The sequence below is a fragment of the Gelidibacter salicanalis genome, from assembly GCF_007997285.1.
Classification (GTDB): Bacteria; Bacteroidota; Bacteroidia; order Flavobacteriales; family Flavobacteriaceae; genus Gelidibacter; species Gelidibacter salicanalis.
Genome location: NZ_VORX01000011.1, coordinates 1 through 57671, shown reverse-complemented (window position 1 = coordinate 57671; position 57671 = coordinate 1). Strand labels below are relative to the sequence as shown.

General features: G+C 38.4%; 54 protein-coding genes, 3 tRNA genes and 1 rRNA gene (1 of these 58 running past the window's edge). 30 read left to right on the top strand and 28 right to left on the bottom strand.

Going from position 1 to position 57671, the window contains the following annotated elements; genetic code table 11:
* Positions 1 to 876: the 3' portion of a lipoate--protein ligase gene (locus ES711_RS15785; RefSeq protein ID WP_146894272.1), read on the top strand. Its footprint begins 126 nt before the window's first position; only the last 876 of its 1002 coding nucleotides appear in the window; the start codon falls outside the window, past its left edge; the stop codon is at positions 874 to 876.
* Positions 877 to 962: 86 nt separating this feature from the next.
* On the opposite strand, the gene azu is transcribed toward ES711_RS15785, so the two are convergent.
* The gene (gene azu / locus ES711_RS15780; protein ID WP_146894271.1) at positions 963 to 1475 is read right to left on the bottom strand and encodes an azurin; all 513 of its coding nucleotides are present in this window, start codon (positions 1473 to 1475) and stop codon (positions 963 to 965) included.
* Between the two features lie 221 nt (positions 1476 to 1696).
* On the opposite strand from azu, the gene ES711_RS15775 reads away from it, so the two are divergent.
* On the top strand, positions 1697 to 2629 hold the full coding sequence (locus tag ES711_RS15775) for a peptidylprolyl isomerase (protein WP_146894270.1): 933 nt from the start codon (positions 1697 to 1699) through the stop codon (positions 2627 to 2629).
* Between the two features lie 254 nt (positions 2630 to 2883).
* On the opposite strand, the gene ES711_RS15770 is transcribed toward ES711_RS15775, so the two are convergent.
* Positions 2884 to 3123 carry a hypothetical protein gene (locus ES711_RS15770; RefSeq protein ID WP_146894269.1) on the bottom strand — a complete coding sequence of 80 codons (240 nt, stop codon included), beginning with the start codon at positions 3121 to 3123 and terminating at the stop codon, positions 2884 to 2886.
* Positions 3110 to 3619, bottom strand: a complete 510-nt coding sequence (locus ES711_RS15765) for an SRPBCC family protein (RefSeq protein WP_246139223.1) — start codon at positions 3617 to 3619, stop codon at positions 3110 to 3112. The genes ES711_RS15770 and ES711_RS15765 overlap by 14 nt, the downstream gene beginning before the upstream one ends.
* 294 nt (positions 3620 to 3913) lie before the next feature.
* Between ES711_RS15765 and ES711_RS15760 the strand changes: the two genes are divergently transcribed.
* The 6 genes from ES711_RS15760 (at position 3914) to ES711_RS15735 (ending at position 12302) form a co-directional block, all read left to right on the top strand.
* Positions 3914 to 5860, top strand: a complete 1947-nt coding sequence (locus tag ES711_RS15760; protein ID WP_146894268.1) for a peptidylprolyl isomerase — start codon at positions 3914 to 3916, stop codon at positions 5858 to 5860.
* A gap of 9 nt (positions 5861 to 5869) precedes the next feature.
* Positions 5870 to 6724 carry a peptidyl-prolyl cis-trans isomerase gene (locus ES711_RS15755; RefSeq protein WP_317129884.1) on the top strand — a complete coding sequence of 285 codons (855 nt, stop codon included), beginning with the start codon at positions 5870 to 5872 and terminating at the stop codon, positions 6722 to 6724.
* Complete coding sequence (locus ES711_RS15750; RefSeq protein WP_317129883.1) at positions 6708 to 8135, top strand: peptidylprolyl isomerase; 1428 nt, start codon at positions 6708 to 6710, stop codon at positions 8133 to 8135. The genes ES711_RS15755 and ES711_RS15750 overlap by 17 nt, the downstream gene beginning before the upstream one ends.
* 7 nt (positions 8136 to 8142) lie before the next feature.
* Positions 8143 to 9096: an AAA family ATPase gene (locus tag ES711_RS15745; protein ID WP_146894266.1), complete on the top strand. Its 954-nt coding sequence runs from the start codon at positions 8143 to 8145 to the stop codon at positions 9094 to 9096.
* A 311-nt stretch (positions 9097 to 9407) separates the two neighbouring features.
* Entirely contained in the window at positions 9408 to 11672 is a 2265-nt protein-coding gene (locus ES711_RS15740) for an aconitate hydratase (RefSeq protein ID WP_146894265.1), read from the top strand.
* Between the two features lie 63 nt (positions 11673 to 11735).
* Positions 11736 to 12302, top strand: a complete 567-nt coding sequence (locus ES711_RS15735) for a TlpA family protein disulfide reductase (protein WP_146894264.1) — start codon at positions 11736 to 11738, stop codon at positions 12300 to 12302.
* Here ES711_RS15735 and ES711_RS15730 read toward each other — a convergent pair.
* The 6 genes from ES711_RS15730 to ES711_RS15705 form a co-directional block, all read right to left on the bottom strand.
* Entirely contained in the window at positions 12288 to 13445 is a 1158-nt protein-coding gene (locus ES711_RS15730; RefSeq protein WP_146894263.1) for a lycopene cyclase family protein, read from the bottom strand. The genes ES711_RS15735 and ES711_RS15730 overlap by 15 nt on opposite strands.
* A 19-nt stretch (positions 13446 to 13464) precedes the next feature.
* Positions 13465 to 13914 (bottom strand): sterol desaturase family protein, encoded by a 450-nt coding sequence (locus ES711_RS15725; RefSeq protein ID WP_146894262.1) that lies wholly within the window; start codon positions 13912 to 13914, stop codon positions 13465 to 13467.
* 8 nt (positions 13915 to 13922) lie between these two features.
* Positions 13923 to 14762 (bottom strand): phytoene/squalene synthase family protein, encoded by an 840-nt coding sequence (locus ES711_RS15720; RefSeq protein ID WP_146894261.1) that lies wholly within the window; start codon positions 14760 to 14762, stop codon positions 13923 to 13925.
* Positions 14746 to 16233: a phytoene desaturase family protein gene (locus ES711_RS15715; protein ID WP_146894260.1), complete on the bottom strand. Its 1488-nt coding sequence runs from the start codon at positions 16231 to 16233 to the stop codon at positions 14746 to 14748. The genes ES711_RS15720 and ES711_RS15715 overlap by 17 nt, the downstream gene beginning before the upstream one ends.
* A 49-nt stretch (positions 16234 to 16282) precedes the next feature.
* Positions 16283 to 17182 (bottom strand): MerR family transcriptional regulator, encoded by a 900-nt coding sequence (locus ES711_RS15710; protein WP_146894259.1) that lies wholly within the window; start codon positions 17180 to 17182, stop codon positions 16283 to 16285.
* Between the two features lie 130 nt (positions 17183 to 17312).
* Positions 17313 to 17397: transfer RNA gene (locus ES711_RS15705), tRNA-Leu, on the bottom strand.
* A gap of 433 nt (positions 17398 to 17830) precedes the next feature.
* Here ES711_RS15705 and ku point away from each other — a divergent pair.
* The 5 genes from ku (at position 17831) to ES711_RS15685 (ending at position 23236) form a co-directional block, all read left to right on the top strand.
* Positions 17831 to 18604, top strand: a complete 774-nt coding sequence (ku, locus tag ES711_RS15700; RefSeq protein WP_146894258.1) for a non-homologous end joining protein Ku — start codon at positions 17831 to 17833, stop codon at positions 18602 to 18604.
* Positions 18605 to 18607: 3 nt separating this feature from the next.
* Positions 18608 to 21034 carry a DNA ligase D gene (gene ligD, locus ES711_RS15695; RefSeq protein ID WP_146894257.1) on the top strand — a complete coding sequence of 809 codons (2427 nt, stop codon included), beginning with the start codon at positions 18608 to 18610 and terminating at the stop codon, positions 21032 to 21034.
* A gap of 94 nt (positions 21035 to 21128) precedes the next feature.
* Positions 21129 to 21254, top strand: coding sequence for a hypothetical protein (locus ES711_RS16590; RefSeq protein ID WP_262713431.1), 126 nt, complete (start codon positions 21129 to 21131; stop codon positions 21252 to 21254).
* Positions 21255 to 21414: 160 nt separating this feature from the next.
* The gene (locus tag ES711_RS15690; protein ID WP_146894256.1) at positions 21415 to 21882 is read left to right on the top strand and encodes a hypothetical protein; all 468 of its coding nucleotides are present in this window, start codon (positions 21415 to 21417) and stop codon (positions 21880 to 21882) included.
* Between the two features lie 400 nt (positions 21883 to 22282).
* Positions 22283 to 23236, top strand: coding sequence for a helix-turn-helix domain-containing protein (locus tag ES711_RS15685; protein WP_146894255.1), 954 nt, complete (start codon positions 22283 to 22285; stop codon positions 23234 to 23236).
* Here ES711_RS15685 and ES711_RS15680 read toward each other — a convergent pair whose 3' ends face one another.
* Positions 23237 to 23896: an SOS response-associated peptidase family protein gene (locus ES711_RS15680; RefSeq protein ID WP_170245290.1), complete on the bottom strand. Its 660-nt coding sequence runs from the start codon at positions 23894 to 23896 to the stop codon at positions 23237 to 23239.
* Positions 23897 to 24101: 205 nt separating this feature from the next.
* Here ES711_RS15680 and ES711_RS15675 point away from each other — a divergent pair, with 205 nt between their 5' ends.
* The 4 genes from ES711_RS15675 to ES711_RS15665 all read left to right on the top strand — a co-directional run bounded on the left by ES711_RS15675 (position 24102) and on the right by ES711_RS15665 (position 26375).
* On the top strand, positions 24102 to 24326 hold the full coding sequence (locus tag ES711_RS15675; protein ID WP_146894253.1) for a hypothetical protein: 225 nt from the start codon (positions 24102 to 24104) through the stop codon (positions 24324 to 24326).
* Positions 24327 to 24373: 47 nt separating this feature from the next.
* Entirely contained in the window at positions 24374 to 24532 is a 159-nt protein-coding gene (locus ES711_RS16320; protein ID WP_170245289.1) for a hypothetical protein, read from the top strand.
* A gap of 289 nt (positions 24533 to 24821) precedes the next feature.
* Positions 24822 to 25460 (top strand): hypothetical protein, encoded by a 639-nt coding sequence (locus ES711_RS15670; protein WP_146894252.1) that lies wholly within the window; start codon positions 24822 to 24824, stop codon positions 25458 to 25460.
* Between the two features lie 9 nt (positions 25461 to 25469).
* Positions 25470 to 26375, top strand: coding sequence for a YlmC/YmxH family sporulation protein (locus ES711_RS15665; protein ID WP_246139222.1), 906 nt, complete (start codon positions 25470 to 25472; stop codon positions 26373 to 26375).
* Positions 26376 to 26495: 120 nt separating this feature from the next.
* Here ES711_RS15665 and ES711_RS15660 read toward each other — a convergent pair whose 3' ends face one another.
* Entirely contained in the window at positions 26496 to 27653 is a 1158-nt protein-coding gene (locus ES711_RS15660; RefSeq protein ID WP_146894251.1) for a baeRF7 domain-containing protein, read from the bottom strand.
* Between the two features lie 311 nt (positions 27654 to 27964).
* Here ES711_RS15660 and ES711_RS15655 point away from each other — a divergent pair, with 311 nt between their 5' ends.
* Complete coding sequence (locus ES711_RS15655; protein WP_246139221.1) at positions 27965 to 29077, top strand: MFS transporter; 1113 nt, start codon at positions 27965 to 27967, stop codon at positions 29075 to 29077.
* Positions 29078 to 29416: 339 nt separating this feature from the next.
* On the opposite strand, the gene ES711_RS15650 is transcribed toward ES711_RS15655, so the two are convergent.
* The 7 genes from ES711_RS15650 to ES711_RS15620 all read right to left on the bottom strand — a co-directional run bounded on the left by ES711_RS15650 (position 29417) and on the right by ES711_RS15620 (position 36134).
* Positions 29417 to 30664 carry an amidohydrolase family protein gene (locus ES711_RS15650; protein ID WP_146894249.1) on the bottom strand — a complete coding sequence of 416 codons (1248 nt, stop codon included), beginning with the start codon at positions 30662 to 30664 and terminating at the stop codon, positions 29417 to 29419.
* Between the two features lie 280 nt (positions 30665 to 30944).
* A complete protein-coding gene (locus ES711_RS15645; protein ID WP_146894248.1) occupies positions 30945 to 31556 on the bottom strand; it encodes a trimeric intracellular cation channel family protein in 612 nt (203 codons plus the stop codon).
* A 290-nt stretch (positions 31557 to 31846) separates the two neighbouring features.
* Complete coding sequence (locus ES711_RS15640; RefSeq protein WP_146894247.1) at positions 31847 to 32404, bottom strand: NADPH-dependent FMN reductase; 558 nt, start codon at positions 32402 to 32404, stop codon at positions 31847 to 31849.
* 154 nt (positions 32405 to 32558) lie between these two features.
* Positions 32559 to 33407, bottom strand: a complete 849-nt coding sequence (locus tag ES711_RS15635; protein ID WP_146894246.1) for a universal stress protein — start codon at positions 33405 to 33407, stop codon at positions 32559 to 32561.
* Between the two features lie 333 nt (positions 33408 to 33740).
* Complete coding sequence (locus ES711_RS15630) at positions 33741 to 35579, bottom strand: right-handed parallel beta-helix repeat-containing protein (RefSeq protein WP_146894245.1); 1839 nt, start codon at positions 35577 to 35579, stop codon at positions 33741 to 33743.
* 280 nt (positions 35580 to 35859) lie between these two features.
* Positions 35860 to 35932: transfer RNA gene (locus ES711_RS15625), tRNA-Lys, on the bottom strand.
* A 129-nt stretch (positions 35933 to 36061) separates the two neighbouring features.
* Positions 36062 to 36134 (bottom strand) — tRNA-Lys (locus ES711_RS15620).
* A 126-nt stretch (positions 36135 to 36260) separates the two neighbouring features.
* On the opposite strand from ES711_RS15620, the gene ES711_RS15615 reads away from it, so the two are divergent.
* A complete protein-coding gene (locus ES711_RS15615) occupies positions 36261 to 36776 on the top strand; it encodes a shikimate kinase (protein ID WP_146894244.1) in 516 nt (171 codons plus the stop codon).
* On the opposite strand, the gene ES711_RS15610 is transcribed toward ES711_RS15615, so the two are convergent.
* Together ES711_RS15610 and ES711_RS15605 are read right to left on the bottom strand one after the other, a co-directional pair.
* A complete protein-coding gene (locus tag ES711_RS15610; protein WP_146894243.1) occupies positions 36768 to 37271 on the bottom strand; it encodes a phosphoribosyltransferase family protein in 504 nt (167 codons plus the stop codon). The genes ES711_RS15615 and ES711_RS15610 overlap by 9 nt on opposite strands.
* Before the next feature lie 39 nt (positions 37272 to 37310).
* Positions 37311 to 37688 carry an RNA-binding S4 domain-containing protein gene (locus tag ES711_RS15605; protein ID WP_146894242.1) on the bottom strand — a complete coding sequence of 126 codons (378 nt, stop codon included), beginning with the start codon at positions 37686 to 37688 and terminating at the stop codon, positions 37311 to 37313.
* Positions 37689 to 37861: 173 nt separating this feature from the next.
* Here ES711_RS15605 and ES711_RS15600 point away from each other — a divergent pair, with 173 nt between their 5' ends.
* Entirely contained in the window at positions 37862 to 38902 is a 1041-nt protein-coding gene (locus ES711_RS15600; RefSeq protein ID WP_146894241.1) for an FKBP-type peptidyl-prolyl cis-trans isomerase, read from the top strand.
* Positions 38903 to 38979: 77 nt separating this feature from the next.
* Here ES711_RS15600 and ES711_RS15595 read toward each other — a convergent pair whose 3' ends face one another.
* The 3 genes from ES711_RS15595 to ES711_RS15585 form a co-directional block, all read right to left on the bottom strand.
* On the bottom strand, positions 38980 to 39618 hold the full coding sequence (locus ES711_RS15595; RefSeq protein ID WP_146894240.1) for an outer membrane beta-barrel protein: 639 nt from the start codon (positions 39616 to 39618) through the stop codon (positions 38980 to 38982).
* A gap of 188 nt (positions 39619 to 39806) precedes the next feature.
* Positions 39807 to 40763: a transketolase family protein gene (locus ES711_RS15590; RefSeq protein ID WP_146894239.1), complete on the bottom strand. Its 957-nt coding sequence runs from the start codon at positions 40761 to 40763 to the stop codon at positions 39807 to 39809.
* A 38-nt stretch (positions 40764 to 40801) separates the two neighbouring features.
* Positions 40802 to 41647, bottom strand: a complete 846-nt coding sequence (locus ES711_RS15585; RefSeq protein WP_146894238.1) for a transketolase — start codon at positions 41645 to 41647, stop codon at positions 40802 to 40804.
* A 500-nt stretch (positions 41648 to 42147) separates the two neighbouring features.
* Between ES711_RS15585 and tgt the strand changes: the two genes are divergently transcribed.
* The 9 genes from tgt (at position 42148) to ES711_RS15540 (ending at position 52289) form a co-directional block, all read left to right on the top strand.
* Positions 42148 to 43278 (top strand): tRNA guanosine(34) transglycosylase Tgt, encoded by a 1131-nt coding sequence (gene tgt, locus ES711_RS15580; protein WP_146894237.1) that lies wholly within the window; start codon positions 42148 to 42150, stop codon positions 43276 to 43278.
* A 163-nt stretch (positions 43279 to 43441) separates the two neighbouring features.
* The gene (locus ES711_RS15575; protein ID WP_146894236.1) at positions 43442 to 44518 is read left to right on the top strand and encodes an LptF/LptG family permease; all 1077 of its coding nucleotides are present in this window, start codon (positions 43442 to 43444) and stop codon (positions 44516 to 44518) included.
* Positions 44505 to 45419, top strand: a complete 915-nt coding sequence (locus ES711_RS15570) for a DMT family transporter (RefSeq protein WP_146894235.1) — start codon at positions 44505 to 44507, stop codon at positions 45417 to 45419. Before ES711_RS15575 ends, ES711_RS15570 begins: the two co-directional genes overlap by 14 nt.
* A 138-nt stretch (positions 45420 to 45557) precedes the next feature.
* The gene (locus tag ES711_RS15565; protein WP_146894234.1) at positions 45558 to 46508 is read left to right on the top strand and encodes an acetyl-CoA carboxylase carboxyltransferase subunit alpha; all 951 of its coding nucleotides are present in this window, start codon (positions 45558 to 45560) and stop codon (positions 46506 to 46508) included.
* Between the two features lie 170 nt (positions 46509 to 46678).
* On the top strand, positions 46679 to 48226 hold the full coding sequence (dnaB, locus tag ES711_RS15560; RefSeq protein WP_146894233.1) for a replicative DNA helicase: 1548 nt from the start codon (positions 46679 to 46681) through the stop codon (positions 48224 to 48226).
* Between the two features lie 71 nt (positions 48227 to 48297).
* A complete protein-coding gene (locus ES711_RS15555) occupies positions 48298 to 49332 on the top strand; it encodes an AI-2E family transporter (RefSeq protein ID WP_146894232.1) in 1035 nt (344 codons plus the stop codon).
* 195 nt (positions 49333 to 49527) lie between these two features.
* Entirely contained in the window at positions 49528 to 50712 is a 1185-nt protein-coding gene (locus ES711_RS15550; RefSeq protein ID WP_146894281.1) for an asparagine synthetase B, read from the top strand.
* Positions 50713 to 50926: 214 nt separating this feature from the next.
* Positions 50927 to 51100: an EF-hand domain-containing protein gene (locus ES711_RS16540; RefSeq protein ID WP_246139220.1), complete on the top strand. Its 174-nt coding sequence runs from the start codon at positions 50927 to 50929 to the stop codon at positions 51098 to 51100.
* Between the two features lie 112 nt (positions 51101 to 51212).
* The gene (locus ES711_RS15540; protein ID WP_146894231.1) at positions 51213 to 52289 is read left to right on the top strand and encodes an adenylate/guanylate cyclase domain-containing protein; all 1077 of its coding nucleotides are present in this window, start codon (positions 51213 to 51215) and stop codon (positions 52287 to 52289) included.
* Positions 52290 to 52307: 18 nt separating this feature from the next.
* Here ES711_RS15540 and ES711_RS15535 read toward each other — a convergent pair whose 3' ends face one another.
* The 5 genes from ES711_RS15535 to thrS all read right to left on the bottom strand — a co-directional run bounded on the left by ES711_RS15535 (position 52308) and on the right by thrS (position 56590).
* Positions 52308 to 53120 (bottom strand): phosphatase PAP2 family protein, encoded by an 813-nt coding sequence (locus ES711_RS15535; RefSeq protein ID WP_146894230.1) that lies wholly within the window; start codon positions 53118 to 53120, stop codon positions 52308 to 52310.
* A gap of 183 nt (positions 53121 to 53303) precedes the next feature.
* On the bottom strand, positions 53304 to 53651 hold the full coding sequence (gene rplT, locus ES711_RS15530) for a 50S ribosomal protein L20 (RefSeq protein WP_146894229.1): 348 nt from the start codon (positions 53649 to 53651) through the stop codon (positions 53304 to 53306).
* Between the two features lie 146 nt (positions 53652 to 53797).
* Positions 53798 to 53995: a 50S ribosomal protein L35 gene (gene rpmI / locus ES711_RS15525; RefSeq protein WP_133758826.1), complete on the bottom strand. Its 198-nt coding sequence runs from the start codon at positions 53993 to 53995 to the stop codon at positions 53798 to 53800.
* A gap of 66 nt (positions 53996 to 54061) precedes the next feature.
* Positions 54062 to 54553: a translation initiation factor IF-3 gene (infC, locus tag ES711_RS15520; RefSeq protein ID WP_246139224.1), complete on the bottom strand. Its 492-nt coding sequence runs from the start codon at positions 54551 to 54553 to the stop codon at positions 54062 to 54064.
* A 93-nt stretch (positions 54554 to 54646) separates the two neighbouring features.
* The gene (gene thrS, locus ES711_RS15515; protein ID WP_146894227.1) at positions 54647 to 56590 is read right to left on the bottom strand and encodes a threonine--tRNA ligase; all 1944 of its coding nucleotides are present in this window, start codon (positions 56588 to 56590) and stop codon (positions 54647 to 54649) included.
* A 970-nt stretch (positions 56591 to 57560) separates the two neighbouring features.
* On the opposite strand from thrS, the gene ES711_RS15510 reads away from it, so the two are divergent.
* Positions 57561 to 57671, top strand: a 16S ribosomal RNA gene (locus ES711_RS15510); the annotation flags it as partial.

Here is a 57671-nt window from a genome sequence, read left to right as displayed (position 1 = left end):
ATCATTGGTCGCAACCAAAACACTTTGGAAGAGATCAATCAAACTTATATAGAGGATCATAATATTCATGTAGTCAGGCGTATTTCGGGCGGTGGCGCTGTATATCATGATTTTGGAAATTTGAATTTTAGTTTTATCACCAACCACGATGGTAAAAGTCTGAGCAACTTTAAAAAGTTTACCGAGCCGGTTATTAAGGTCTTGAAAAGTTTGGGTTTGAATGCCGAATTGAAGGGGCGCAATGACATTGAGGTGGACGACAAGAAAATTTCCGGTACTGCTCAATTTTCTACGGGCAAACGCATGGTCAGCCATGGTACTTTATTATTAGACACTGATTTGAGTGAAGTTGCCAAAGCGTTAACTGTAAAAATGAGCAAGATTCAATCCAAAGGTCATAAATCGGTGAGAAGTCGGGTGGCAAACATCTCAGAGTTTTTGAAAGCACCCTTAACAATTCAGGAGTTTAGACAATTGGTTTTGGAGGGGTTGTATGAAGAGCGTGAACCTTTTAAAACCTATCAATTGACTTTGGAAGAGTGGAGCGCAATACACGCTTTAAAATCTGAAAAATACGATACTTGGGAATGGAATTACGGGCGTTCTCCAAAATTCAATGTCCAAAGGAGCAAGCGGTTTTCCATTGGAGAAATTGATCTCAGGATTTTTGTGGAAAAAGGCTACATCATGGAATTCAAGATTTTTGGCGACTTTTTTGGTAAGGAACCAGTGGTGCACTTGGAACAATTACTGACAGGGCTGCGATATGATCATGCAGAGATTTCTAATGTTTTGGAAGATGTGAACTTAAATGAATACTTTGGAGCTCTTCAAAAAGAAGCCTTTATTGAGTTGATTTATGGAGAAGATGAATAATTATTTCAGATAAATTGATCTCAACTTAAACCATAAAAAAGGCCGTAAAATCAATTACGGCCTTTAGTTTTTTAAAAGTGTAGAGATTACTCAACAATAAATTTACCTTGCATTAAAGCGTAATGTCCAGGGAAGGTACACATAAAGATGTAGGTTCCAGGAGCAGGAGCTTCAAACTCGATAGTATCGCTTTCGCCACCACCTAGCATTTTTGTATGCACGATAAATTTATCAGTCATGTCAGCAGGGATATAGTCATTATCTGCAGCAGTTGCAGCAGCCTGACCTACAGTTGCCATATCAGCATCTTTGGTAAGTAAAGCCCAGTTATGACCCATAACCGCTTTATCCATTTTGCCAACATGCTTCAAGGTTAATTTTACGGTTTGACCAGCTTTCACACGAATTTCAGTTTTGTTGAATTTCATTTGGTCATTCCCTTCAATTGTTACCTCAGCAATTTTAGAGTCGGTAACTTCTACAGGAGCAGCTTTTTCTTCCACTCGCGTATCTGCGTTCATGTCTGTTTTGTTTTCCTTTTTGCCATCACCACAACTAAAGGTCACAACAGCCAAGAGTACTACGAATAAATTTTTCATTGTTTTCGAATTTTAGATTACTACTAAATGAAATACAAAATTAAGGGCAATTTTCAGCATTGCAAAATCATTCGCATTATTTCTTTTAAATTTACGACTTAATTGTCCGAAATGGCATTTTTTAATCCATAATAGGCATTAATAGCATGGAAATTCCGATTGTTAAATCGATTTTGCCAATCAATTTGTATCTTTGCATCTTCAAACAAAAAATAAATACCATGCAAGACGGCTTATATGCGAAATTCATCACCAATAAAGGTGAGATTTTAGTGAATTTAGAATACAAAAGAACACCGGGAACAGTTGGGAATTTTGTGGCTTTAGCAGAAGGAGATTTAAAAAATTCAGCAAAGGCACAAGGCAAACCTTATTACAATGGTTTAAAATTTCATCGTGTAATTCCTGATTTTATGATTCAAGGAGGATGTCCTCAAGGAACAGGAACTGGAGATCCAGGATATAAATTTGAAGATGAGTTTCATCAGGATTTAAGACATGATGCGCCAGGCGTTTTGTCAATGGCAAATTCAGGGCCAGGTTCTAATGGAAGTCAATTCTTTATTACCCACATTGCAACACCTTGGTTGGATGACAAACATACCGTGTTTGGAAATGTAATTGAAGGACAGGATGTTGTTGATGCCATTGCTCAAGGAGATGTCATTGAAACTATAGAAATTGTGAGACTAGGCGAAGACGCTAAAGCTTTTAATGCAATTGAAGCGTTTAGAACTTTTGAAGGCTCGAGAGAACAACTTATAGCTGAAGCACGCAAAGCTAATGAAGCTGAATTGGATAAATTGGCAACCGGTTTTGAGCGCACTGATAGTGGCTTACGTTACCAAATTTTACAAAAAGGATCTGGTAAAGCAGCGGAGAAAGGTAAAACGGTTTCTGTACATTATAAAGGTCAATTAGCTGACGGTACGGTTTTCGATTCATCATACAAGCGCAAGCAGCCATTAGATTTTCAAGTGGGTGTAGGTCAAGTCATCGCTGGTTGGGATGAAGGGATTTGTTTGTTAAACGTTGGTGATAAGGCCCGTTTGGTAATTCCATCTGATTTAGGCTACGGTGCTCAGGGCGCTGGTGGTGTCATTCCTCCAAATGCAATCTTAGTGTTTGACGTGGAGTTGATGGACGTTAAATAATACGTTCAATATACTACAGTAAAAACGCAACTTTAAGAGGTTGCGTTTTTTATTTAAAATAGAATAAAGAGAATAGAATAGAGAGAATAGAAAAGAGAGCAAGAATAGAGAGAATAGAAAATAGCGATTAGAATTGGAATGAAGTTTTTGGAATATTTGTTAATCAAGATGTATTTGACATAAATAACTCCTAACTCCTAACTCCTAACTCCTAACTCCTGACTCCTGACTCCTGACTCCTGACTCCTGACTCCTCACCCCTCACTATACACTTGGCCACGGTGTGGTTTTAAAGCATCTCGCAACCGTTTCATCTGATCTTCCGGCACTACTAAGTAAGCAATGGCGTGATCATCAGTTAACGCTTCAAAGCCGGTAAGAAGGTTGGTGTATTTTTCAATGGCAATAAATTCCTTTAAATGGATAGCGTGATGCTCGGCTATTTTTATGCCGTCAGGGCCTTTAAAATCCCATATTAATTTAAGTTTTCGCATCAGCAACAGAAGTTCCGGTTTCCACAAAGGTCTTAAAATCTTTCATGTATTGCAATGTCTGGTCTTTAAATGTTTTGGGCATGACACCAATCATAAGGCGCATCTTGAAATTTAAAGGTAGAAGCTCATTGATGCAGGTCCACTGTGTGTCATCTTCTGGGGTAGAGCTGAAATAATTTTCCTGAATGGTAGCCATCCCATCAGTAGTATAGGTGGCATGCCACTCGTAAGGCAACTTTTTATGGGTAATGGTTTTAACAAGTTCCATACGTCGTTTGCCTACATTGAAGTGCAGCTTCATTTTTGAGCCCAGCTCTCCCGGAGTACCGGACAGGTGTTCCGCATAGCGCAAGCCTCGTTGCCAATCCGTTTTATGTGCTGAATTGGCAAATTTTTCAATACAAAGGCTCAAAGGCGCTTTTATAATGATGTTGAGTGTATAGGTCATAATTGCTCTCGCGTATTCATGGTGTAAATATACAGTGGTTACGCACATGCCGATAATCTGAAAGATTAACTGTTAAAAATGACTGCCCATTAGCTCAAGAAGGCGGTGATAAGTGCAGTAATAATTCTTATTTTTAAAATAGCACATAGATTATTCTGTGGGAAACCGGCTTCTGAAATACTAAGTAGAGTTATAAACCGTTAAGCCAAGGTAACTTGTTTTCTACGCTATTTATATTATTTTTGCAGCCATTGACGGTCGTGTTTCTAGTTTATAGGAGCACCAGGTTTTCAAATAAGTATAGTTGTATCGTAGCTTCATCTAACGCTATTTAAAGAGTACATGAAAATATATTTCAGTTTAATTTTACTATGGATTACCCTATTTGTACAGGCACAAGGGTCTCCATCAGCGGTGTTGTTAACCGTCGATGGCGACCCCGTTTCTGCTGGTGAATTCATGAGGGTTTACAACAAGAATTTAGACTTGGTAAAGGATGATACCCAGAAAGATATCGATGCTTATCTCAAACTTTTCATTAATTATCAATTAAAGCTTAAAGAAGCCAAACGCTTGGGTTATGATCAGGACGAACGCTACCTGAAAGAGTTTGAAACTTATAAGGCTCAATTGATAAAAAATTATGTATCGGACTCCAAAGTGACGGAGGCTTTAATTAAGGAAGCGTATGAGCGAATGCAAACAGATATTAAAGCCTCGCACATTTTGATTCGTTTGGATGAGAATGTGACAGACACTTTAAAAGTCTATCAAGATGTAATGGCTTTAAGAAATCGGGTTCAGAATGAAGGTTTTGACAAGGTAAGAGCTGAGGTTCACGATGGTCAAAACATATTTGCTGAAGAGCTGGGCTATTTTTCGGCCTTCAAAATGGTATATGAATTTGAGACTGCAGCCTATGATACTGAAGTAGGTGCCATTTCGATGCCCTTTCGCAGCCAATTCGGGTATCATATTGTGCAGGTTGAGGATAAGCGTCCATCCTTAGGTGAAGTGACCGTAGCACACATCATGGTCAACAGTACAGAAAATGATTCTTTAAATGAAGCTGAAACCCGCATTCACGAAATTTATAGAAAAATTAAACAAGGTGAGGCATTTGCAGCCTTAGCCAAGCAGTTTTCTGATGATAAAAGTACGTCTGAGCTCGGTGGCGAGTTGTCGCCCTTTACTGGCGGACAGCTGGGTTCTCCTGAATTTGAGTCGGTCGCCTTTAGCCTAACCACTGTTGGCGAAGTATCCCAACCTTTTAAAACCAATTATGGCTGGCATATTGTAAAGTTGTTGGACAAGAGCGATGTACCAACCTATGAGGAAGCGAAACCCGAGATTGAGAATAAAATTAAACGCGACTCGCGTTCCAAGATCATCAATTCCACTTTAGCCAATGATTTGCGAGCGAAGTACAGCATCTCGGTCAATCCGAAAGCGAAAGCTTATTTTGAATCCATCCTTAATGCTAATTTTTTCGCGCGCTCTTGGGAATTGCCTAAGCATTTCGAAAAACATAAAACGCTGTTGACCATAGAGCAAGATACCCTGACTTATGAAGCATTTGGAAACAGGTTACTACGCATTCAACAGGTTTATGCAGGCAAAACATTGCCATTGAAAACAGTCGTTGAAAAGGAATACTTGGGCTTTGAAGAGGATGCTATTTTACAATACCATGAGGACCATTTAGAATTTGAAAACGAAGAATTTGGTTATATTTTGAAAGAATATAGAGACGGCTTATTGCTTTTTGAGCTGATGGAAAAAGAAGTTTGGAATGCCGCCGCCAAAGATACACTTGGACTGCGGAAACACTACAACACGCATAGCGACGCTTATTTCTGGGAAGAGAGGATGCAGGTTGAAATTGCTACAGCCGCAAAAGAAAAGGATATTAAAACGGTTCAAAAACTATGGAAAAAGGGACTGTCGATGGAAGGAATTAACCAACAACTCAATACAAATTCCGCACAAAAAGTTATCTTTACGGAAGGTATTAAACCGCTAGACTATCACGCGTTTCCAAAGGATATTTCGCTCAAGAAAGGATTTTCTAAAGTGTATTTTAACAATGACGCCTATCATTTGGTAAAGGTGATCGCGTCGCTTCCAAAAACACAAAAAACCTTTGATGAAGCTAAAGGGCAAATCATTAGTGACTATCAAACTATTTTGGAGCAGCAGTGGTTAGAAACCCTTAAAGAGCGTTATACAGTTGACATAAATACTGAGGTTTTGCACGATGTAAAATCCCAGCTCAGGATCTCAAAATAAAAATAAAAATTGATTAAGAACGTTTTTTTAGTAGTACTGTTGAGTTATTTTCTGGTTTCCTGTGATCTTTTCAGACCAACCGATGACCGGACACCGATTGCCAGAGTTGGAGAGTTTTATCTTTACGAAGATGATGTTAAAGATTTGGTGGTAGAGGGGACTTCCTTTGAAGATAGTACACTTTTGGTTAATGGTTACATCACGCGTTGGGCAACCCAATTGCTATTGGTTGATGGGGCAAAAAGAAACCTGCCTGAAGAGTTGCAGGAAGAATATCAAAAACTGGTCAATCAATATCAAAATGACCTCTACACCAAGGCCTATGTGGAGGCCTTAGTGAAACGTAGTATTGATACTTCGGTCACTAATATGGAGGCTCAAAAAGTGTACGAAAGCAATAAGGAATCTTTTAAGCTGAACGAAGAACTGATCAAACTGAGGTACATCAATATACTTCAAAACGCCTTAAACAAGGACGAGATTGAAAAACGGTTCAAACGGTTCAACGCCAAGGATAAGCGCTTTCTCGATTCTCTGCACGTTCAATTCAAATCCTATTCCTTAAATGATTCCGTCTGGATCAAGGCGGCACAGGTGGTTCAGAAAATTCCTGTAGTGAATTCTGACAACAAAAAAGAACTGTTAAAAAAATCTAATTTTATACAGCTCAAAGATTCAATAGGACTATATTTGATCCAAATTAATGAGGTCCTACAACAAAATGATTATGCACCCTTAGAATACGTTAAACCGACGGTAAAACAAATCATAATCAATCGTAGAAAATTAGAACTCATCAAGCAATTCGAAAAAGATATTACAAGAGATGCCATTAAAAACAACCAATTTGAAATTTACAACTAAACTTAGGGTCGCCTTCACATTAGCTGTCCTATTATCCTATACCTTTAGTTCTGCCCAAGAAATCATTCAAGACTCGATTGTAGCACCAAAAGTTGAAGCAGCACCTTCTACTCAAGAGCGTGTTAAAATTGATGGTGTTGTGGCGGTCGTTGGAGATTATATCATTCTAGATTCTGATCTCGACAAACAATTTGCCCAATTGGAAGCTTCCGGTGTTTCTAAGTCTGATTTGCCTAACCGCTGCCAGTTATTCGGAAAATTATTGGAAGATAAATTGTATGCGCACCATGCCATTCAAGATAGTATTGTGGTAAATGATATTGAGGTGCGTTCTCAAATTGACCAACAATTCAATTATATTTTGGAGCAAATGGACGGCAATCTCGCTAATATGCTGAAGTTTTATAACAAGGATACCGAAAAAAGTTTGCGTGACGAAATGTTCGAAATCAACAAGAGTCAGCAACTGGCAGCGCGAATGAAAGAGAAAATTGTAGCTGATATTGAAGTGACTCCTGAAGAAGTGAGACAGTATTTTAATGAAATCCCAAAAGAAGAACGTCCATTTTTTGGAACAGAACTTAAAGTGGCCCAAATTGTGGTCATCCCAAAAATAGCGCAAGCAGAAAAACAAAAAGTTATTGACCGTTTAAAAGAATTTAAAGCAGATGTTGTAGAACGTGGTGCAAGTTTCACTTCAAAAGTGGTCCTGTACACAGATGATGTTCAATCTCGTAAAACAGGAGGTTTATATACCTTAAACAGAAAACGTCCGCAAATGGTGAAAGAATTCAGAGATGTTGCTTTTTCAATGCAGGAAGGTGAAATTTCAGAGCCCTTTGAAACCGATTTTGGTTACCATATTATTTACTTAGAAAAAATTAGAGGTCAAGAATATGATGTGCGTCACATTTTATTGAGACCTGAAGTAACTACTGCAGCAATTAAAGAAGCTAAAGATAAGATTGAATTGGTGCGGAAACGAATTATCGATAAAGAAATCACCTTTGCCCAAGCGGCAAGAGAATTCAGTGATGAAGATGAAACCCGTAATGATGGTGGGCAGTTGATCAATCCGAGAACTCAAGATTACAGTTTTGAGCTGACCAAGATGGATCCAGAATTATACACGCAAATTCAGGATTTAAAGGATAATGAAATCACGCCAGTCCTTCAGGATGAAGACCGTGTAAACTCTATTAAATTTAAATTGATGACCGTTACAGATCGCGTTAACGAGCATGAAGCCGATTTTTCTAAAGATTATCTAAAAATCAAAAATTTAACAGAACAGGATAAACAGTTTAAAGCAATTGAGAAATGGGTCAATGAGAAAATCATGGATACCTATATTAATATCAATGGCGATTATAGAGATTGTGATTTCCAAAGTAACTGGTTGAAAAAGTAATAATGATATGTCAGATGTTGCTGCCGTAGAACAATTTGTTAAAAAATACAAAGCCCTAAAAAGTGAAGTAGCAAAAGTAATCGTAGGTCAGGATGAGGTTGTGAACCAAATCTTGATTTCAATTTTTTCTGGCGGACATGCTCTTTTAATTGGTGTTCCCGGATTAGCAAAGACCTTAATGGTCAATACCATTGCCCAGGCCTTAGGTCTCGATTTTAAGCGCATCCAGTTTACGCCAGATTTAATGCCGAGTGACATTCTTGGCAGTGAAATATTAGACGAAAACCGCCAATTCAAGTTCATTAAAGGGCCAATTTTCGGAAATATTATTCTTGCGGATGAGATTAACAGAACCCCTCCTAAAACACAGGCTGCGTTGTTGGAAGCCATGCAAGAGCGCTCAGTAACCGTTGCAGGACATCATTACCAATTAAGCTTACCGTATTTTGTATTAGCCTCTCAGAACCCAATTGAGCAGGAGGGAACCTACCCGTTGCCTGAAGCGCAATTAGATCGTTTTATGTTTGCCATTACCTTAGCATATCCCTCTTTCGCAGAAGAAGTTCAAGTTGTGAAATCGACCACCACTGATATTAAAACCACCGTTAACCCCTTATTTACCGCTCAAGAAATTACTGATTTTCAGAATTTGATTCGCCGTATTCCGGTCGCTGACAATGTGATTGAATATGCGGTAACCATGGTAGGCAAAACCCGACCAAAAGAAGCGACCGCTTCCAATTTGGTCAAAGAGTTTGTCGATTGGGGAGCGGGGCCGAGAGCGTCTCAAAACTTAATTCTGGCGGCTAAAACTCACGCCGCAATTCGCGGTAAATTTTCACCCGATATTGAAGATGTGCGCGCGGTTGCCAATGGTATTCTTCGCCACAGAATCATCAAAAATTACAAGGCTGAAGCCGAGGGAGTTAGTGACGAGCAGATTATAGAGAGCTTATTTTAGAACAACTTCTAGATTGCACTTAAATTTGCTTGCGCGCATTTCTTAGGAATTGTTCATTATACATTTCAGAAAATCACACAATTTTTAAATTGTATTTTGGGGTCTCTCTTGGTGATTTTAGCAATTTGGTATTTTATCCATAGTGATTTTATGAATTATCCAATTATATACTTAATTAGTCGATATTTATTGAATTTTATGCAACGCTTTTTTGATTTGGCTACTTATTTTTAAAAGTCTTCTAAATTTTGTAAATTTGCACACCTCGAGATCTCGAGCACTAAATAAACAACAACCTTAAAATATACTCTATGGCATTTGATATTGACATGATTAAAAAAGTTTACAAAACTATGCCTGAACGTGTGGATAAAGCGCGTCAAATAGTTAGTAAACCACTTACATTATCTGAAAAGATTTTATACGCTCACTTGTGGGACGGCCAACCGACCACAGCATTTAGAAGAGGCAAGGATTATGTGGATTTTGCTCCAGATAGAATTGCGTGTCAAGATGCGACCGCTCAGATGGCTTTGTTACAATTTATGCAAGCTGGGAAACCTAAAGTAGCTGTGCCTACAACGGTACATTGTGATCACTTGATTCAAGCCAAACAGGGAGCAGTGCCTGATTTGAAACGTGCTAACGAAACAAGTAGTGAGGTTTTTGACTTTTTAGCGTCAGTATCTAATAAATACGGTATCGGTTTCTGGAAACCAGGAGCAGGGATTATTCACCAAGTAGTTTTAGAAAATTATGCGTTCCCTGGCGGAATGATGATTGGTACCGATTCGCACACTGTTAACGCAGGTGGTTTAGGAATGGTAGCCATTGGTGTTGGTGGCGCAGATGCCGTTGACGTGATGGCAGGAATGGCTTGGGAGTTAAAATTCCCTAAACTTATCGGTGTTAAATTAACAGGAAGTCTTAGTGGGTGGACCGCATCAAAAGACGTGATTTTAAAAGTGGCTGGTATCTTAACCGTGAAAGGTGGTACTGGAGCAATTGTTGAGTATTTCGGACCTGGTGCAAAAAATCTGTCGTGTACAGGTAAAGGTACCATTTGTAATATGGGTGCTGAAATTGGAGCAACCACTTCAACTTTTGGTTATGACGACTCTATGGAGCGTTTCTTAAGAGCGACTGATCGTTCAGAGATTGCTGATGAAGCGAACAAAATTCGTGAGTACCTTACTGGAGATCCTGAAGTTTACGAAAACCCAGAACAGTATTTTGACGAAGTTATTGAAATTGATTTAGATACCTTACGTCCACACTTAAATGGTCCTTTTACGCCAGATTTAGCAACTCCAGTTGGAGAACTTGGTAAACTTGCGAGAGAAAAAGGTTGGCCAATTAAAGTGGATTGGGGATTGATCGGATCTTGTACCAACTCGTCTTATGAAGATTTAACACGTGCTGCGTCCATTGCAAAACAGGCCGTAGATAAAAAGATAGTTGCAAAAGCAGACTTTGGTATTAATCCAGGTTCAGAAACCATCCGTTTTACTGCAGAACGTGACGGTATCTTGAAGATTTTTGAAGATTTAAACGCCACTATTTTCACCAACGCTTGCGGCCCATGTATCGGTCAGTGGGATAGAAGTGATCTCAAAGGCGAAGAGAAAAATACAATTGTGCATTCCTTTAACCGTAACTTCTCAAAACGTGCTGATGGAAATCCAAATACCCATGCCTTTGTAGGTTCACCAGAAATGGTTGCTGCCATTGCAATTTCAGGTCGTTTGGATTTTGATCCGATGAATGATACACTGATCAATGAAGATGGTCTAGAAGTGAAATTGGATGCTCCACAAGGCATTGAATTACCACCAAGAGGATTTGATGTTGAAGATGCAGGATATGTTGAGCCAGTTGCAGATGGAAGTAATGTAGATGTATCAGTGAGTCCAACCTCAGAACGTTTACAATTATTAACCCCGTTTGAACCCATTGGAGGCTCTGTAAAAGGTGCTAAACTTTTAATAAAAGCATTTGGTAAGTGTACCACAGACCATATTTCTATGGCAGGACCATGGTTGCGTTATAGAGGGCATTTAGATAACATTTCTAATAATATGCTTATCGGAGCGGTCAACGCTTTTGGTATGAAAACGAACTTTGTTAAAAATCAATTGACAGGTGAGTACGGAGGTGTTCCTGATGTGGCTAGAGATTATAAAGCGAAAGGCATCTATTCTATAGTTGTTGGAGATCATAACTACGGTGAAGGATCTTCTCGTGAGCACGCGGCCATGGAGCCAAGACATTTAGGTGTCGCGGCGGTATTGGTAAAATCGTTTGCCCGTATCCACGAAACAAACCTTAAAAAACAAGGAATGTTAGGATTGACCTTCGCTAATGAAAGTGATTATGATTTAATACAAGAAGATGATACTATCAATTTCTTAGATTTAGATCAATTCGCTCCAGAGAAGCCTCTAACATTAGAGTTTGTACACGCTGATGGCACTAAAGATGTCATCGTTGCAAACCATACCTATAACCAATCTCAAATTGATTGGTATAATGAAGGTTCTGCTTTAAACTTGATAAAAAGAGAGAATGCGTCTTAAGTTAAGACCATAAATAATTTTATAAAAACTCCTGATAGCCATCGGGAGTTTTTTTTTAAGCCTATGAAAATTTCAAAAAGTCAGTGTAATAATATTATTTTTTTGGGTATCATTTTAATCATGATCATTCCACAAACCCGACAACCCATACAAGTGTTCTTACAAAAAGGTTTGGCCATGTTCAGTCCGTCCATTGTGGATGAAGAAGACCGCATTACCTTAAAGGATTACAATTGGCAATTGGTAGATGAACACGGTATGCGTTACGATTTTAATGAGGCTAAAGGCAAAGTTGTTTTTATCAACTTTTGGGCCACGTGGTGTCCGCCATGCATTGCTGAAATGCCAAGTATGGAAAAGCTCTATCAAGATTATAAAGATGATGTGGTATTTCTATTTGTGTCTAGCGAGCAGCAAGAAGTCATTTCAAAATTTAAGCAGAAAAATGCCTACGACTTTTTAGTGCATGCCTCCATTACTGCAAATCCAGTACAGTTGGAGACTTCAGCCATTCCGAGAACCTTCGTCATTGATCAGCAAGGAGATATACTTATTGATAAAACGGGCGCTGCAGATTGGAATAGTAAAAAGGTCAGAGGGTTGCTGGATGAACTTTTAAAACTTAAATAGCACTTTAAAGAAGGCCTTGATAAATGCCATTGAAAACAGGGATTTCATGATGGCGAGATCTTCAGAAAAAGATGTTTCTTCATCCAAAAACCGAAACATGGTTTGGATGGTGTTTTTGGAATAAAAACGTTCAAAAATCCAGACGCCGTTTTCGTTTTCATCGTGGAGCACTTTAAGAAAAATCTTGTCGTAGAATTTATATTTCCATTTGAATAGTCGGTCTGATGGCGCATGGCCAGCTTTTATATTGGCAATCAGCTTGGCGACGTTTTTTTCCGTATGCTTAAAGGAGTAGCCCGTTGAGCCTTTAACCCATCCGGCGCCGGTGCCAATTTTTGTGACATTTTTAGTGTGATACTTCCAAAAAGGGAAATCCGTCATCGGGATATTGCCCACTTCCGTTTCGACAATTCTGAAGTTTTCAAGCTTATATTCTTCTAAAAGATAGCGTTTTAAAAACGCTTCGTAAACTTCCGATGCTACAGTAAACGGCGTAAAAAAAGTATATTCCACGAGCGCTTTTGTTTCAGAAAACGGAAGCAGATAAATGAAGCTAGTCGAATCTTTATATTGAAATCGGTAGTCCATCATGGTGAAAGCTTCCGGATTAAATTGAGGTGTATCCGTTTCAATAACCCAACCTTTAAAATGTTGGTGAATCAAAGTGTGATCAGCCTTGGCATCAAAAAATTCCTTCGGAACTCTACTGTCAAAAATATGAGTCGCGGTATAGGTCTGTTTTTTTCCAATAACTTGAGAGGTGATACCTTCTTGAAGGTCTTCAACCGAATCTACTATAAATTTGATATTGGAATGCGTTGCCAGTTGTGATTTCGCGGCCTTATAAAACTCGAGAGATCGAATGGTTTTATAATTATACTCTAGAAGGGGAATGTTTAAAGAGATTCCTGGCGATACAAATTGTGCGGTGTGCCAAGTTTGTTCCACAATGGCATCCCATTTGCCAGCCCCTATCTCCCAAAAGCTCCAGGTTTTATCGTTAATATCTTTTAGGGAAGGATCAATGAGTCCAATAGTGTAGGACTTGAAAAATGGATCTTTAGATAGTTCTAGGGCCAACTGCAACCCAGCAAGACCATTTCCAATGATAATATAATCAAAAGACAAATTGTCTTGCACCATGATAACCTGACTAAACTGTTTATTTCTTGAAGTATTTAAACGGCACTACCAACATCCCGAAGCATTCCCCATCTTCCTTACCTAAATGCTTATGATGCATTTTATGCGCACGACGTACGCCTTTTGCGTACCAATTATTGGCGTTTCTGAAGATTTTAAAGCGTTGGTGAATAAAGATGTCGTGCACCGTAAAATAAGCGATGCCGTAAGCTAGAATTCCTAGACCTAATGGCAGACAATACCAAACGTCTTCATAGCTCCATAAATAGAAACAGGTCATGCTGATCACCGCATAGAAGATGAAAAAAGCATCATTACGCTCAAACCAACTTTTATGATCTTTATGGTGGTGGTCCTTATGAAGACTCCATAAAAAACCGTGCATGATGTACTTATGGGTAAACCACGCGTTAAATTCCATGATGGCAAACGTGCCAAAAAATATTAGTATCCAAAGGAAAATTTGCATGTCTAAACTTACATTAAATTGAGTTGATATTTTACATAACTTCGGGTTAAAAGTTCAAACTTTTTGTAGTTGGGCACCCTAATTCTGGTCGATTTAATATCCAACGCAGGTGTATTCTTTAGTTTCTTGAGAAGTTGGTTGTAATATCTATAAGCCATAAATACACCGAATTTAGCTTCAATTGGCAATTCCTTGATGCCTTTTAATCCCAAAGCGAAATCATGCTCAATATCATCAATGATGGCCTTTTTAGAGATTTCATCCAAATGGTTCAAATTGGTGTTCGGAAAATAGGTGCGGCTTAAATCTTCATAATCGGCTTTAAGATCCCGTAAAAAGTTGACTTTCTGAAAGGCGGAGCCTAAACTCATCGCACTCTCTTTTAAAGTCTCGTATTGGTGAGGATCGCCTTTTACAAAAACTTTTAAACACATTAAGCCCACCACATCAGCGGAGCCGTAGATATACATCTTATAATCGGCTTCCGTTAAGTAGTCGCTTTTGTGCAAATCTAAGCGCATGCTTTTCATAAAAGAATCTACGAGATGCTTGTCTATATTGAACTTGTGATAGGTTTCCTGAAACGCATTAAGAATGGGATTCAAGCTTATTTTTTGCACCAGGGCTAATTGTAAATCTTCCTCAAAACGATCAAATAAGGATTGCTTATCATAGTCATGAAAGGAATCGACAATCTCGTCAGCAAAACGCACGAAGCCATAGATATTGTAAATATCCTGTCGGATGCTATTGGCCAGCATCTTGGTAGCAAGAGAAAAAGACGTGCTGTAAGAGTTGGTCACGGCCTTACTACATCGATGAGAAACGGTATCAAATAGCTGTTTCATAATTTTTGAGGGTATGATGTTTCTTAATAAGCTCTGAAACCAATTTACCAGAAATTAGTGATGGCGGCACTCCGGGTCCTGGCACGGTTAATTGTCCCGTAAAATAAAGATTCTTTACTTTTTTACTTTTTAATTTAGGTCTTAAAAAAGCGGTTTGGAACAGTGTATTTGCCATTCCGTAAGCATTGCCTTTATAAGAATTGTAATCTTGAATAAAGTCATTGACGCAAAAAGACTCTTTAAATATAATATTTTTTCCCACACTTTGCGAGGTTAAGTTCTCAAACCGTGCAATAATCTTGTCAAAGTAAAGGGCTCTTAATGCTGGAGTATCTTCTAATCCGGGAGCTAGCGGAATTAAAAATATTCCGGCTTCCTGACCTTCAGGCGCCACGCTCTGATCAGTTAAAGATGGGAAACTGGCGTAAAATAAAGGGTCTTTGGGCCATTGTGGCGTATCATATATTTCTTTGGCGTGCGCTTCAAAATCGACGTCAAAAAATAAAGTATGATGATTAACGTTGATTAATTTCTTGTCAAAGCCCACATAAAATAAGAGCGAAGAGGGCGCAAAAACCTTCTTTTCCCAATAGGTTTCAGAATATTGGCGATAAGAGGGTTCTAATAATGTTTCGGTGTGATGGTAATCAGCACCACTTAAAACGATGTCAAATGGAAGTTTTTCGCCATTTGAGGTAATGCTCGTGGCGTTTCCCTCAGCTACGCTGATATTATCCACGGTTTGTTCTGTTTTAATGGTGACACCTACACCCAGTGCCAACTGTTTCATAGCTAAAATAACTTGATACATACCTTTTTTAGGATGAAAGGTCCCAATTCCAAAATCGGCATAATTCATAAAACTGTAAAAGGAAGGTGTGTTATCTGGTTTTGCGCCTAAAAAGAGCACTGGGAATTCCAAAATTTTAGCCAAGCGTTCATTTTTGAATTCTTTACGTACATCTTTTTTAATCGTACTAAAAAACTGATCTAATTTTTTGATAGTCACCGGCGTCATCAATTCAAACGGTGTGATACCTGGCCTGTATACTAAATCTTTGATGGCAACTTCATAATTGTGTTGCGCATTGGCAATGAATTTCCTCAGTTTTTGAGAGCTTCCCGGTTCTTCGTGTTCAAAAGTTTCACAAATTTTTTCTAAAGTATCTTCAATGGTTATATAATCGTCTTTAGCGAAATACACACTATAAGCAGGATTCAATTTTTCGAGCTGATAGTAATCAGAAGGCTGCTTGCCAAAGTCCGCAAAAAAACGCTCAAAGACATCAGGCATCCAATACCAGGTTGGGCCGATGTCAAACGTAAAGCCCTCCTTTTTTAGCTGTCTAGCGCGACCTCCGATTGTCTTATTCTTTTCAAAAATGGTCACGTCGTAGCCATCTTTCGCAAGATAGCAAGCTGCAGAAAGTGCAGAGAAACCAGAACCAATAATAGCAACACGATTTTTCATTGTTTAACAAATGTAGTTAAAAGTTAAACAAAAAGCAATTTTAATAACATTAAATCGTTGCTACTAAGCTGCCAATTGTTTCAAAAGGGGTAATGGATTTCGGTAAGTTTTGGGAATCAATATATTGAGTCATCTGCCCAAGTACCCATAATTGGTTGCTGTTTCCCGTCAAGAGTTCAGATTCAAATTCTGCTAAATAGTTTGCCAAGTCTGCTCTTTCAGGTTTGATGGTGAAATAGGAAAGGAAGGTAATGTTTTTATAATAGGGAAGAATGTCCCTTAAACTGCTAATCGGGACGCTGGAGCCCAAAAAAATGGAGCGGTGACCTCGCGCAACGAGTTCATAATTAACAAACATTAACCCAATCTCGTGAATTTCATTATCCGGCAGAAAAAGCACAAAGGCGTTGTCGTGGTCAATTTTGTTTTGGGATTGTAACAATTCCGTATTGATCAAAATCTTTTGACGGAGCAGCGACGAGATGAAATGTTCATGGGCAGGGGTAATCGTGTCCGTTTGCCATAGGGTACCAATTTCTGAAAGTAAGGGCAAAAACAATTCATAAAAGATCTCAGAAAATGATTTTGTTTTGATCAGCGCATTATAGGTTTCATAGAACAGCTCCTGATCAAAGTCTAACATCGCCAATTTAAAGGTATTGATGGCGTGATTTTTAAGATGTCCTTTGCTGGCCAATTCCCGCACCTGTTGGTGCATATCTTGAGTAGATAAGGAGGCAATTTTTGAAATTTTATGTCCGTTATTATTAAGGAAGCTGATGTTCAACAACTTCTTTAAATGTCCTAAATTGTAGAATCTAATGTTGGTGTCCGTGCGTTCTGGTTCGAGCAGTTGGTAGCGCTTTTCCCAAATTCTGATGGTGTGTGCCTTTATTCCTGTAAGGTGTTCTAAATCCTTTATACTGAATATGGTCTTAATATTGTTCATTCTTTTATCAAAAGTATGAAACAAAATTACACTAAATTATTACAAGTTGTTAAAGAATGTAGGTTTTAAACGGATGGCGTTGAAAATACTGAAGAAATCAGAAGCGTTGATGAAGTAGTCTGCTTTATAGTGCGCACGAGAAGACTCGAACTTCCACGATCTAAGCGATCACCAGCCCCTCAAGCTGGCGCGTCTACCAATTCCGCCACGTGCGCATTAAATATAAGTCAGAAGATGTTAAACTGAATAATGGTATTCAATTTTGAAATCTTGTTTGGTAATCAAGACAAATCCTCTAGGACTTTAGCGCTGCAAATATAAAAAATCAAATATTTTTATATGGAAATTTTCAATTTACTTTTTAGCAAATCCCGTTTATTTCTAGCTTTAAAATATCCGTAAATAAACAGTCTAAGCTTAAATGTTCAAACTTAGCACGTTAAGGAATGTGTTTTAAGATGGTCACTCATATTAATATTCAGTACAACTTGTGATAACGCTACAAAAAATACGAATTGCAATCATTCGCCAAGAAGGGATGTCTTAAATTCTATCGTTAAAATGAATCCACCTTTTTAAAGGAGGAATTTGAGTGGTGCAGAACAGCAATAAGAAGGTTGCACTTACAAATTATCTAAAAAAAACACTATGAAATCAGTTTGGAATGGCACCGTAAGTTTTGGCCTTGTATCAATCCCCATCAAAATGTATTCAGCTTCTGAAAGTCGAAACTTAGATTTGGACATGCTCGATAAACACGACCACGCCCGCATCAGGTATAAGCGGGTTAATGAAGATACCGGAGAAGAAGTGGTGTGGAAGGATATTGTAAAAGGTTTTAAAAAGGATGATGCGTACGTCATTTTGGAGAAAGAAGACTTTGAAAATGCCAATGTCAAGAAAAGTAAGACCATCGATATTGAGGAATTTGTTGAAGAGACCGAAGTGGCGGACATGCTTTTTAAAAATCCCTACTATCTCGAACCTCAAAAAGAGGGCGGTAAGGCCTATAACTTATTGCGCGATGCCCTTAAAAAAACCGGTAAATTAGGTGTTGCTACGTTTGTGATGCGTCAAAAGGAAAATCTATCGCTCATTGGGGTTTATAAAAATGTGATTGTATTGCACGTCATTCGGTTTGCTGAAGAAATTCGCGATCCTAAAGACGTGAAAATTCCGAAAACAAAAACTTCGGATAAGGAAATTGCCATGGCCGAGGACTTGATTGAAAACTACACCGAAAAATTTAATTTCAAAAAATATAAGGATGTTTACAACAGCCAATTGCTCAAAATAATCGAGTCGAAGGCTTCTGGTAAAACTGTCAAGGTGGAGAAAACGAAGAGCGAACCTACTGCAGCCAAAGATTTAATGGCCAAATTAAAAGCGAGTTTAGACCAACGTAAAAAGAAAGCCTCTTAAAATATGGGGCTGGAAGACTACCGGAAGAAACGCAATTTCAAGGACACTCCTGAACCCAAAGATGTCCGGAATGACGAGGACAAGTACCGGTTTGTCATTCAACGGCACCGTGCCAGCCATTTGCATTACGACTTGCGTTTGGAAATGGAAGGGGTGCTAAAAAGTTGGGCAGTTCCGAAGGGGCCTTCTATGAATCCGAAAGACAAGCGTCTAGCCGTACATACGGAAGACCATCCCGTGGCCTATCTCACTTTTGAGGGCATTATTCCTAAAGGGAATTACGGCGCCGGTAAAATGACATTATGGGATTCTGGGGTTTATGAGAATCTGTATAAAGCTCGAGATCTCGGTTCAGATTATGCCGACGGGAAATTAAAACTCATTTTTCACGGCGAAAAATTGCAGGGCATTTTTACTTTGGTGCGTTCGTCTTCCATGAATAAAAAGGAGCAATGGTTGCTCATCAAACACGACGATCAATTTGCGACACCACTGGATTACGATGCCGAAGACTTTAATTTAGAGGTATTTTCTACCGAGGCTTCAACACCGCCTGCACAACTTAATTTAAAGTCCGTGGTCAAACCGATGCTAGCATCGCCGGGCACCAAAATTTTTAACGATAAAAATTGGATTTATGAACTGAAATACGATGGCTATCGCGCGGTATCCACCATTACAAATGGCACAGTCGAATTGTATTCTCGAAATGGTATTTCGTTAAACGAAAAATTTAAAATCATTCACGAACAATTGGAGCATTTGGAGCACACGGCCATCTTGGACGGTGAAATTGTGGTTTTGGACCAAACCGGCTTGCCCCAATTTAATGCTCTACAAAACTATGATGCTGAGCACACGGAAGGTAGCTTGGTCTATTATATTTTCGATTTGCTGCATCTTAACGGGCACGACACCATAAATCTGCCGTTGTTAGATCGGAAAGAGTTGTTAAAGGAGTTGTTGCCCGACTTGCCGCATATCCAGTATTGCGATCATGTGGAAGCTATGGGCATTACGGTGTACGAGCAGGCTATCAATTTGGGTATGGAAGGGGTTATTGCCAAAAAAGCCGATTCAACTTATGAGATCAATGTGCGTTCTTCTAATTGGTTAAAATTCAAAAAAATTGAAAATACGGAAACCATCATTTGTGGTTACACGCAGTCTACCACCATATCCCGGAAATTTGCTTCCCTAATTTTAGGAATGGTGGAAGATGATGAACTTGTATATGTAGGTACTTGTGGTTCTGGGTTTTCAGAAGCTCAAATTTCTGAGCTTTACAACAAGTTTAAGGTATTAGAAACCGACACCCCAGTATTTGATATTGGTAAACATCTTAAAGGACGTGAGGCAGTTTGGTTGATACCTAAATTAGTGTGTGAGGTCAAATTTTCAGAATGGACACCGTCCAAAGTGATGCGACATCCTGTTTTTTTAAGAATGCGGGAAGATAAAACCATTGCGTTTGATAATCTTATAAATGAAACCCCAGCGCCTAAAAAACAGAAGTCCTCTCACTCCGAATTTTCGTTGGAAATTGACGCGGTAGCGGTTCAAATTACCAATCCCGATAAATTATACTGGCCCAATCCGCCGTTGACAAAATATGATCTGCTGGATTACTATATTAAAATGTCCGAATATATATTGCCCTACCTCAAAGACCGTCCGGAAAGTCTGCATCGGCATCCCAACGGGATTTTAGGGGATTCCTTCTATCAGAAAGACCACGCGAATTTACCGGCCTGGATTGAAACCATCGAAATTGCTTCGAAATCTTCCGCTAAGGATATTAATTACCTGTTATGTCAAAATCGGGCTACTTTACTTTATATGAATAATTTAGGCTGTATCGAATTACATCCCTGGCATTCCACCATCTATCAGTTAAATTATCCGGATTATGCTATCCTTGATTTAGATCCGTCAACCGAAAACAGCTTTGAAGAGGTCGTTGAAACGGCTTTAACGGTCAAACAAGTTTTAGATCGGGCCAAAATTAAGGGATTCTGTAAAACCTCAGGTGCTTCTGGACTTCATATCTATATACCCATGGGAGCGTTGTATACGTATGAGGAAGCACGGGATTTTACAAAATTGCTGTGTGTATATGTCAACGAGGTCTTACCCGAACTAACAACCCTAGAGCGCTCATTAAAAAAACGCGGCCCAAAAATCTACTTGGATTATTTACAGAATAGGAAGGGCCAAACCATAGCATCGGCGTATAGCGTGCGTCCTCAAAAATTAGCCACCGTATCCACACCTTTAAAATGGTCTGAAGTAAAGTCAGGGCTAAAAATTCAAGATTACAATATGCAAACTGTACCAGATCGGTTGGCAACAACTAAAGATGTATTTAAAGGTGTATTGGGAAAAGGGATTGATATGGAACAGGCGATAAATAATCTTATGGAATCTTAAAAATGTATTTTTTGAGCGCTAATTAAATTTTTTGGGATACTATCTTAATCTACTTATTAGGTAATTTTAATTAGAACTTTAAAATGAACTTAAAATGAGCACTCAAGACAAAAATCAAAAGAAAGACGCGCCTAAAAAGTCGGATCAAAAATCGGATCAAAAAAACGACCCAAAAAAAGCGCCAGCTAGTGGAAAAACATCAGCTGCAAAGAAAAAGTAAATTCATTTATTTTTTAAATTGATAAGAACTCCAGGTCAATGCATGATCTGGAGTTCTTGTTTTAATATCCATATTCTATTAAAGCTAATGTTTGTTCCAAATGAGAAAACACATGAGATCATTGGGGTGTATTTTTGTAGTAAACTAAAAATCAGATATTATGAACTTTCAGCGCCAATTAATTCTAGTAAGCTTAATGACCTTGGTTATGTCCTGTGATTTTGGAAAAAACAATTCACCAGATCATAGTACCGAAGGTAGAACAGTTCCAGAAAACGAGGAAATTACCAATACTACAAACTATAAAAAGACAGGAAACTTCGACGCTATGGATGAAGTGTCCGTTGGTAATGATAAAATCACGGATAGTTTAAATGAAAATTGGAATTTGGATAATCCTAAACGTCGAAAAAACTTATATTCTCGATTTAATATGACTCAAGATCAAATTAACCGCTACGAGAATGCAATCAGAGAGTGGAAGGAATCGCAAAAGGACGATGCATACAAACTTTTGTCCGCCAATGAAAAAATAAAGGAAGAGAATCGAATTTTGAAAAATATTCTTGATGATTCCCAGTACGAACAATATAAGCAATGGTCTAAAGCAAACGATTTAAGAAATTAACAGTAGCGTTACATTTAAAAATCATTGTTGTCCGATAAAGAATCAAGACCGCTGCGCTGTTAGAATAAAGAATTAAGACTTGTTTGCAACTAACTGACAAACAACGATCATTTAAATTAAAATCGCACATTCCCTCCCAGTAGAAACATTTTCTAAAATGCAAGGTCTCATTTCGGAAATCTTCTAATGTCCCTTGCTTTAAATGAGTTTGTTAATTTATTATTTATTTTTATCGGACACTAATGTTTAAAAATAAACTCTTATCTTCATAAGGGTTTTTTTTGTCTCACACTGAGAACGTTAATGCGTTATATTTTACATTAATAAAGATAATGATAGTCCTAAATATTCTGCAAATTTGTTACCCCGATTGAATTAAAAAACCTAAAACATTTTTGCTATGAATGATTTATATAGTTTTGAGATTCGTGATGGTCTGACTAAAAATGACCGTTATTTTAAGGGGTTTGTTGAAAAACAAAAGCTTACAGGAAAGCTGGAATATTATACTTTTCAACTGAAATGTTATCAAAATTTAAGGATCAATTTAGAGACTGAAAAAGAATCATCCGTTTTTTTGTGCGTTAATTTGGCTTTGTCCTCCAGCTTACGATTAAGCTGTGATGGCAAATTGTTGACCGTTCCCTCTTTTTCCAGCATCCTTATTTCCTTTAAAAGTGCTGAAACCATAGGTTTTGATTGCGTAGCCGATAAAGCCTATGATTTTATGCTCTTAAAAATTGGGAAATCAGATTTAGATCAGGAACAAACGGAATTGCTGAATGTCTTACAAGATCAGGGGATGCTTTTAGATGAATTTCTTAATCCGAAATTATTAGTTCCCAACCTGGGGATATGCGAAATGGCTAGAACCTTAAAAAAGTTAGACAAGTCAGGCTGCGAGAATAAATTTATAGCAAAAGGCTACAGTAATATTCTATTTGGTTTAAAACTTAAAGAGCTTCTGGTGCAAGAGGGTACTTGTGTGAAATCAGCTTTTTTGCGAAAATTTGAAATCCAGCAGTTAGAAGTGCTTACCACTAAGATAAAAGCGAATCCGCAACAGCAGTATACCATAAAGGAATTGTGTAAACAAACTGGGCTATCGGTGTCCAAGCTCCAAGCGGGCTTTAAGGAAATGCACAATTGCACTGTGGCCATCTTCATCAGAAATATCCGTTTGGAAAAAGCTTTGGATATGTTGCGTAATACGGATCTTAATGTGTCAGAAATTGTGTATTCTGTAGGACTCACCAGTAGAAGTTATTTCTGTCGAATTTTCAAGAAACGCTTTAAATGTTCGCCAAAATCCTACCAGCAACAGTTACGCACGCCTTCTTCAATGGCTTCTTAATTAAAAATAAGTATTAAACTCATCATAGAAAGTAGTGTTTACATCTACAACTCTTTGTTTGACCTGCTCTTTTGGGTCAAGCTCAAATGTGCCATTTAAAATTAACTCCAAAACGTCATGTCCTGATAAATAGTACGCATAATTATGTTGGGCGATGAGTACAGGTTGGGAATGTTTAAGCTGGGCTTCTGGTGTTTTATTGCTGTGACTCAGTATGCCACAGGATAAAAAACCATCTTCCAAAACATTATAAATTCCCGCAAAGCAAAATATTTTATTATTCCGCAATGATGTATAGTAACTCTGCATACTTTTATTTACGACTTCTCCCGTAAAAAATCCCGTAGCAAGAATCAAACAGCGTCTATATTTTAAGGCATCGTATGGCCAGGTCCTTGGTGAAAGAGATTCGCATTCAATTTCCAAAGTATTGTAAATGGCCTGAAAACTTTTCCAACTATCGGTATAGCCCTCAGGTAAAAGTCCCCAAATACCGTATTGGATGTGGTGAGGCGCGTCATTGGTAACTAGGCACACCGTGGCTTCCTTCCTGCCGTTTATTATGGCTTTTGGTGTGTAGAGCTGCCCATAGTCAAATTTAGATTGAAGGTGGGATTCTATTTCTTCAAGAGAAGCAGTATTGGAAATTTTACTTATCATCCTATAAATTAAGATCATTTACTTAGAGTCGGATTGTTGTAAAAAACTATTTTTTAACCTTTCTCATCTCTTAATGCACTAGAAGCATTGCATTAAAAGTCTTTTTCAGAATTTTCAATGTTTGCGATTACTTTTTTAAGGGATAAGACACATATGGCTATTATGAATTATGTAATTTCATGAGTCTCGTTTAAACCCAATCACTATGAACAACATGGACAATGACAAATTAGAACCCAAATACGACTCTGGCTTGGAGGATCGATGGGAAACTATCCGAAAGGAGTATAGAAAAGAGTATCCCAATATTACGGATGAAGATGTGGACTATAGAACAGGTGAGTTTGATATGCTGGCCCAAAATATAGCCAGAAGAACCAATAGAAGTCGGGAAGAGGTATCAGAAGAAATAAGGAGTTGGCAATTATAAGAACCCCTAAAAAAACAAAATTTTAATACACACTTAAAAGATATATTATGATACAGAGTACTGATGAAAAAGAATTCAATCCAGAAAAAAACAAAGAAGTTAAAAAAGGACCATTGAAACCTGAACATAAAAATCAATATGGAGAGACTTCCGATAATAAGAAGGATCGAAATATGTCTGAACGGGTGAGGGGCGAAGAAGAATAGTGTCTTGGTGTTTTTTCCAACAGCGCTTTTGAGATTGAAATAAGGCTTCGGGAATTGAATTTTCAGGTTTGAATTTTTTGTAGTTATCTCTAATTCCTTTTTTGGTATGGTATGCTATCACTTGTTTATGCGGCTAATATTTGAATTTCTAAAATGTTGATATCACAAAGCATAGATTTTAATTGAGTCAACATCTGATGCTTAAGAGCAGTTTTAAAGCAGTGAATTATAGTAATTTTAATTAAAAGTAGCTGATCATCCTCAGCACAACTAATCTAAAAATAAAATTATGGCAGAAATTAAAATTGAAAAGAAAAAACCAGTATGGCCTTGGGTCATTCTCATTTTGGTTGTTTTAGGAATCATTGCTTACTTCGTCTATGCAAATGATGAAGATGTGAATGACGATTATGATGACGATATTATAAATGAGCAAGTAATGGATACGACCAATACGCAATCAACCTATGATCCGTACAACGCAGGGAGCTCCAGTTCGTCATACAATCAGTTTATGGCATATGATCAATCTATTGCGGATTCAACACGTGTTGCTGTAGATTCCTCCTATACCAAGAAGGCGTTTTCTAATCTTACCAAAGCAGTAGTGCAGAAGGCGGATGAAAACAACATTGAAGATTCGGAAGCTCTATCAGATTTAAGAGATTTTTCTTCCTTAATAACTTCTATTTCTACAACAACTAAGGATACTAAAGGATTTAAAAATTTTAAAACTGCAAGTGATAAAGTTGTTAAAGTGATGGAAGATATCCAGAAAAAAAGTTATCCATCTTTACAGACTCAAGTAGCTGATTTGAAAACAACTGCTGCAAAGATTGATGGTTCTGTAATGATGAACAAGCAACAAAATTCTCTGTATGCATTTTTAAGACAAAGCAGGGATGTATTACAAATGATGAACAACTAAAAACTTAAAATGATGGCAGAACACAATAAACACCTCTACTATATAAATGAATTATCTGATTATAAAATTTCAGATGGGTACCCAGATGTGAGAGGCTGGGATGTAAAAGACGTTGATAATCGCGTGATTGGAAAGGTTGATAATTTACTGGTCAATAAAGATGCCGAGCGCGTGGTCTATCTAGATGTTGAAGTTGATAAAAGTATCATCGACTCAAAATACGATCCATACGGACGTCCAAGTCAGGGAGACCTTCGGGAATTTGTAAATAAAGATGGCGAAAATCATATTATTGTACCGATAGGATTGGTAGATGTTAACCAGGACTCCAACTATATTTATACGGATATTATTGACCATCGCACGTTTGCTGAGACCAAGAGATACCGTAAAGGTGATGACATCAATAGAACTTATGAAAATCAAGTGTTAGGTTCTTATGAGCGCCGTCAGAAAATATACAAAGATACTGATGGATTAAATACCCATACTAACGATAATCGCTATGATGATGATCGTATTGTTGATGATAATCTCTTGGGTGATGATAGACGAGTGGATAACAGGAATCGCATTACCAATGATCGTGACAACGAGAAGCATCATCTAACCAATGAGGACCGATTTGTCGACAAGTCTCAGCGACGCGATGATGATTTTAAAATGGATGAGGATCGCCTTAGAAGAATTATTCGTGAGGAGATTAGAAAATACCATCACGATGAAAATAAGTTAAAAACTTACGGAACGGCGGAAGATTTTTATCAGTCAACTGACGACGCTAACACTTTATCCAATGACGAAAGTGAATTAAGACGTCGTAGAGAAAATAATGATGTCTATGATGATGACAATTTTTACGAACGTCGCGAGTTTGATGACCGACGTTTTAACAAACGTACTCCAGGGTTGTAGAGTTAGTCAGTACACGCTAGAGAAAAAAAAAGAGAATTTACGTTACGTAGATTCTCTTTTTTGATTTCTTTCCAACACCTTAAATTAGAGCTGTATTTTGAAAGTTGTTTTCAGAGCATGTTAATATCTGTATAAGGCATTTACTCTTGAGTTAGGATTGGGCATATCTTCCTTTTCCATTAAGTATACGGCACCTCCATTTAAGAAGGTTTGAATCGCAGCCAAATTCATTAACGAAATCGTAGTGCCATCATCGTCACCTTCCGTTACTTCGATGAGATCATCTTCTTTGCTGTAAGTTCCAAAAATATCTTCATTGTTTTCACAGAACAAAGCTTCTATTTGTCCGTTTATAGCAGCAGGTAAAATTTTACCTATGCCTATTGCGGTGGTTCCTTTGCCTTGCTGCTCCATAAATTTCGCTATATGTTCCTTACGCGGTTGGTCAAAAACAGGTTCCATACGTTCCCAAGCCAATTCGTGAATGTCAAACATATCTGAACTACTAAAATCGACAACAAGATTATCTTCCAACGTGTGCGAATAGGTGTTGACTTCTTTGTAGATATCGAAGAGTGGCGTTTGCGCAACAATTAGTAAAGGCATGCTCTCATCTTTAAAAATTTCTGCAAGGCCATCATTTATCGCCCTAAAATACTTTTTGATTTCATTTTTTCTTTTCCCCGTAGCTGCTTCCTGACCGTGGTACATTGCCTTACCAGATCCTGTAGCACCTGATCTGAATTGAAGGTTCTTTTCTTCATAGTCAAAGCCTACCCGATCTTGTTTCGTTTCCGGAATTAAATCTTCAATATCATATTCAGTGAAACTGTGTTTTGTACACTCGTATAATTTGACATCGTCTCTATTTAAAGATAATAGAAAGAAACTGCCGTCACCTGCAAACATTGGCATCAGTGGTTTGAGGTAAAACGCGTTCGAGACGTAATTATAGTCTTGAAAATATACGGGGAGGGTATACTTATGAAAAATATCATCGGCTACAAATAGTGCGAGACCGTCAGATTGCTCTCTCCAAAATGAACTGTCATCAATAAGTTTCTGAATGGGTTCTGTAAATTTAGAGATACTATCGGCATTCAACCCCTTTTCTTCTAATTTATGCTTCACGTCCTTCAATTGGTTTTTTAATGCTAAGGGATCTTCCTCTTGAAGCACCTTTTTGCCACCTCTGTGCGTGGGAATAAAAATGGAAATACAAATGTCTTGAGTGGTGTTGTGTAAATCAGTAATTTCCTTTTTCGTTATCAATGTCATATTCTTTTTTTTTAACGGTTAATACTATAAAAATCTACAAAATTGCATGTATATAAAAGTGTGAACTCGACTATTGTAAAATAATGAGCGTCAACGGATAAGATAAGTAATTTTTTTCAATTTACATAGCCAATTGACGGGAGAAGTGCTGGTTTTTAAATAGGACAACATACGAACTGTAATTGAGCTAAATTATGTTTAAATTAACCTCCGTTTTGAACATTAAGCAGCTATAAATTTAGTTTCCTATGAACCAACCTCCTGTCAGTAAAAAATCATCGCCTGTTTTTCCTTGGCTAATAATGCTTTTGATGTCCACAGTGACTTTTTTAGGCATCCTTTCGGAATTAATGCCTTCAGGCGTGTTGCCTCAAATGATGGCCGATTTAAACATCAGTGAGGTTCAAACCGGGAATCTGGTGGGTTACTACGCCATAGCCTCTGCCATTTTTGCCATCCCACTGATTTCCATGACCATGCGCTTTAATCGAAAATATCTATTGCTGATATTGTTGCTAGGCTTTGCCATCTCTAATATTGTCGCAGGACTGCTCCACGATCATAGTATAATTATTATTTTAAGAGTTTTTGGTGGCATCTGTGCGGGAGTGATGTGGCCCATGATTGCTGCTTACGGTATGCGCTTGGTAAGCGAAAAGGATCATGGCAAGGCCATTGCGGTAATAATGGCCGGAAATACGCTAGGCATCAGTATAGGAATGCCAGTGATGACTTCTATTGGTAATACGTATGGGTGGCGGACGGAATTTGTCGGATTAGGGGTGGTCATTTTTATAATTGCTATCATTAGTCTGTTCGGATTGCCATCCTTGCCTGGTGAAAAACTTACTAAAAACGCATCACCGTTTGCACTTTTAAGAATCCCTTCGGTATTAATTGTTTTAGTACTGACATTATTGGGAGTGATGGCCCACTACGGGGTGTACGTTTATATCACGAGCCTTGTAGATGAAATTCAGTTGGAAGGTGGCATAGAGAGCGCATTGTTGTTATTCGGGATAGGCTCCTTAATCTCTGTCTTAGTGGCGATAAAGTATACTGACCAACATTTAAGGGTGCTGACCATTGCGATGTTTGGCCTGCTTATTTTATCTATGGCTGTATTTCTGCTGTTTGGTAGACTGACGGGCATGGGGCATGTCGCATTTTTTATATGGGGATTATCCTTCGGCCCGTTGGTAACCTTGCTTCAGGCAGCGGTGAGCAGACAGGTGGATACCGCCAAAGACGTTGCCACTTCAGTGCAGTCGTCAGTTTTTAATCTATCAATAATGATTGCCACTTCGGTAGCCGGACTGCTGCTGGGCAATTATTCGCCTATGGGTTTGGTTTATTTTGCCATTGCCTTGGCGGTTCCTGGGATGATCATTTCGTTTTTTGCTAAGAAAGCTTTGGGCAAATGATGGAAATAGTGGTTAGTCTGCGCTCATTTGAAGTTTTAATGGGATGAGGTTTTGAAGATAGGAAAGGGCCTTGTGGGCTGACATTTGCATTGTGCTCTATGGTTTTTTTTTACGGAATATTTGACATTTCACTTCGATTAATTTGAGAAAGTAGAAGGTACATAATGTGACATTTCACTTCGTTCAATGTGGCAAATATTTAGTGCGAAATGAGATCGCCAAGAGTGTTTAAGTGGCCTTATACCCAAATTGTCCTGTATAAATCAAGGTCATTTCTCATAATATCAAAACTTCAATTATGAGAAATGACATTTTTAAATTGGATTATCGAGTTTTTGCTTAAAGTTTTAAGGGTATATCATAAGCCATTTCTTTACGACGGAATAGGAATTCTCCGTTCCGTACGGAAGCCAAGACGTCTACTCTCTTACGAATAGCTTCATAAACAGAAGCTTCGTTGAGGACAATAAAGTTGGCTGCTTTCCCTTCTTCCAGGCCATAGGTGTCTTGAATATTTAAGCAGCGTGCGCCATTGTAAGTTATTAAATCGAAGTTTGTTTGGATCTCTCTTGGTCCCATAATTTGTGCCAAGTGGATCCCATTATCTAAGATATTCATCATATTGCCATTGCCCATTGGATACCAAGGGTCGTTAATAGAATCTTGGGCGAAAGCGACATTAATTCCAGCATCAATAAATTCCTTCACCCTGGTCAGTCCACGACGTTTTGGATAGCTGTCCTGTCGTCCTTGTAGATAGGCGTTTTCAGTAGGGCAGGAGATGAAATTCATGTTACTTTTTTTAAATACATCCATCATTCTAAAGGCATAGGAATCGTCTGCCGAGCCAAAGGAACAGGTATGGCTTGCGGTTGTTCTTGTGCCATAATCTTCCATAAGGACAAGCGCGTTTAACAGCTCCACAAATCGCGAATGTGGATCATCCGTTTCATCGCAATGCACATCAATCATCTTATCATGCTTTAAGGCCAATTTGACGATCTCATGAACTGATTTTTCACCAAATTCTCTAGCAGGTTCGTAGTGTGGAATGCCCCCTACAGCATCAGCCCCCATTTTAAGCGCTTCTTCTACTAAATCACGGCCCCCTTTATACATATACATCCCTTCTTGAGGAAAGGCGACAATCTGAATGTCTAAGGTATCTTTGAGTTCTTCCTTCATTTCCAACATGGCTTTTAAAGCGGCAAAGTTAGGGTCAGTTACATCAATGTGGGTACGAATGTGTTGTACCCCTTGAGAAACTTCATCTTTAATCCCCTTTAATGCCAGTTTCTTCACACTTTCTACGGTCAAGGTTTCCTTAAATTTAGGCCACATTTCAATGGCTTCAAACAGCGTCCCTGATCCGGCACCTTCTTGTCCCAATGCTGATAACGTGTAGACGTAATCTAAATGTAAATGCGGATCAACATAAGGCGGTAATACCAATTTTCCACCTAGATCAATCTCTTCTTCACATTTTGGCAAATTTGAGCCGATATGGGTGATTTTTCCATTTTCTATCACGAGTTCTGTAGCGTTATCATGCCGATATATGCTTGCATTAAAAAACTTCTTTTTCATCGTATCTAATTTTTAAAAATTTCGGTTAAAATTTAAAAGGTTCGTTGGAAAGTTAGGATTGTATTATGGCCTACATGTAAAGCTTAAGATACTACTATAAATTGTATTAGCGTTGCTTAAGTCGCCTCAAAAGCACGATAGCTAAAATTTATCCATATAATCAGTAACTATAAATTTTGCAATCAATGAACATTTGGCTCTTAAGGGATGCGTTAAAAAAAGTTTTCAACTTGAATTTTATACGTAAAATATAGCGACATAGCAGTGTAGAAGATCGTGACTATGTCGTTTTCCAAATGGTTGGTAAATGCCAATTGAATTTTACGGACAACAACCGGAATAGGACAATGGTCAACAGACAGATTATTTCTACAGGTAAAAGCGGCACGCCTAACTCTAATAATATAAAGAATACTGTACCCCCTAAGATGCAGGTGGTGGCATAAATTTCTTTTTGAAATATGAGAGGAATGTTACTTAAGGAAATATCCCGAATGACTCCACCAAAACAGGCAGTAATGGTGCCAAGAGCAATACAGCTTAAGGGATGCATCCCTAAAGAAATGCCGGTTTGAATGCCCACAACCGTAAAAAAGCCCAGTCCAATCGAGTCGAAAAACAACAGCACATTATGATAATTTTTAATGAGCGTTCGGAACAGGAGTCCCGCTATGGTGCTGAGCAGCACAATCAATCCCGCACCGTATTCAAATAGCCATTTTACAGGTACTTCACCTATTAAGATGTCCCGTAAGGTACCGCCGCCAAGTGCCGTTATAAAGGCAATGATAAAAGTACCAAATACATCCAGCTTTTTTTCCATGGCCGCAAAAGTGCCCGCAATGCTAAATGCCGCAGTACCGACAATTTCAATGACGCGAAGTGATTCCATTGCCTAATTGGGTTTTAAGTAAGTCGTTAAAACTAATTGTAGTGTGTCCGATCTTGTAAATTCTGTGGACAACACCATAGATGAATGGCATACAAGGTAAGCTTTTAGGTGATTTTCTAAGAGGTTGCAAATTCTTCCATATGGGAATGAGACCGATTTACACGGTATAACTCTGTACCCATTTCTGTTTAAGTTCCCGGCCAGATCGCATAACTTTTTGGTGTTCCTTACCCAAAACGACCACTGAGATTAATCACGTAGAAAATTTTGAATGAGGTTTAATTTAGCCGTTAGTTCTGAGCATTGGTAATCACCCATTTTTCAAAAGCTTCCATATAGGTCTTTAGAAAATCTCGGGTAGAATCGTTGGTCAATTTGCCCTTAGCGTCAAAAAGATCTGCCGCACCACCAATATAAGCTTCAGGTTGTGCCATGGTTGGCACATTGACAAATACCAAAGATTGTCTTAAATGATGGTTGGCACCAAAACCTCCTATGGCTCCAATGGATACACTGACTATGGCCCCAGGTTTTCCACTCCAGACACCTTTGCCGTACGGACGCGAGCCTACATCTAGTGCGTTTTTCAAAACACCAGTTACAGAACGGTTATATTCAGGTGTCAGAAATAAAAGTCCGTCTACCGCCTTAATCTCTTTGCGTAAAGCAACCCATTCCTTTGGTGTATCTTCTTCCAAATCTTCGTTATACATGGGAAGTCCTGATATATCTACCAATTCTAGGGCTAATGATTTAGGCGCTAGTTCTATCAACGCTTTGGCGGTTTTCAGATTAAATGATTCTTTACGTAGACTTCCTACGATGACTCCAATTTTGTAAGTTTTCATATTTTCTAGTTTATATTTAATGAATTAGTCTCTAATGAGAAATTGCAAAATTAATTTTCTGAAGGATTAGTCTCCACGCGTTTACATCATTATAGCGGTCAAATTTGAATGTCCGCCTGATCTGGAAGCGTTGCATTACACCTACTGCCAGGGGCTATACCCGGTGTTTTAAGACCAACACGGGCACGCTGGATTGGTACCCTAATTCCTGCACCAAGGGTTTGTAAAGCATTCTGGTAAAAAAATTGCGTTTTTGATTGATAAATGCTATCATGTCACTTTTTTGACTGTCGATAAAATTATTGATACCATCATGGACTGAAGGATGTTCAACAGTGTGAAATGTATGAGCGATATCTTTAAAGAGACGCTCTAACAACGCTTTGTTTTCTTGTTGGGATCTGTTGAGTTGGGCGGCCTCTTTAACGTGTAACACTCTGATTTCTGAATCGTGCATTGAGGCAATATTGATAAGATATTTGAGTTCCCGGCGTTTAAAGGGAATCTTGAAATCTGTTGGGAATACAATCTGTTTGGGCGACTTAAAATCGACATCCTCAGGAATTGCCAAAACAGGACATGCTGTAATGTTTTCCATAATATCAATGGTATTCATCCCGAACACGACGGTTCTGGAACTGGTCATTCCTTTGGCCCCCATAATCACGATGTCTATATCGTGTTTGGAAATGACGTCATTAACGCCATCCAATAAGGTGTTGCTTGCCGCAATGGTATAATAAGTATGTTTTGGATTTTTATCCTTTAAACGTAGTTGCTCCACCATTCTTCTGAATTTTATTTCAGTACTTGGCCGTTCAACATTGTAGGCGCGTTGACCGGAATACATATAGGAATACCCTTCAATAGTATAACTATCGGCATGATAGGTGTTCAGAAAATGAAACGTGCAGTCGCAATCCGAATACAGATCGAGTGCATACCGTGCTGCATTAAGGGCAGTCTTAGAAAAATCAGTAAGTAACAGTATTCTTTTGTCCATAGTGTATCGGATGACGCTATACGCGGGCGCCTCAATGATTTAACTTGAAATTTTTGTTAAAGGATAATATAGTGAATTTGCTGCGATTTTTAATTGACTTAAGGATAAAATTAACAGCTGAGCGTGCAACAATGTCCTTAGACTGGTGCAGTTTTATCTCTGTAATGCATTCACTCTCGAGAAGAGTACTGTGTTGTTTTTAGTTTTAGCGTCAATAAAAAAACCTTGCAATCGTCACAATTGCAAGGTTTTTAAATTATTGAAGGTGCAGATGGCCTTGAAGGTCTTACCAATTAATTACTGAAAATCATTTTTATTAAAGCGAAAAGTCAGTTAGTCTTGAATTCCACTTCTCGTCTGCAGCAAGTTGATGCTACTTCCATTCAGCGTATTATCGCCAACATCTGCATTGATTACGCGCTCAAATAAAATAGCATTGGTATTATTGTGAAATTCTGGATACTCTTGGTTAGTGATGACCGTATTGTTTTTAAAAGTCAATCCATTTACTGATTTGGCGTAAAGAATGGGGTGATCAAAGGTTTCAAATTTATTATTTTCTATTTTGATTCCAGAATGAAAATAGGTGGTCTGATTCTCAAGATCCGGAATCTCAGGATAGATGGAAATAATGGCGGTGGTAAATTGATACATACTGGTAAGGGCATTCACAAATTTGTTATCGCGGATGGTAACATCCGTACACGCGCCAGTTTCATACCAGCCGTTACTATCGCCACACAATAAAATGGCGCATCCCGAGGTGTGATCAAACAAATTATTGGCGATCAACGTTGGTTTGGGAGTGCTAAACAATGCACCTCTTGCTCTGTTATTACGAATAGTGTTTCCTGAAAAAATTACTGATGGCGTCCAGGTTAAATTTTCAATGCCAATATCAAAAGTTGTAGGATCAATCTCATGACCAAGGTCTTTTGCGAATGTAATGCGGAACGCTTTTAGAGGGACATCTTTAGATTTGCGTTCAGGTGTAATGGAAACAATCTTATTTTGATGGTCCCAGAGGTCCATGGTTTTTGACTTTACAAACTGAACGTCATCTCCAGCGTAACCCCAATCGAACCCGTAGGCTTGCGGATGCATGTAGGTTGCAATGACGGTTCGCGCATCAATCTTCTCCGTCATTTTAAGATAGGTACCATGTATATTTATGGCGTCGTCCATCATGCCTTCATAAAATCCGTTAGTTGAGCTAATTTTACCTTTACAACTGGAAAAATGTGTGGCGTCTGCTTGAGTTGTAAAGTAGCGCGGATCATCGTCGCCACGGAGGGCCACCTCAAATCCATCCAAAGAGATGTTTTCTGTGAGTTGGGCTAAAAGGCCCATGCCTTCAGCATAGTGTACTTTCACATTTCTAAACCCTATATTTTTACCTTTGTGGACAAAGATTCCAGGCGTTGGTCGGTAATAGCTCCGCATGGCCACTACGGTTCCCGGTATTAACTTGTTGTTTTTCCAATGGTGGGCTTTTATAAGGCCAGGAGATAGTTCGCTCACGCTGGAGGTGCCCACAGCAATATCACCACTATTATAAACAATGCGCTTAGTGTCTTCTTCAAAGGCGATGCCAGCAATAGGTTGCATTTCCCATCCTTCCCCAGTATTATAAAAAATGCTATCTCTAATGGTATAAGATACCCATGGTGCAGTCTCAAAAATAATGCTTCCGGCTAACGTATCATTCTCGACAATTTTCACTTGTGCTATATGGGGCTTTTCAAAATCGATACGTAAATTCTTTACGGTCAGGTTGGTATTTTCAATTAGTGCTAAAGGCAGCATGCGCCCATGGAACATTAGGTCAGAGCCATTACCGTCTAAGGTGAGATTCTTAAAACCATCCAATTCTATACCTACTAGTTTAGGATTGTCTTGGTCATGGTTGGAAATATAGTATTCTCGCATCAAGGCGCCTTCAGGATGAAATTCATAACGTCCTTTTTTAAATTGGATCACGACAGAATCTCCCGCGACTATTTCAGCTTTAATTTTTAGAAGAGCCAATGCAATTTTAGGAGCGCTATTCTCTTTCAGATTGGGCAACACCCCATAAGTGTCCAAATGGAAGGTTTTCACTTTTGTTTGCGCTTGAAGTGGCAATGTCAAACTAAAAATTAAGAGAAGGAGTAGAACAGTATTTTTTAACATGATGATTTTTAATAAGATAGTGAATAAGGTTGTTTTGGGGAGACAAAATAATCAATAAAGCCCATAGATCAATGGCAATGCAGTTATATTTCAATACCTGCTATTGCAATCCGTTGAGACAAGCGACAGAGTCCCAGTCGACCTCTACTTAATTGCAAATTAGGATTGGATAGGAAAAAAAAGAAATAATTGATAAATCTGCTTTTTAGGTAAGGTATAGATATAAAAAAACCTCGTTAATTTTTAAATTAACAAGGTTTAAATAAGTGTTACCGCTTTGTGACCCGACTGGGGCTCGAACCCAGGACCCTAACATTAAAAGTGTTATGCTCTACCAACTGAGCTATCGAGTCATTATCCCTATTGAGGATAAAATGATGATTTGATTTGCAAAACCTTAATGGAATAAAGTATGCGTTTTTAAAGGAAAAAAACCTTGCTAATTTTAAATTAACAAGGTTTAAACTAGTGTTGCCACTTTGTGACCCGACTGGGGCTCGAACCCAGGACCCTAACATTAAAAGTGTTATGCTCTACCAACTGAGCTATCGAGTCATTTCCCTAATGAGGGTGCAAATATAAAAGCTTTTATCAATATACCAAACCCTTTTTTAAAATAATTTTTTGTTTTTTTGCAGTCGCTAAGGCTATGTTTTTAAGAATCAATTTATAAGGGGAGTTATGAAAATTATTTTAATAGGGTATATGGGGTCTGGGAAATCGACAATTGGCAAAAATGTATCGAAAATGCTCAATTTTGACTTTATTGATTTGGATGATTATATACAAGAAAAGGAACAATTGACCATTCCTCAAATTTTTGATCGTAAAGGTGAGATCTATTTCAGAAAGAAGGAACACGTTTATTTAAAGGAGGTTTTAGAGCGTACTGATGTAGTTGTGTCACTTGGAGGTGGCACGCCGTGTTATGGCAGTAATATGGCTGCTGTTTTGAGCGCAAAAGATGCGCACAGCGTCTATTTAAAAAGCAGCATCCCAAATCTTGTGCAGCGATTGCTGCCCGAACGATTAGGACGCCCGTTAATAGCCCATATTACAACTGAGGAAGATTTAACGGAGTTTGTAGGCAAGCATCTTTTTGAGCGTTCGTATTATTACAGTCAATGCACAAAGACCTTGGTGACGGATGGGAAAACGGTTTCTGAACTAACGGAAGAAATTGTCCGCTTATTTTAAATAGGCTTCGTAAGATTTACCGGTTAAAATAACTTCTACATGTTCTTGTAAAGATGTAGAGAGTGAAATGCCTTTATAATCAGCCTTCACCGGGAATTTCTTGTGGTTTCGATTAACCAATACTGCCGTTTTAAAACGTTTTAAAGGCACGTTTAAGAAGTGTTTTACACCATAAATCAGAGTCGTTCCGGAGTTCAGAACGTCGTCAATCAGAACAATGGATTTATTGGTATAAGCTGAAGCATCAATAGAGGTAATAATTGCTTCTAGTGGATTCTTTTTGTCGATGATCACTTTACAAAGTACCACCTCCAAGTCCGAAATTTTATCAAGATTAGCCTTCAGTTTCTTGGCCAGAATATAGCCATTGGAGTCTATACCTGCTAAGATTACTTCTGCATCATCGACGTTGCTCTCGTAAATTTGATAAGCAATGCGCCTGATTTTATGGTTGATTTCCTGATGGTTTAAAATTACTTGTTTAGACTCGGTCATGCTACACATTGTTTTTTCAAAGATAATTAAAGCGTTTATTTAATCGGCGTCATCAGTCTCATAAAAATCATCAATATCCCGACGGTCTTTCTTGGTTGGCCGGCCAACGCCTTTTTTGCGGTAATAATCCTTAGAGTATTTTAAAAGTTCTTGGGCTTCAAACGCTTCTTTTGGCGTAGTATCGGTTATGTAAATACTGACTAATTTGGCTCCCAAGCGGCTTGGTGGGATGTCATTAACCGTCAGCTGATAATTGATTTGATTTTTTCGTAATTCGACCTTGTCAGTAGGGAAAACTTCGCGACTCGGTTTCGCGACTTGACCATTGATTTTGATATGACCTTTTTTGCATGCTTCTGTGGCAATAGTGCGTGTTTTATAGTATCTCACGCACCATAGAAATTTGTCTATTCGCATATTAAAATTTTTAAAACAACGTTAATGTTGTTGTGCAAACATATTATATTATTGTATCTTGCCGGCAAAAATAAGCATTATTGAAATACCACTTAAACGTGTGTTTTAATTGTCTTAGGTAATGATTTTGAGTCCGATACCTATTGCTTTTGAAAATGAATAAAATTAAATTGATGAAATTAAAAGCCTACGCACTGTTAACATTCTGTTTTTTAATGCTATTGACTTCCTGTAAAAAGGATGATGACGATGCCATAACACAAGTTCCACCACGTGACCGTACTGAACAGCAATTAGCAGATTTCGATTCTTTAAAGAACTATTTGAATACGCATTACTACAACCGTACCACCTTTACACAGCCTGGAAATCATTCGATATCAGAATTAATTATCACCGAACTCCCTAAGGATGGTAGTGGCAATTATTTGCCTATGCCAGATCCGACAAACAATCAGTTGTTAAGTGAGGCGGTAAATATTGATGCTCCAAAAACGACAACCTATTTAGACACGGAATATCAATATTATATTTTAGAGTTGAATGAAGGTGGGGGTGTCAATCCGAATTTTTCAGATAAGGTGAGACTAAACTATAACGGTTTTCTTAGTAATGGAACTTCTTTTGACGGCACCGTAACACCAACCGATTTCGATTTAATGAATTTGATTCCAGGATGGCGAGAAGTGATTCCTCAATTTAAAACCTCGTCTAATTTTGTGGAGAATGCTGATGGCACAGTAACCTTTAATAATTATGGGTTAGGGGTTATGTTTTTGCCTTCAGGTTTGGGTTATTTTAGTAGTCCTACAGCAACCATTCCTGCATATTCTAATATAAATTTCAAATTTGAATTATACCAATCAGAAATTGCTGATCATGACGGTGATGGCATACCTTCATTTATGGAAGATTTAAATGGTGATAAGAACTTGTTTAATGATGATACCGATGCAAATAATGTTCCTAATTTCTTAGATGGAGATGATGATGGTGATCGGGTGTTGACCATAAATGAAATGACCAGGCAAACGTATACGGTGAACAAAGCCAACGGAGATACAGAGCCTGTTTTGGCCGAAGGTGAATATGTAAGAAGTAGAGAAGTGACTGGTGGCATCCTCACGATTAAAACACTTAAAGTTGTTGATGCTAATGGCGACGGTATTCCGGATCATTTACAGAAATCTGTTACTACAGATTATAGTAAATAAGTTATACGTATAAAATACATCATAAAAAAAAGGCTATCATAATTATGATAGCCTTTTTTTTGTCTTTTTTACGAATGTTAAAGCGCAATGGAGAGACTCAAAATCAATTGGTCGGGTCTGGTGTCAATTCTACTTGGTGGTACACCAACAGAATTATCAATAAAAGTGCCTTCGTTTTTACTAAACCCTCTCTCGTATCTTAAATCGACACCAAAACCATTAAAGTTGGCGCCTACACCAAAATTAAGGCCCACGCTAAAATCGTTCTCGATGTCATCAATCGTAATGCCATCAAAGGAGGAATCTACGATATACTGTAAAGATGGGCCTGCAAACACACTCACCGGGCCTAAAACCTTCATGCCTACTAAGAGCGGAGCATCGATTTTTTTCATTTTAAAATCGTTGCTGTCGTATTCACTTTTGGTTTGGGTATAGACGAGTTCGGGTTTAAAATAAAAGCGGTTTCCAATTTTCCCATAGACACCTAAATGGTAGCCTACATTGCGATCAGGATGTTTTGCATTATCTCCAATGGATTGAAAATAATCGCCATTACCGTTATAATTTAATCCTGCCTTGATTCCAAATCCGTTTCCGTTTTGTGCTTGGGTACCTAATGTGATTGCTAAAAATGCTAAACCTGCCAACACTAATTTTTTACTAGTGCCGTTGCTCCTTTTAAGCTGTTCTTGCAATGTTTTCAGAATGTTCATAATTGTAGTTTTTAAGTTTGATGATGTATTTGATGTTCGGTATAATCAAAAACGCTGCCAAACGACAAATATTTTAAGACCGCGTAATTTCAAAATCACAAAGGGACCTTCTTCATGATAAAGAAAGTCCCTTTTTTATTGAATGCTTGCGTTTTAAACGGAGTCAAGCCCAGTTGAGCAGTAAGCAATTATTTTTTTCTGGCGATAACTTTATTAGCAGCCTTGATGATAGATGCGCTATTTAAGCCATATTTTTCCATAAGTTGCGCTGGTGTTCCAGATTCTCCAAAAGTATCTTGAGTGGCCACGAATTCTTGCGGTGCAGGATGATGTAATGCCAATACACGGGCAACACTTTCTCCTAATCCACCCATATAGTTATGTTCTTCAGCGGTTACCACACAGCCTGTTTTTCCAACAGATTTTAAAATAGCCTCATCATCCAATGGTTTAATGGTATGAATATCGATAACCTCTGCAGAAATGCCTTTATCATTCAGTGTTTTTGCTGCTTCAAGTGCTTCCCAAACCAAATGTCCGGTAGCGACAATTGTGACGTCAGTACCTTCCGTGAGTTGCAAGGCTTTTCCAATTTCGAAAGTTTGATCTTCTGGCGTAAAATTGGGAACCGATGGGCGACCGAAACGCAAGTAAACAGGACCTTTATGATCTGCAATGGCGATGGTAGCGGCTTTGGTTTGATTGTAATCACAGGTGTTGATAACCGTCATTCCTGGCAACATTTTCATCAATCCAATATCTTCTAAAATCTGGTGGGTGGCACCGTCTTCTCCAAGTGTTAAACCTGCATGCGATGCGCAAATTTTAACGTTCTTATCAGAATAAGCCACACTTTGTCTAATTTGATCGTACACACGACCTGTAGAAAAGTTTGCAAAGGTGCCGGTAAATGGAATTTTTCCACCAATAGTCAATCCTGCTGCCATACCAATCATATTAGCTTCAGCAATTCCTACTTGATAAAAACGCTCCGGATGGTTTTTTTTAAAATCGTCCATTTTTAAGGAGCCAATCAAATCGGCACAAAGCGCAACAACGTTTTCATTGGTTTGTCCCAATTCCGTTAGTCCCGCTCCAAATCCTGAACGTGTATCTTTATTTCCTGTATTTGTATATGTTTTCATATCTAATCTAAATTCGTAATTCGTAAAACTAAAATGGTTTAATAGTCGCCTAATGTTTCTGCATTCTGCTCCATTCCGATGGCCAATTGATCATCGTTTGGTGCTTTTCCGTGCCATGCGTGTGTATGCATCATAAAATCAACGCCATTACCCATAACAGTTTTTAAAAGTACACAAACGGGTTTGCCTTGTCCTGTTTTGGATTTTGCAACCGCCATTCCTTTTAAGATTTCATCAATGTTATTACCTTGGTTGATCTCCACAACGGTCCAACCAAATGCTTCAAATTTGTCCTTTACGTTACCCAATGGCAAGACAACATCTGTAGGTCCATCAATTTGTTGGCCGTTAAGATCTATCGTTGAGATAAGGTTGTCTACATTATTACCAGCAGCGTACATAATTGCTTCCCAGTTTTGACCTTCTTGCAATTCACCATCACCGTGTAAACTGTATATTAAATGCGAATCGTTATTTAATTTTTTCGCTTGCGCTGCGCCAATGGCTACAGACATGCCTTGGCCTAACGACCCAGAGGCTACGCGAATTCCTGGCAAACCTTCATGGGTTGTTGGATGCCCTTGTAAACGGGAATTGATCAATCTGAAGGTGCTTAATTCTTCTACAGGAAAATAACCTGCTCTTGCCAACACGCTATAAAATACTGGCGAAATATGACCGTTGGAAAGGAAGAATAAATCTTCGCCTATCCCGTCCATATCAAAGGTGTCTTTTCTGTCCATGATCTCATTGTACAGCGCTACTAAAAATTCAGCACAGCCTAATGAGCCTCCTGGGTGACCAGAATTGACCTTGTGTACCATACGGAGAATATCTCTGCGTACTTGGGTTGTTAAATCTTCTAATTGTTGTGTGTTTGACATTTTATAAAAGTTAGTTTTATGCTGCAAAAGTAGCCTTTTTAAGTTCGACAACAAAGTTGAAAATTACGCACTTATTAACGAATTGTTCGGTTTTGCTAACAATTGTAGGAAGGGTTCATGGTATTAGTTTCAAGAATTTTGCGCTCAAACGAGCACTTGGTTTAAACCACATATTTTTTGTAAAGTTTTACTAAGAGCTCTTTATCTTCAGCAGTGCATTACATATCTTTGCCAGCTTATTGGCACCATTTAAAATTTAGAAGCAAAGCGCTTTAGGTTTAAGGGGGTACAAATACCGCTTTTAGCGGCATCCATAGTCTGATTTGTCAGTAAAAAAAGTTTAGCACTGAGCATGCTTTTTTTTGACATATGACATCAGTTATTGCGAATACAATAGCGATGGCGCAGAGGATGCGTGTGATATCAATAAAAAATACCTGCTTCAAAACTCAATGTGATCGTTTTCAGATTGACCTAAAAATGATGTAGGTTTACGACTTATGAAATTCGAATTAAAAGGAAAAGACCTTCAAAGCAAGGCAAGAGCAGGGGTTCTTACTACAGATCATGGGGTTATTGAAACCCCTATTTTTATGCCGGTTGGCACTGTAGCCTCTGTAAAAGGTGTTCACCAGAGAGAACTAAAAAATGATATTAATGCTGATGTTATCTTAGGAAATACCTATCACTTATATCTACGTCCGCAAACTAGAATCCTAGAACAGGCAGGAGGTTTGCATAAATTCATGAATTGGGATCGCAATATCTTGACGGATTCAGGCGGGTACCAAGTCTATTCACTTTCTGCAAATCGCAAAATTAAGGAGGAAGGCGTAAAATTTAAATCGCATATTGACGGTAGTTACCATACGTTTACTCCTGAGAATGTGATGGAAATTCAACGTACCATTGGTGCCGATATTATCATGGCTTTTGATGAATGTACGCCCTATCCTTGCGATTATAATTATGCCAAACGCTCCATGCACATGACGCATAGATGGCTGGACCGATGTGTCAACCATTTAGAAAAACTCCCTTTTAAATACGGATACGAGCAAAGTTTTTTTCCTATTGTTCAGGGAAGCACTTATAAAGATTTGCGTTTGCAATCTGCCGAATATATTGCCAATGCCGGAGCGGTAGGAAACGCTATCGGAGGGCTTTCAGTAGGAGAGCCTGCAGAGGAAATGTACGCCATGACTGAAGTAGTGTGTGGGGTGTTGCCAGAAGATAAACCACGCTATTTAATGGGGGTGGGGACGCCTATCAATATTCTGGAAAATATCGCTTTAGGTATAGATATGTTTGATTGTGTGATGCCAACGCGTAATGCCCGAAATGGGATGTTGTTTACCGCGCACGGTACCATCAACATTAAAAATAAAAAGTGGGAAGACGATTTTTCTGCCTTGGATGAGATGGACATGACTTATGTAGATACGGAATATTCCAAAGCCTATTTGCGCCACTTATTTAGCGTAAATGAGCGCTTGGCCATGCAAATTGCCACCATTCACAACCTCGGATTTTATTTATGGTTGGTCAGAGAAGCAAGAAAACATATCTTAGCCGGAGATTTCAGACCTTGGAAAGAGATGATGGTGAAACAGATGGATAAACGGTTGTAGAACTTGAAATTGAAGTTGAAATTGAAATTGAAATTGAAGTTGAGGTGAAGTTGAAATTGAAATCGAAGTTGAAGTTAAAGTGAAGCCTGATATCTCTTATGAAATTGAAATGGAAGTTGAAATTTTACACAATAAATATTAAATAAACCATAGTCGCCAAACATTGAAAATATTAGATTGGTACATATTAAAACGTTATCTTCTCACTTTTGTGATGATGTTATTGCTGTTTATACCTATTGGTATCACGGTAAATCTTGCCGAAAAAATTGGTAAGATTTTAGAAAATAACGTGCCTTTCTGGGAAGTAGCGGTGTATTATCTCAACTTTACCATCTACTTTGCCAACTTATTATTCCCAATATTTTTATTTCTATCGGTAATTTGGTTCACCTCCAAACTCGCCAACAATACTGAAATAGTAGCCTTTTTAAGCTCGGGGGTGTCGTTCTCCCGTTTCTTGCGACCTTATATTATTGGGGCGACCATCATCTCCATATTTGCAATGGTTTTGGGGTTTTATCTTGCGCCAATTGCCAGCCAAGGGTTTAATGAATTCACCTATAAATATTTAAAAAGTGCCCGACATCAACAACCGGGGCAGAATATCTTTAGACAGATTAACGACACGGATTTTATTTACGTGAGTAGTTTTGATGTCGCTCAGAAAAGAGGGTATAACTTCACTTTGGAGCATATTGAAAAGAACGAATTAAAATACAAAATTTTCGCGAATTCCATCGTTTATTCTGAAAAAGACAGTACCTATAAACTGTTCAATTATTACAAAAGAACCATAACCGATAACGGTGACATCATTGAGAATTCCAGACGTAAGGATACCGTATTTTCTTTTGATTTAGAAGATTTGACGCCGGTCAATTACATTGCAGAAACCAAACCTTACTCAGAATTGGTAGACTTTATTGATAAAGAAAAGGCCCGGGGTTCTTCAAATATTGGCCGCTATGAGGTGGTGAAATATAAAAAATGGAGCTTACCTGTAGCGGTATTTATTTTAACCATTATTGCCGTGTCCGTATCGTCTATTAAACGAAGAGGAGGGATGGGCGTTAACTTGGCCTTCGGTATTACGACCGCCATGGTTTATGTGTTTTTCGATAAGGTGTTTGGGGTTTTGGCCGAGCAATCTGATTTTTCGCCATTAATAGCCGTATGGCTTCCTAATGTGGTCTTTGGTATTTTGGCTGTCTATCTCCTCTACAATGCAAAACGCTAAACTCAAAAATTACCTACACCTTCATTTTCTGATTTTTATTGCCGGATTTACCGCTATTTTGGGTGAACTGATTACCATTGGTTCCATTCCGCTAGTCTGGTACCGCATGGTTATGGCCGGAATTTTGATGTTTCTTTACATCAAACTGATCAAACTGAAAATTAAGGTTGACAAACGGACCATGCTTAAGTTTTTTGCTGCGGGTGTCATCATTGCACTACATTGGATTACATTTTTTGAGGCCATTAAACAATCCAATATCTCCATAACCCTGGCCATGTTTTCTACGGGTGCATTTTTCGCTTCGTTTATTGAGCCACTGTTTTATAAACGTCGGATTATCTGGTATGAAATTCTATTCGGTCTGATTGTTATTATTGGAGTGTTCCTGATAACCCATGGCGAATTAAAATATATCAATGGTATTATTTTGGGGGTGGTATCTGCTTTATTGTCTAGTCTTTTTGCGGTGATTAACGGCACCTTTATTCAGAAGCACTCGGCTACGGTCATCTCATTTTATGAATTTGTAAGTGGCGTGGTATTTCTCAGCATATTTATCCTTGTATTTAAAGGCGGCTTCAATGCCGACTTCTTTACACTCGCTACTTCAGATTGGGTATACCTTTTTATTTTGGCCTCCATATGTACGGCTTATGCCTTTATAGGATCTGTAAAGGTGATGAAGTTTATCAGTCCTTATACGGTAGTTTTGTCTTATAATTTAGAGCCTGTATATGGCATAACTCTAGCACTTATTTTGTTTCCAGAAACTGAAACCATGGGACCTCAATTTTATTATGGTGCCGCTCTAGTTTTGCTGGCAGTCCTATTGGATGGAGTCTTAAAAAACGTCATTTCTTACCGCGATAGAAAACGAAAGCGCTACAAAATTGATTAATTATTTAGAGTTGCTTTGATTATACGTACCTTTGCAGAGACCTCTAAAAAATACCGTATTTTTCGTATTATTGAGTTTATAACAACGGAAAAAATACGTAGGTTTGTAGGCTAACTAATAATTAAACCTTAAATTTCTATGGAGTATTTAGAATTTGAGCTTCCCATAAAAGAACTAGAAGATCAACTATCAAAGTGCCAAGTCATTGGTAAAGAAAGTGATGTTGATGTCACTCAAACCTGCGAGCAAATTGAGAAGAAGCTCATTGCTACTAAAAAAGATATTTATAAAAATCTTACGGCGTGGCAGCGTGTACAGTTATCACGCCACCCCAATAGACCATATACCTTAGATCATATTAAAGCTTTGTGTGGTGATTCTTTTTTAGAATTGCACGGCGATAGAAATGTTAAGGATGATAAAGCCATGATTGGTGGTTTAGGTAAGATTGGCAATCAATCTTATATGTTTATTGGCCAACAAAAGGGGTACAACACTAAAACAAGACAGTATCGCAATTTTGGGATGTCAAATCCTGAAGGTTATCGCAAAGCATTACGCTTAATGAAGTCAGCGGAGAAGTTTAAAATTCCTGTAGTTACTTTAATTGATACTCCCGGTGCTTATCCAGGTTTGGAAGCTGAAGAACGCGGCCAAGGTGAAGCTATTGCGAGAAACATTTTGGAAATGACCCGTTTAAAGGTGCCAATTATTTGTGTGATTATTGGCGAAGGCGCCTCTGGAGGGGCTTTAGGTATTGGTGTTGGAGATCGTGTATTAATGATGGAAAACACGTGGTATTCGGTCATTTCTCCAGAATCGTGCTCGTCTATTTTATGGCGTAGCTGGGAGTATAAAGAACAGGCCGCAGAAGCATTAAAGCTGACCGCTCCTGATATGAAAAAAATGAAATTAGTTGACGACATTATTAAAGAGCCTTTGGGTGGTGCGCACACCAACCGCGAAGAAGCCTTTTTGTCAGTTAAAAAAGCCATCGAAAAATCTTTTGCTGAGCTTAAAAACTTATCACCAAAAGATTTGGTGAAAAATCGCATGGAGAAATATGCAGATATGGGTGTCTATAAATAACAACTCCCTCATACTATAACAAGAATCAAAACTGGAGTTGTTAACTTCGGTTTTTTTTGTCCTTATTAACAATATAATCAAGTTATTAACAGTTACATTGTTGATGACCTGTTAAGATTGAAGCTTAATAAATCAGCTTCTTTCTTTACAATTTATTTACTTTCGCATTCATGAAGCAACCAAATCAGATACAAGGCTACAAAGTAGACAAAAGCACAATTATAAGCTTAGAGAAGGGTAAAATCCCACCTCAAGCCATTGATTTAGAAGAAGTTGTACTTGGAGCCATGATGATTGATAAAAAGGGTGTGGATGAAGTAATTGACATCCTCAGTCCTGATGCGTTCTATAAAGACGCTCATAAACACATCTTTGAAGCCATTTTTAAATTGTTTGAAAACAGTGAACCGGTGGATTTATTAACCGTTTCTAGCCAACTTAAGAAAGATGCAAAATTAGATTTGGTGGGTGGCGATTTTTATCTGATTTCATTAACCCAACGCGTGTCCTCTTCAGCGCATATTGAGTTTCATGCCCGTATTATTTTGCAGAAATTTATTCAGCGGAGTCTGATTAAAATTTCCAACGAAATTATTGAAGAAGCCTATGATGAAACCAAGGATGTTTTCGACTTGTTAGATCAGGCCGAAGCCAAACTTTACGAAGTCACCCAAGGCAACATCAAAAAATCAACTGAAACTGCCCAAAGTTTGGTAATTCAGGCAAAAAAGAAGATTGAAGATATTTCCAACAAAGAAGGCTTGAGTGGTATTCCGTCAGGCTTTGATAAATTGGATAAGTTGACCTCAGGCTGGCAAGAAAGTGATTTAATCATTGTGGCAGCGCGTCCTGGTATGGGTAAAACAGCGTTGACCTTATCAATGGCGCGAAATATTGCGGTAACCCACAACATTCCCGTGGCTTTTTTCTCATTAGAGATGGCATCGGTGCAATTAATAACCCGTCTAATTTCAAGTGAAACGGGCTTGTCTTCGGAAAAGTTGCGTACCGGGAAGCTAGAGAAACACGAATGGGAACAATTAAACGTTAAGGTGAAAGCTTTAGAAAAAGCTCCACTTTTTATTGACGATACCCCATCGCTTTCTATTTTTGATTTACGGGCAAAGGCACGTCGTTTGGCCTCGCAATACGGTATAAAAATGATCATTATTGATTATTTGCAATTAATGACTGCCGGTGGCAGTCAAAAAGGCGGAAACAGGGAGCAGGAAATTTCTACAATCTCTCGTAACCTAAAGGCTTTGGCTAAGGAATTGAGTGTTCCGGTAATTGCCTTATCACAACTATCACGTGCCGTGGAAACTCGTGGTGGGAGTAAAAGACCGTTATTATCTGATTTACGTGAATCTGGTGCAATTGAGCAAGATGCGGATATTGTATCCTTTATCTACAGACCCGAATATTATAAAATTGACGAGTGGGATGATGAAGAACGTTCGCCAACCGAAGGTCAAGCGGAGTTTATCATTGCAAAGCATAGAAATGGTGGCTTGGAAAACATCAGATTGAAATTTATCGGACATCTTGGTAAATTTGACAACCTTGATGATTTTGATACGCCATTTGGAGAGTTTCATTCTAAAATGAATGCAGCAGCCAATGACAATACATTTAATTCCAGCAATTTCCCGTCGCCATCAGATGCGTTCGATCCTCCTCCAATGGATGATGATGACGATAATGATGTGCCATTTTAAAATCCCGCGGTTTCATTCCTATTTTTAAGTGTATAAGATTATCTTTGGATGATTTTAAAACAGGATAACCAATGGAGAAAAGACGTACAACCAATTTATTGCTATTAGTTATTGTTGTGCCTCTGGTTTTTTATTTGTTAAAAATCCTATCCTTCATTTTTATTCCATTGGCGTTCTCTATGTTTATAGCGCTCTTGTTTTTGCCGCTAATGCGTTGGTTGGGCAAAAAAGGCGTTCCTAAATATGTCAGTATTTTTATTGTCATTCTTCTAATTCTGTTGGGACTTGGAGTCACGGCGGAACTGATCCATTTGTCCAGCAGGCAGATCCTTGCTTCGGATAGTACATTTTTTGGACAAGCCGAGGGGAAATTACGCCATCTTAAGGACTCTTTCGAATCTTATTTTGGGGTAGAATTGGGCAAAAACGGCAACATTATGGCTCAAATTGCGGAAACTAAAAACATTGGGTCAGTGGTTGGCTTTGTGGGCAGTTTTTTAAGTATGTCCCTGACCACCGCCTTTTTTACGGTATTGTGGTTGGCAGAGTCGATCAACGTGCAAAAACTCATGAATGCCACCTTGCTTAAGCAGAAACATACGTCCGTAAAGACCTTCCTTAAAATTGAAAACGACCTCATAAAATTCATAAAAGTTAAGTTTTTAGTGAGTTTGGGTACCGGCATCTTTACTGGGTTGGCTTGTGTGTATTTTGATGTTAGTTTTCCAATATTCTGGGGTCTTTTTGCCTTTGTGATTAACTTTGTACAAATGATCGGATCGTTTATTTCAGTCATTAGTTTGTCTCTTTTTGCCTTCGTCGAGTTGGATACCACCAGTACTTTGCTCATATTTATGCTGGCCATCACTTTAGTACAGGTAATATTCGGGGCTATATTAGAACCTATTTTTATGGGTAAATCCTTTGCTATAAATATCATTGCGGTCTTGGTAATGTTGATGTTTTGGGGCTTTATCTGGGGTATTCCCGGCATGATTATGTCTATTCCAATCACCGTGTTTCTCAAAATTATATTAGAACAATTTCCTAATACCAAGATTATAGCCAGTTTGCTGTCTGGAAAAGAGTTCATCATTAAAAAGTAACACCATTTAATATTTTTCTAAAGCGTTTACTACGGCTGTATTTTTGTTTATCTTTCCATTGAAGATAAGCACCATTTAAGTCGATGACTTTATAGTGCCATCACTGTAAAAAATGTAAATTTGAAAACACTTGTTGCCATTGTCATATTCTTCTGTATTTTCCTCAATTCATTCGCATCCTACATTCTAATTCCTATGGATGCTGAGGGGCAAAAGGATCATCTAAAAGCATACGGCGTCACCTATTGGACGCTCGAAAAGCAGTTAAAAGTAAATTGGTTGCTCAATTATCGGGGTGGTTCATTTTTATTACCAGATAGCCCTGAAATTCAAAGGGAATGCCAAATCAGGGGCGTTTCTTTTGAAATTATTTCCGATGCCAAAACTGAAGAAATTCTGCAATTGATTAGTAGCCCATCCCAAAATATGGAAGCTGTAGTGCTCGAAAAAGCACCAAAAATTGCCGTGTATTCTCCTAAAGGGAATCCACCTTGGGATGATGCCGTTACGATGGTGCTGACCTATGCTGAAATTCCTTATGAAACGATTTATGACGAAGAAGTTTTGAATGATGCCTTAGTTCTTTATGATTGGCTCCATCTGCATCACGAAGATTTTACTGGACAATACGGCAAATTTTACCGTACTTATAAATCGGCAGCCTGGTATATTGAAGATAAAAAACAATCAGAAGCCTTGGCGGCCAAATTGGGATATGCTAAAGTGTCTGAACAAAAATTGGCCGTGGCTTTAAAAATACGCAACTATGTTGTGGGCGGCGGATTTATGTTCGCTATGTGCAGCGCTACGGACAGCTTCGATATTGCCCTAGCGGCTGAGGGAATTGATATTTGCGAACCGATGTTTGACGGTGATGCCAGTGCACCTAACTATCAAAGCAAGCTAGATTTCGACAAAACCTTCGCATTTAAAGACTTTATTTTGGAACGCAATCCTAATATCTATGAGTTTTCATCCATTGATATGACTAATAAACGTCAAATTCCCATGACTACTGATTACTTTACCTTAATGGATTTTTCTGCAAAATGGGATCCTATCCCAACCATGTTGTGTCAGAATCATACTGCATTAGTAAAGGGTTTTATGGGACAGACTACAGCGTTTGCTCCCGAACATATCAAATCTAATGTGTTGGTGATGGGCGAAAACAAAACCAATGGCGAGGCAAAATATATCCATGGTATTAAAGGGAAAGGCTTTTTTACCTTTTATGGCGGACATGATCCGGAGGATTACACCCATAAAGTAGGCGACCCCAAAACGGAATTAGAGCTCCATCCCACATCACCTGGTTATCGATTGATCTTGAATAATGTGCTGTTTCCGGCTGCCAAGAAGAAAAAACAGAAAACCTAAGCTATTTACAAAGTCGAAAATCTAGGTTTTTTGAGTACTAATTTATGACGATAAATGGATTTGCGATAGTAAAGTTCATCAATCAGTTAAATACTAAAAGTATAACCGATTATTTTTGATCGTTATTTGAGCAGATTTGAGAACCATTGTAATGTTTAGGGCGCTCATATGGCTAACAACGGATGATTTCATACTTTAAAATTAAACCAAATCTATGTCTACTAAAGAGAACATATTAAATAAAATACAGATTCTAATTGCCAATAGTTTTAAAACACCAGAAGAAGCGTTCGCTTTTTTTGATGCTGATAAGGACGGGAAATTGTCAAACAAAGAGATTTCGGAGCTGCTCCGTAAAGCTGAGATCAGCGGACTCATTAGGGTGTAGTCACATCAAAACTTTAAGAAGGTTATGATAAGGATCATAATGCACTGGTGAGTTGGCAAGAGTTTAGAACTGCCGTTTCTGAAATTAAAAATTAAATAATAAGCCCCTTTTAATGCTGTACTACGTTAAACAATTTTTTAGATTATTCTTCGCTTCAGTAGTATACTGGTCCTTTGCATTCTGTTTTTTTATACTCATACGCTATCTGGGTAGAGAACAGGAACAGGTAGATGCCATACAACAGAGTAGGGTGTTGCCAGTATCTGAATACCTGTTATTCGGCGTGGTCTTAGGCGTCATGGTAGCCATTGTGTACACCGTTGTGGAATATGCTTTTGATAAGTTTTTATCCAAGGCATTGAATTTGGGAGTGATTTTATTTTTTAAATCCATCATTTACTTGATATTCCTTATTTTCTCATTGACCATTATTGCCTATTTAGCGGAAGACTACATCGGCGTCGATTTCCCCAACCATACTGGATGGTGGATGTCTAACAAGATTTTTTGGATGGTTACAGCCTATTTTATCATTTGTTCGCTGCTATTTTCATTTATCAGATTGGCCAACGATAAATTTGGGAAAGGAATTATTTTCAAAATGCTGATTGGACGGTATAAAAATCCGCGGGAAGTAGAGAAGATCTTTATGTTTTTAGACATGAAATCGTCTACTACTCATGCCGAAAAATTGGGGCATTTAAAATACAGCATGCTCATTCAGGATTGTTTTTTCTATCTCAACAAGATTATAAATAAGTACGATGCTGAAGTGTATCAGTATGTGGGTGATGAAGCCGTATTGAGTTGGACACCAAAAAGTGGCATTAGAAACCTTAATTGTATCAGATTGTTCTTCGATTTTGACCGAAAACTAAAACGTCATTCGCGCTATTATAAGAAAAAGTATGGTGTTCAACCAGAGTTTAAGGCTGGGCTACATACTGGGAAAATTATTATAGCCGAAGTGGGAACGGTAAAAAAGGAATTGGCGTACCATGGCGATGTGATCAATTCAACCTCGCGCATTCAAGAAAAATGCAATGATTATAATGAGTCTCTACTAATTTCAGAAGACTTAATGAGCAAACTTAAGTTAACTTCTAAGTTCGAAGCCATTTCTCTTGGTGATGAGTTATTGGATGGCAAAACTGAGGAACTCAAAATTTTTGCCATCCATAGAAAGTAAAATCTGGTAATGTAGTAATTAAAATGTGTAGGACATGGCCACACCTCTGTAGTCATCTCCTGAGAAATTACGACCTGCAGTTGGTGAAACTCTAAGTGAGGCGTCTTTTGTCTTATGAAGTTCAGGAACCAGGATACCTGTAGCGGCACCTAAGCCATAACCAATAAGCACATCCGTTAGGAAATGTTGTCCGGCTTTTATCCTGAAATATCCAACAGTAGCAGGAACAGCGGCAGCTGCAGCCCAAATAAAGAACTTGCCTTCAGCATCAGGATTGTAATCTGAATACACTTTTGCCGCAAAAAATGTAGCGGTTGCAGAAGCAGCAACATGACCTGAATAGAAAGATCGTTGACCACTATTGCTCAAGCGTCTGTCCATTTTTAAATTTTCGTCATAAACATACGGGCGCGACTTATCAACCAAACCAGCCGTGATAGAAAAGAGGGCAGCTGTGGTGGAAAGACTTTCTAGATACATTCCTAAAAATTGGCCTGTATGATCGTTAATGTCATCGTTAAATAATAGCACTAATGGTGCAGCGAAAGAAACGGCAAAAGGAATGTCACTAATACTACTAGCGCTTTCTGAATTATATCCAGCAGCCCATCGGTTAATCCTGCTGATATCATTTTTGTCTAATGCATTTAATTCCGCCATGGTGATACCTTCTTTATCTTGTATAAGCATTAAACCGTAAGCGCTACCACCTAATCCGGCGCCCAGCCAAATGCCGTCTTTTATCCAATTCCATTCGTATGGCGTATTATTCTGTTGTGCATTTGAGCTTATGGTAATTAATAAGGTAAGGATGAAAAGAATTTTTTTCATAAAATAGATTTTAGGTTATTGATTGAATCTCGTGGCGAAAATAGAAAAGTAGGTGCATGTGCAGTAACGGTTATCCCACAAAAGTTAACTCAAACATTGGAGTCTACTGGACACAAAAAATCCGGTTCATGAAGAACCGGATTTTTATAAGCGAATTGTGGTTATTATTTTGGCGAAAACGCCTTATTTTGAAATTTGTTTAGCAATGGCTTCAAAAGCATTTGGATTGTTCATCGCTAAATCAGCAAGAACCTTACGGTTTAAACTGATGTTGTTAGCTTTGATACCTCCCATAAACTTTGAATAAGACATTCCGTGTAATCTGGCTGCAGCGTTGATACGCATAATCCATAATGAACGGAAATTTCTCTTCTTTACTTTACGGTCTCTGTACGAATATAACATCGCTTTATCAACCGCGTTTTTGGCTACTGTCCAAACGTTTTTACGTCTTCCAAAGTATCCTTTTGCTTGTTTAAGAACCTTTTTTCTTCTGGCTCTTTTTGCTACTGAATTTACTGATCTTGGCATTTCTTAATTGTTTTTTTGTAGTAGGCGGTCGGTAACCGACACTTTGTCTTTTTTATCGTCGTAAATCAAAAATCATCAATCTACAATCGCTAATCTTTTAGCCTATCTCCAGGGTTTATACTATTGTTTTAACCAATTAAAATGGGTTACTTTAAACGTAACATCACTTTAACATTGTTCTCGTCTGCTTTATGCACCAAAGTGTCATGTGTCAGAGCAAGTTTACGCTTCTTAGATTTTTTCGTCAAGATATGACTCTTAAAAGCGTGCTTTCTTTTAATCTTCCCAGTGCCCGTTAGTTTAAAACGTTTCTTAGCACTAGATTTTGTTTTCATTTTCGGCATTTTTCTCCTAAATTTAAATTTACTATTCGCTTATTATCTTATATATACATAGTTGCCTATGTGTACTTATTTCTTTTTTGGCGCAATGAACATGGTCATACGCTTACCTTCTAATCTTGGCATTTGCTCAACCTTACCATATTCTTCAAGATCTTGGGCCAATTTTAATAGTAAAATCTGTCCTTGCTCTTTAAACACAATAGATCGTCCTTTAAAAAATACAAAAGCTTTCAGCTTTGCACCTTCCTTCAGAAACTTCTCAGCGTGTTTCTTTTTGAATTCGTAATCGTGATCATCTGTTTGAGGACCAAAACGTATTTCCTTAACAACAACTTTAGTCGCTTTAGACTTTAAGGCCTTATCGCGCTTCTTTTGTTCATAGAGAAACTTCTTATAATCCATGACCTTACATACAGGCGGATCAGCTTTTGGTGATATCTCAACCAGATCTACACCCTGCTCTTCAGCCATTGCTAAAGCTTGCCTAGTGGTGTATATACCAGTTTCAACATTATCTCCTACAAGTCTTACGTTCTCGGATCGAATGTTTCTGTTAATTTTATGTTGCTCCTCTTTTTCAGTTCTTTTGAAGCTACCTCTGTTTCTACGAATTGCTATGGCTTATATATTTTTTAGTTAAACTTAATGTGCCTATTTAAAGGTTTTCAATGTCTTTTTTACTTCTGTATCGACAATTTGAGAGAACTCTTCTACACTAATCATGCCTAAGTCTTCTCCGCCATGTTGTCGTACAGTAATCATGTTTTCGTTCTCTTCATTCTCACCTAGAATAATCATATAGGGGATTTTGGCTATTTCCGCTTCGCGGATTTTCTTGCCAATGGTCTCATTTCTATGATCAGCGAGGGCGCGAATTTCGGCATTTTCTAGCAAATTTAAAACTTTTTCGGCGTATTTTTCATATTTCTCACTAATTGATAATATGATCACCTGCGTTGGCATGAGCCAAAGCGGGAAATTTCCACCTGTGTGCTCTAACAAAATAGCTACAAAACGTTCCATACTACCAAACGGCGCACGGTGTATCATGACCGGTCTGTGCAGTTCATTATCGCTACCTTTATAGGTCAAATCAAAACGTTCTGGTAGATTGTAATCAACCTGAATTGTCCCAAGTTGCCAGTTTCTGCCCAAAGCATCTTTAACCATAAAGTCTAACTTCGGACCGTAGAACGCAGCTTCTCCTGTTTCTACCACATAATTTAGACCTTTATCTATCGCCGCATTTAGGATGGCAGCCTCAGCTTTCTCCCAATTTTCATCACTACCAATATATTTTTCTGGAGTATTAGGGTCTCTTAAGGATACCTGGGCGGTAAAATTCTCAAAACCTAAAGATCCAAAGACATACAGTACCAAATCGATAACGTCTTTAAACTCTTTATCCAATTGGTCAGGCATACAAAAGATATGCGCATCATCTTGCGTAAAGCCTCTCACACGCGTTAAGCCATGTAGCTCGCCACTTTGTTCGTAGCGGTACACCGTACCAAATTCGGCATAACGTTTAGGAAGTTCCTTATAAGAGAACGGCTTCGCATTATAAATTTCACAATGGTGAGGGCAGTTCATGGGTTTTAATAAGAACTCTTCACCTTCAGAAGGGGTAAGGATGGGCTGAAAACTGTCGGCACCATATTTCTCGTAGTGACCAGAAGTGACGTACAATTCTTTTTGGCCTATGTGTGGGGTAACCACCATTTCATATCCCGCTTTCTTTTGTGCTTGCTTTAAAAAGTTTTCAAGGCGTTCACGCAAGGCGGCACCTTTAGGCAGCCATAATGGCAGACCTTGACCTACTTTTGACGAAAAGGTGAATAATTCAAGCTCTTTTCCTAGTTTACGGTGGTCCCGTTTTTTAGCTTCTTCAAGTAAATAGAGGTATTCCGTCAAATCTTTCTGTTTAGGAAATGAAATACCGTATACACGTGTTAATTGTTTATTCTTTTCATCACCTCTCCAATACGCACCCGCAACCGACATTATTTTGACAGCTTTAATGATGCCCGTATTAGGGATGTGTCCACCTCTACACAAATCTGTAAACGTCGCATGATCACAAAAGGTAATCGTTCCGTCTTCCAGATTTTCAATCAATTCTACTTTATATTCATTGTCTTGAGCCTTATATAAGGATAAAGCGTCGTCTTTGGTTACAGAACGCAAGTTAAAGTCGTGCTTACCCCTGGCAATTTCCAGCATTTTTGTTTCAATGGTCTTAAAATCCTTGTCAGAAATGGTGCCTTCACCTAAATCAACATCGTAATAAAAACCGTTTTCAATAGCGGGACCGATAGAAAGTTTTACGCCAGGATATAACTCTTCAAGTGCCTGCGCCAAAACGTGGGCTGATGAATGCCAAAAAGCTTTCTTCCCATCCTTGTCGTTCCAAGTATATAATATCAAGGCACCATCCGTGGTCAATGGGGTATGGGTTTCCACCGTAGTTCCATTAAAATTTGCTGAAATCACATTTCGGGCAAACCCTTCACTTATACTTTTGGCAACATCCATTGGCGTTGCATTGTTCTCAAACGGTTTTACACTTCCGTCTGGTAGCGTTATATCAATCATATATATCTTACTAATTAGGTTGACAAAGATAAGAGGTTATAAACTTTCATACAATATATATATAGGTATAATATAGAGTGTCTCATAATTTTCCGCCTGAGAGATTCATTATTACATGCCCCTATAATATAAGAAGCTAGTCCTACCATATATTATAGGAACAGAACACTATATAAGTTGGTACCTATTATAATGAAGTATAGAACTTCGGATTGGTATAGTGGACTCCATATATAGGTAGCATTTTGTAACCTATTTAGGTCAATGAATTGTTTTTGGGCGTTTGGTCTGCCCTCTGGGGCAGCCCACCGCGCTCTCGCCCCTCACTTTTTCCAGCCGCAGGAGCGTCTGCAAAAGAGTTCAAACAAGGGCTCCATCGCTAACGCGGGCCAGCCGCAGAGATCGTGCCGTAGGAAGAGCGTTGCTCCGCGCGGACTAAACCCTTCATTTTCAGAATGGAGAAAAAAACTTTAAAAAAACAGAAAGATTAGTTTGTTTGTAAAGTAAAAAGGGTTGTATATTTGCACCCCGCAAACGAGGGGCCGCAGGGCCGCCCAGACAAGGGAAAGCGTTCATTACCATCTTAAAATAGAGAAGCAAATTTTTTTCAAAAAAGGTTTTGCAGATTCAAAAAAGGTTGTATGTTTGCAGCCGCTTAAAACGGTAACGTTTAGCAGCGGAAAGTTCATTAAAATAATGTTTATTGCGAGTTGATTAGAGTGTGAAAAAAAACTTTTAAAAAAACTTTCAAAAACATTGTAGGAATTAAAAAAGGGTTATATATTTGCACCCGCTTAGCGATTGAGTTTGCTAAGACAGACAAGAAATAAGTTCATTAACATATTGGATTGACAGCGTAGCGAAGTACTGGAAACGGTATTAGCACAATAAAGAACAAACCATTTTGAGTACCAAACATTAAATTTCCTTTGGTCGTTGAAAAGTACTGAACGCAAGTTCAAAAAAATTAACGATGAAGAGTTTGATCCTGGCTCAGGATGAACGCTAGCGGCAGGCCTAACACATGCAAGTCGAACGGTAACAGCACTTCGGTGGCTGACGAGTGGCGCACGGGTGAGTA

Coding starts and splice junctions, on each gene's coding strand:
- azu (WP_146894271.1), bottom strand. CDS start 1,475: ATGAAAAATTTATTCGTAGTACTCTTGGCTGTTGTGACCTTTAGTTGT.
- ES711_RS15775 (WP_146894270.1), top strand. CDS start 1,697: ATGCAAGACGGCTTATATGCGAAATTCATCACCAATAAAGGTGAGATT.
- ES711_RS15770 (WP_146894269.1), bottom strand. CDS start 3,123: ATGCGAAAACTTAAATTAATATGGGATTTTAAAGGCCCTGACGGCATA.
- ES711_RS15765 (WP_246139223.1), bottom strand. CDS start 3,619: ATGTGCGTAACCACTGTATATTTACACCATGAATACGCGAGAGCAATT.
- ES711_RS15760 (WP_146894268.1), top strand. CDS start 3,914: ATGAAAATATATTTCAGTTTAATTTTACTATGGATTACCCTATTTGTA.
- ES711_RS15745 (WP_146894266.1), top strand. CDS start 8,143: ATGTCAGATGTTGCTGCCGTAGAACAATTTGTTAAAAAATACAAAGCC.
- ES711_RS15740 (WP_146894265.1), top strand. CDS start 9,408: ATGGCATTTGATATTGACATGATTAAAAAAGTTTACAAAACTATGCCT.
- ES711_RS15735 (WP_146894264.1), top strand. CDS start 11,736: ATGAAAATTTCAAAAAGTCAGTGTAATAATATTATTTTTTTGGGTATC.
- ES711_RS15730 (WP_146894263.1), bottom strand. CDS start 13,445: ATGGTGCAAGACAATTTGTCTTTTGATTATATTATCATTGGAAATGGT.
- ES711_RS15725 (WP_146894262.1), bottom strand. CDS start 13,914: ATGCAAATTTTCCTTTGGATACTAATATTTTTTGGCACGTTTGCCATC.
- ES711_RS15720 (WP_146894261.1), bottom strand. CDS start 14,762: ATGAAACAGCTATTTGATACCGTTTCTCATCGATGTAGTAAGGCCGTG.
- ES711_RS15715 (WP_146894260.1), bottom strand. CDS start 16,233: ATGAAAAATCGTGTTGCTATTATTGGTTCTGGTTTCTCTGCACTTTCT.
- ES711_RS15710 (WP_146894259.1), bottom strand. CDS start 17,182: ATGAACAATATTAAGACCATATTCAGTATAAAGGATTTAGAACACCTT.
- ku (WP_146894258.1), top strand. CDS start 17,831: ATGAAATCAGTTTGGAATGGCACCGTAAGTTTTGGCCTTGTATCAATC.
- ligD (WP_146894257.1), top strand. CDS start 18,608: ATGGGGCTGGAAGACTACCGGAAGAAACGCAATTTCAAGGACACTCCT.
- ES711_RS16590 (WP_262713431.1), top strand. CDS start 21,129: ATGAGCACTCAAGACAAAAATCAAAAGAAAGACGCGCCTAAAAAGTCG.
- ES711_RS15690 (WP_146894256.1), top strand. CDS start 21,415: ATGAACTTTCAGCGCCAATTAATTCTAGTAAGCTTAATGACCTTGGTT.
- ES711_RS15685 (WP_146894255.1), top strand. CDS start 22,283: ATGAATGATTTATATAGTTTTGAGATTCGTGATGGTCTGACTAAAAAT.
- ES711_RS15680 (WP_170245290.1), bottom strand. CDS start 23,896: ATGATAAGTAAAATTTCCAATACTGCTTCTCTTGAAGAAATAGAATCC.
- ES711_RS15675 (WP_146894253.1), top strand. CDS start 24,102: ATGAACAACATGGACAATGACAAATTAGAACCCAAATACGACTCTGGC.
- ES711_RS16320 (WP_170245289.1), top strand. CDS start 24,374: ATGATACAGAGTACTGATGAAAAAGAATTCAATCCAGAAAAAAACAAA.
- ES711_RS15670 (WP_146894252.1), top strand. CDS start 24,822: ATGGCAGAAATTAAAATTGAAAAGAAAAAACCAGTATGGCCTTGGGTC.
- ES711_RS15665 (WP_246139222.1), top strand. CDS start 25,470: ATGATGGCAGAACACAATAAACACCTCTACTATATAAATGAATTATCT.
- ES711_RS15660 (WP_146894251.1), bottom strand. CDS start 27,653: ATGACATTGATAACGAAAAAGGAAATTACTGATTTACACAACACCACT.
- ES711_RS15655 (WP_246139221.1), top strand. CDS start 27,965: ATGTCCACAGTGACTTTTTTAGGCATCCTTTCGGAATTAATGCCTTCA.
- ES711_RS15650 (WP_146894249.1), bottom strand. CDS start 30,664: ATGAAAAAGAAGTTTTTTAATGCAAGCATATATCGGCATGATAACGCT.
- ES711_RS15645 (WP_146894248.1), bottom strand. CDS start 31,556: ATGGAATCACTTCGCGTCATTGAAATTGTCGGTACTGCGGCATTTAGC.
- ES711_RS15640 (WP_146894247.1), bottom strand. CDS start 32,404: ATGAAAACTTACAAAATTGGAGTCATCGTAGGAAGTCTACGTAAAGAA.
- ES711_RS15635 (WP_146894246.1), bottom strand. CDS start 33,407: ATGGACAAAAGAATACTGTTACTTACTGATTTTTCTAAGACTGCCCTT.
- ES711_RS15630 (WP_146894245.1), bottom strand. CDS start 35,579: ATGTTAAAAAATACTGTTCTACTCCTTCTCTTAATTTTTAGTTTGACA.
- ES711_RS15615 (WP_146894244.1), top strand. CDS start 36,261: ATGAAAATTATTTTAATAGGGTATATGGGGTCTGGGAAATCGACAATT.
- ES711_RS15610 (WP_146894243.1), bottom strand. CDS start 37,271: ATGACCGAGTCTAAACAAGTAATTTTAAACCATCAGGAAATCAACCAT.
- ES711_RS15605 (WP_146894242.1), bottom strand. CDS start 37,688: ATGCGAATAGACAAATTTCTATGGTGCGTGAGATACTATAAAACACGC.
- ES711_RS15600 (WP_146894241.1), top strand. CDS start 37,862: ATGAAATTAAAAGCCTACGCACTGTTAACATTCTGTTTTTTAATGCTA.
- ES711_RS15595 (WP_146894240.1), bottom strand. CDS start 39,618: ATGAACATTCTGAAAACATTGCAAGAACAGCTTAAAAGGAGCAACGGC.
- ES711_RS15590 (WP_146894239.1), bottom strand. CDS start 40,763: ATGAAAACATATACAAATACAGGAAATAAAGATACACGTTCAGGATTT.
- ES711_RS15585 (WP_146894238.1), bottom strand. CDS start 41,647: ATGTCAAACACACAACAATTAGAAGATTTAACAACCCAAGTACGCAGA.
- tgt (WP_146894237.1), top strand. CDS start 42,148: ATGAAATTCGAATTAAAAGGAAAAGACCTTCAAAGCAAGGCAAGAGCA.
- ES711_RS15570 (WP_146894235.1), top strand. CDS start 44,505: ATGCAAAACGCTAAACTCAAAAATTACCTACACCTTCATTTTCTGATT.
- ES711_RS15565 (WP_146894234.1), top strand. CDS start 45,558: ATGGAGTATTTAGAATTTGAGCTTCCCATAAAAGAACTAGAAGATCAA.
- dnaB (WP_146894233.1), top strand. CDS start 46,679: ATGAAGCAACCAAATCAGATACAAGGCTACAAAGTAGACAAAAGCACA.
- ES711_RS15555 (WP_146894232.1), top strand. CDS start 48,298: ATGGAGAAAAGACGTACAACCAATTTATTGCTATTAGTTATTGTTGTG.
- ES711_RS15550 (WP_146894281.1), top strand. CDS start 49,528: ATGGATGCTGAGGGGCAAAAGGATCATCTAAAAGCATACGGCGTCACC.
- ES711_RS16540 (WP_246139220.1), top strand. CDS start 50,927: ATGTCTACTAAAGAGAACATATTAAATAAAATACAGATTCTAATTGCC.
- ES711_RS15540 (WP_146894231.1), top strand. CDS start 51,213: ATGCTGTACTACGTTAAACAATTTTTTAGATTATTCTTCGCTTCAGTA.
- ES711_RS15535 (WP_146894230.1), bottom strand. CDS start 53,120: ATGAAAAAAATTCTTTTCATCCTTACCTTATTAATTACCATAAGCTCA.
- rplT (WP_146894229.1), bottom strand. CDS start 53,651: ATGCCAAGATCAGTAAATTCAGTAGCAAAAAGAGCCAGAAGAAAAAAG.
- rpmI (WP_133758826.1), bottom strand. CDS start 53,995: ATGCCGAAAATGAAAACAAAATCTAGTGCTAAGAAACGTTTTAAACTA.
- thrS (WP_146894227.1), bottom strand. CDS start 56,590: ATGATTGATATAACGCTACCAGACGGAAGTGTAAAACCGTTTGAGAAC.